Annotated in this window: 51 protein-coding genes and 1 other RNA gene (2 of these 52 running past the window's edge); 15 read left to right on the forward strand and 37 right to left on the reverse strand. The window is 61.7% G+C overall.

The genetic code is table 11. The features are described 5' to 3' along the window. Positions 1-23, reverse strand: the start of a protein-coding gene (locus tag NL154_RS13275; protein WP_434732799.1) for an aminopeptidase P family protein. It extends 1,813 nt beyond the left edge of the window; the window shows 23 of its 1,836 coding nt (coding positions 1-23); the start codon lies at positions 21-23; its stop codon lies beyond the left edge, outside the window. 276 nt (positions 24-299) lie between these two features. Between NL154_RS13275 and NL154_RS13280 the strand changes: the two genes are divergently transcribed. Next, positions 300-473 carry a hypothetical protein gene (locus NL154_RS13280; protein ID WP_004668779.1) on the forward strand — a complete coding sequence of 58 codons (174 nt, stop codon included), beginning with the start codon at positions 300-302 and terminating at the stop codon, positions 471-473. Between the two features lie 405 nt (positions 474-878). On the opposite strand, the gene NL154_RS13285 is transcribed toward NL154_RS13280, so the two are convergent. Continuing rightward, on the reverse strand, positions 879-1,757 hold the full coding sequence (locus tag NL154_RS13285) for a 50S ribosomal protein L11 methyltransferase (protein WP_221145530.1): 879 nt from the start codon (positions 1,755-1,757) through the stop codon (positions 879-881). A 68-nt stretch (positions 1,758-1,825) separates the two neighbouring features. Next, on the reverse strand, positions 1,826-2,425 hold the full coding sequence (locus tag NL154_RS13290; protein WP_434732800.1) for an SCO family protein: 600 nt from the start codon (positions 2,423-2,425) through the stop codon (positions 1,826-1,828). Positions 2,426-2,811: 386 nt separating this feature from the next. Here NL154_RS13290 and NL154_RS13295 point away from each other — a divergent pair, with 386 nt between their 5' ends. Then, complete coding sequence (locus NL154_RS13295) at positions 2,812-4,776, forward strand: methyl-accepting chemotaxis protein (RefSeq protein WP_434732801.1); 1,965 nt, start codon at positions 2,812-2,814, stop codon at positions 4,774-4,776. A gap of 2 nt (positions 4,777-4,778) precedes the next feature. Next, positions 4,779-5,246, forward strand: a complete 468-nt coding sequence (locus tag NL154_RS13300; RefSeq protein WP_004668786.1) for a chemotaxis protein CheW — start codon at positions 4,779-4,781, stop codon at positions 5,244-5,246. A 280-nt stretch (positions 5,247-5,526) separates the two neighbouring features. On the opposite strand, the gene NL154_RS13305 is transcribed toward NL154_RS13300, so the two are convergent. Then, the gene (locus tag NL154_RS13305) at positions 5,527-6,018 is read right to left on the reverse strand and encodes a CreA family protein (protein WP_210630629.1); all 492 of its coding nucleotides are present in this window, start codon (positions 6,016-6,018) and stop codon (positions 5,527-5,529) included. A gap of 80 nt (positions 6,019-6,098) precedes the next feature. Next, positions 6,099-6,689 carry a 3'-5' exonuclease gene (locus NL154_RS13310; RefSeq protein ID WP_210630628.1) on the reverse strand — a complete coding sequence of 197 codons (591 nt, stop codon included), beginning with the start codon at positions 6,687-6,689 and terminating at the stop codon, positions 6,099-6,101. Between the two features lie 273 nt (positions 6,690-6,962). On the opposite strand from NL154_RS13310, the gene NL154_RS13315 reads away from it, so the two are divergent. Then, positions 6,963-7,487 carry a GNAT family N-acetyltransferase gene (locus tag NL154_RS13315; RefSeq protein ID WP_434732802.1) on the forward strand — a complete coding sequence of 175 codons (525 nt, stop codon included), beginning with the start codon at positions 6,963-6,965 and terminating at the stop codon, positions 7,485-7,487. Positions 7,488-7,655: 168 nt separating this feature from the next. Here the strand turns inward: NL154_RS13315 and ligA are convergent, their stop codons facing one another. From ligA to NL154_RS13360, 9 genes are all read right to left on the reverse strand, one after another. Next, positions 7,656-9,812 (reverse strand): NAD-dependent DNA ligase LigA, encoded by a 2,157-nt coding sequence (ligA, locus tag NL154_RS13320; RefSeq protein ID WP_210630627.1) that lies wholly within the window; start codon positions 9,810-9,812, stop codon positions 7,656-7,658. A gap of 317 nt (positions 9,813-10,129) precedes the next feature. Beyond that, positions 10,130-10,657, reverse strand: coding sequence for a DUF6886 family protein (locus tag NL154_RS13325; RefSeq protein WP_434732803.1), 528 nt, complete (start codon positions 10,655-10,657; stop codon positions 10,130-10,132). Positions 10,658-11,036: 379 nt separating this feature from the next. Further along, positions 11,037-12,710, reverse strand: coding sequence for a DNA repair protein RecN (gene recN, locus NL154_RS13330; RefSeq protein WP_210630625.1), 1,674 nt, complete (start codon positions 12,708-12,710; stop codon positions 11,037-11,039). A gap of 5 nt (positions 12,711-12,715) precedes the next feature. Further along, positions 12,716-13,585, reverse strand: a complete 870-nt coding sequence (locus tag NL154_RS13335; RefSeq protein ID WP_210630624.1) for an outer membrane protein assembly factor BamD — start codon at positions 13,583-13,585, stop codon at positions 12,716-12,718. Positions 13,586-13,852: 267 nt separating this feature from the next. Next, positions 13,853-14,809, reverse strand: a complete 957-nt coding sequence (lpxC, locus tag NL154_RS13340) for a UDP-3-O-acyl-N-acetylglucosamine deacetylase (RefSeq protein WP_210630623.1) — start codon at positions 14,807-14,809, stop codon at positions 13,853-13,855. A 264-nt stretch (positions 14,810-15,073) separates the two neighbouring features. Then, positions 15,074-16,804 (reverse strand): cell division protein FtsZ, encoded by a 1,731-nt coding sequence (ftsZ, locus tag NL154_RS13345; protein WP_434732804.1) that lies wholly within the window; start codon positions 16,802-16,804, stop codon positions 15,074-15,076. A gap of 56 nt (positions 16,805-16,860) precedes the next feature. Then, positions 16,861-18,192, reverse strand: coding sequence for a cell division protein FtsA (ftsA, locus tag NL154_RS13350; RefSeq protein WP_064803798.1), 1,332 nt, complete (start codon positions 18,190-18,192; stop codon positions 16,861-16,863). Further along, the gene (locus NL154_RS13355) at positions 18,189-19,121 is read right to left on the reverse strand and encodes a cell division protein FtsQ/DivIB (RefSeq protein ID WP_210630621.1); all 933 of its coding nucleotides are present in this window, start codon (positions 19,119-19,121) and stop codon (positions 18,189-18,191) included. Before NL154_RS13355 ends, ftsA begins: the two co-directional genes overlap by 4 nt. After that, positions 19,109-20,035, reverse strand: coding sequence for a D-alanine--D-alanine ligase (locus NL154_RS13360; RefSeq protein ID WP_434732805.1), 927 nt, complete (start codon positions 20,033-20,035; stop codon positions 19,109-19,111). The genes NL154_RS13355 and NL154_RS13360 overlap by 13 nt, the downstream gene beginning before the upstream one ends. Positions 20,036-20,483: 448 nt before the next feature. On the opposite strand from NL154_RS13360, the gene NL154_RS13365 reads away from it, so the two are divergent. Then, entirely contained in the window at positions 20,484-21,413 is a 930-nt protein-coding gene (locus NL154_RS13365) for a UDP-glucose 4-epimerase family protein (RefSeq protein WP_221153419.1), read from the forward strand. A gap of 3 nt (positions 21,414-21,416) precedes the next feature. Here NL154_RS13365 and murB read toward each other — a convergent pair whose 3' ends face one another. From murB to NL154_RS13455, 18 genes are all read right to left on the reverse strand, one after another. Further along, positions 21,417-22,391, reverse strand: coding sequence for a UDP-N-acetylmuramate dehydrogenase (gene murB, locus NL154_RS13370; RefSeq protein ID WP_064810823.1), 975 nt, complete (start codon positions 22,389-22,391; stop codon positions 21,417-21,419). After that, positions 22,388-23,803 (reverse strand): UDP-N-acetylmuramate--L-alanine ligase, encoded by a 1,416-nt coding sequence (murC, locus tag NL154_RS13375; RefSeq protein ID WP_210630618.1) that lies wholly within the window; start codon positions 23,801-23,803, stop codon positions 22,388-22,390. The genes murB and murC overlap by 4 nt, the downstream gene beginning before the upstream one ends. Further along, on the reverse strand, positions 23,800-24,924 hold the full coding sequence (murG, locus tag NL154_RS13380) for an undecaprenyldiphospho-muramoylpentapeptide beta-N-acetylglucosaminyltransferase (protein WP_434732806.1): 1,125 nt from the start codon (positions 24,922-24,924) through the stop codon (positions 23,800-23,802). The genes murC and murG overlap by 4 nt, the downstream gene beginning before the upstream one ends. 6 nt (positions 24,925-24,930) lie before the next feature. Beyond that, positions 24,931-26,085 carry a putative lipid II flippase FtsW gene (gene ftsW / locus NL154_RS13385; protein ID WP_184459238.1) on the reverse strand — a complete coding sequence of 385 codons (1,155 nt, stop codon included), beginning with the start codon at positions 26,083-26,085 and terminating at the stop codon, positions 24,931-24,933. A 1-nt stretch (position 26,086) separates the two neighbouring features. After that, complete coding sequence (gene murD / locus NL154_RS13390; RefSeq protein WP_210630616.1) at positions 26,087-27,499, reverse strand: UDP-N-acetylmuramoyl-L-alanine--D-glutamate ligase; 1,413 nt, start codon at positions 27,497-27,499, stop codon at positions 26,087-26,089. 7 nt (positions 27,500-27,506) lie between these two features. Continuing rightward, complete coding sequence (gene mraY, locus NL154_RS13395) at positions 27,507-28,607, reverse strand: phospho-N-acetylmuramoyl-pentapeptide-transferase (RefSeq protein ID WP_210630615.1); 1,101 nt, start codon at positions 28,605-28,607, stop codon at positions 27,507-27,509. Positions 28,608-28,629: 22 nt separating this feature from the next. Beyond that, positions 28,630-30,063 (reverse strand): UDP-N-acetylmuramoylalanyl-D-glutamyl-2,6-diaminopimelate--D-alanyl-D-alanine ligase, encoded by a 1,434-nt coding sequence (locus tag NL154_RS13400; RefSeq protein ID WP_434732807.1) that lies wholly within the window; start codon positions 30,061-30,063, stop codon positions 28,630-28,632. Further along, on the reverse strand, positions 30,060-31,580 hold the full coding sequence (locus NL154_RS13405) for a UDP-N-acetylmuramoyl-L-alanyl-D-glutamate--2,6-diaminopimelate ligase (protein WP_434732808.1): 1,521 nt from the start codon (positions 31,578-31,580) through the stop codon (positions 30,060-30,062). The genes NL154_RS13400 and NL154_RS13405 overlap by 4 nt, the downstream gene beginning before the upstream one ends. 6 nt (positions 31,581-31,586) lie before the next feature. Further along, positions 31,587-33,344, reverse strand: a complete 1,758-nt coding sequence (locus tag NL154_RS13410) for a peptidoglycan D,D-transpeptidase FtsI family protein (protein WP_221122657.1) — start codon at positions 33,342-33,344, stop codon at positions 31,587-31,589. Beyond that, positions 33,344-33,832, reverse strand: a complete 489-nt coding sequence (gene ftsL, locus NL154_RS13415; protein ID WP_210630611.1) for a cell division protein FtsL — start codon at positions 33,830-33,832, stop codon at positions 33,344-33,346. The genes NL154_RS13410 and ftsL overlap by 1 nt, the downstream gene beginning before the upstream one ends. A 1-nt stretch (position 33,833) precedes the next feature. Then, a complete protein-coding gene (rsmH, locus tag NL154_RS13420; protein WP_210630610.1) occupies positions 33,834-34,859 on the reverse strand; it encodes a 16S rRNA (cytosine(1402)-N(4))-methyltransferase RsmH in 1,026 nt (341 codons plus the stop codon). A 17-nt stretch (positions 34,860-34,876) separates the two neighbouring features. After that, positions 34,877-35,314 (reverse strand): division/cell wall cluster transcriptional repressor MraZ, encoded by a 438-nt coding sequence (gene mraZ / locus NL154_RS13425; RefSeq protein WP_221102475.1) that lies wholly within the window; start codon positions 35,312-35,314, stop codon positions 34,877-34,879. A 412-nt stretch (positions 35,315-35,726) separates the two neighbouring features. Beyond that, positions 35,727-36,124: RNase P RNA component class A (rnpB, locus tag NL154_RS13430), an RNA gene on the reverse strand. A 56-nt stretch (positions 36,125-36,180) separates the two neighbouring features. Further along, positions 36,181-37,356: an NAD(P)/FAD-dependent oxidoreductase gene (locus NL154_RS13435; protein ID WP_210630608.1), complete on the reverse strand. Its 1,176-nt coding sequence runs from the start codon at positions 37,354-37,356 to the stop codon at positions 36,181-36,183. 10 nt (positions 37,357-37,366) lie between these two features. Further along, positions 37,367-38,554, reverse strand: a complete 1,188-nt coding sequence (locus NL154_RS13440; protein WP_210630607.1) for an NAD(P)/FAD-dependent oxidoreductase — start codon at positions 38,552-38,554, stop codon at positions 37,367-37,369. Between the two features lie 115 nt (positions 38,555-38,669). Then, positions 38,670-39,197, reverse strand: coding sequence for a lytic transglycosylase domain-containing protein (locus NL154_RS13445; protein WP_210630606.1), 528 nt, complete (start codon positions 39,195-39,197; stop codon positions 38,670-38,672). A 263-nt stretch (positions 39,198-39,460) separates the two neighbouring features. Then, the gene (locus tag NL154_RS13450; protein ID WP_210630605.1) at positions 39,461-40,222 is read right to left on the reverse strand and encodes an N-acetylmuramoyl-L-alanine amidase; all 762 of its coding nucleotides are present in this window, start codon (positions 40,220-40,222) and stop codon (positions 39,461-39,463) included. Next, positions 40,219-40,926 (reverse strand): J domain-containing protein, encoded by a 708-nt coding sequence (locus tag NL154_RS13455; RefSeq protein WP_210630604.1) that lies wholly within the window; start codon positions 40,924-40,926, stop codon positions 40,219-40,221. The genes NL154_RS13450 and NL154_RS13455 overlap by 4 nt, the downstream gene beginning before the upstream one ends. 388 nt (positions 40,927-41,314) lie before the next feature. On the opposite strand from NL154_RS13455, the gene NL154_RS13460 reads away from it, so the two are divergent. The 3 genes from NL154_RS13460 (at position 41,315) to NL154_RS13470 (ending at position 44,305) form a co-directional block, all read left to right on the forward strand. Continuing rightward, a complete protein-coding gene (locus tag NL154_RS13460; protein ID WP_434732809.1) occupies positions 41,315-42,526 on the forward strand; it encodes a pyrophosphate--fructose-6-phosphate 1-phosphotransferase in 1,212 nt (403 codons plus the stop codon). Positions 42,527-42,584: 58 nt separating this feature from the next. After that, on the forward strand, positions 42,585-43,220 hold the full coding sequence (locus tag NL154_RS13465; protein ID WP_210630602.1) for a LysE family translocator: 636 nt from the start codon (positions 42,585-42,587) through the stop codon (positions 43,218-43,220). A gap of 143 nt (positions 43,221-43,363) precedes the next feature. Next, positions 43,364-44,305 (forward strand): lytic transglycosylase domain-containing protein, encoded by a 942-nt coding sequence (locus NL154_RS13470; protein WP_221145576.1) that lies wholly within the window; start codon positions 43,364-43,366, stop codon positions 44,303-44,305. Between the two features lie 46 nt (positions 44,306-44,351). Here the strand turns inward: NL154_RS13470 and NL154_RS13475 are convergent, their stop codons facing one another. After that, positions 44,352-45,776 (reverse strand): serine hydrolase domain-containing protein, encoded by a 1,425-nt coding sequence (locus NL154_RS13475; protein ID WP_221145578.1) that lies wholly within the window; start codon positions 45,774-45,776, stop codon positions 44,352-44,354. Positions 45,777-45,971: 195 nt separating this feature from the next. Between NL154_RS13475 and NL154_RS13480 the strand changes: the two genes are divergently transcribed. The 5 genes from NL154_RS13480 to NL154_RS13500 all read left to right on the forward strand — a co-directional run bounded on the left by NL154_RS13480 (position 45,972) and on the right by NL154_RS13500 (position 51,148). Next, positions 45,972-47,216: a DUF3419 family protein gene (locus NL154_RS13480; RefSeq protein WP_210630599.1), complete on the forward strand. Its 1,245-nt coding sequence runs from the start codon at positions 45,972-45,974 to the stop codon at positions 47,214-47,216. After that, on the forward strand, positions 47,213-47,887 hold the full coding sequence (locus NL154_RS13485; protein WP_210630598.1) for a class I SAM-dependent methyltransferase: 675 nt from the start codon (positions 47,213-47,215) through the stop codon (positions 47,885-47,887). The genes NL154_RS13480 and NL154_RS13485 overlap by 4 nt, the downstream gene beginning before the upstream one ends. A 127-nt stretch (positions 47,888-48,014) precedes the next feature. Beyond that, positions 48,015-48,812 (forward strand): glycoside hydrolase family 25 protein, encoded by a 798-nt coding sequence (locus tag NL154_RS13490; RefSeq protein ID WP_210630597.1) that lies wholly within the window; start codon positions 48,015-48,017, stop codon positions 48,810-48,812. A gap of 81 nt (positions 48,813-48,893) precedes the next feature. Then, positions 48,894-50,114, forward strand: coding sequence for a lytic murein transglycosylase (locus tag NL154_RS13495; RefSeq protein WP_210630596.1), 1,221 nt, complete (start codon positions 48,894-48,896; stop codon positions 50,112-50,114). 128 nt (positions 50,115-50,242) lie between these two features. After that, complete coding sequence (locus NL154_RS13500) at positions 50,243-51,148, forward strand: DMT family transporter (RefSeq protein ID WP_434732810.1); 906 nt, start codon at positions 50,243-50,245, stop codon at positions 51,146-51,148. A gap of 459 nt (positions 51,149-51,607) precedes the next feature. On the opposite strand, the gene metF is transcribed toward NL154_RS13500, so the two are convergent. The 4 genes from metF to NL154_RS13520 all read right to left on the reverse strand — a co-directional run bounded on the left by metF (position 51,608) and on the right by NL154_RS13520 (position 56,188). Next, the gene (gene metF, locus NL154_RS13505) at positions 51,608-52,510 is read right to left on the reverse strand and encodes a methylenetetrahydrofolate reductase [NAD(P)H] (RefSeq protein WP_210630594.1); all 903 of its coding nucleotides are present in this window, start codon (positions 52,508-52,510) and stop codon (positions 51,608-51,610) included. Position 52,511: 1 nt separating this feature from the next. After that, complete coding sequence (locus tag NL154_RS13510) at positions 52,512-53,537, reverse strand: ArsR/SmtB family transcription factor (RefSeq protein ID WP_210630593.1); 1,026 nt, start codon at positions 53,535-53,537, stop codon at positions 52,512-52,514. Positions 53,538-53,700: 163 nt separating this feature from the next. Next, positions 53,701-55,350 (reverse strand): energy-dependent translational throttle protein EttA, encoded by a 1,650-nt coding sequence (gene ettA / locus NL154_RS13515; RefSeq protein ID WP_210630592.1) that lies wholly within the window; start codon positions 55,348-55,350, stop codon positions 53,701-53,703. 97 nt (positions 55,351-55,447) lie between these two features. Beyond that, positions 55,448-56,188 (reverse strand): ribonuclease T2 family protein, encoded by a 741-nt coding sequence (locus tag NL154_RS13520; protein WP_221145584.1) that lies wholly within the window; start codon positions 56,186-56,188, stop codon positions 55,448-55,450. Positions 56,189-56,445: 257 nt separating this feature from the next. Here NL154_RS13520 and NL154_RS13525 point away from each other — a divergent pair, with 257 nt between their 5' ends. Next, positions 56,446-57,375, forward strand: coding sequence for an alpha/beta fold hydrolase (locus tag NL154_RS13525; protein WP_434732811.1), 930 nt, complete (start codon positions 56,446-56,448; stop codon positions 57,373-57,375). Positions 57,376-57,392: 17 nt separating this feature from the next. Further along, positions 57,393-57,671, forward strand: partial view of a DMT family transporter gene (locus NL154_RS13530; RefSeq protein WP_434732812.1) — the beginning only. It continues 678 nt past the right edge of the window; 279 of the gene's 957 nt are visible here — the first part of the coding sequence; its start codon is at positions 57,393-57,395; the stop codon falls past the right edge of the window.

The raw sequence follows: 57,671 nt of genomic DNA on the forward strand, positions 1-57,671 counted from the left end.
GTGACCTCGAAAGACTGGAACATGCTGGGAAATCCGAATGGTTGAAACGAATCCGGTTAATGGGATGCGCGCCATGTTAGCGAAATTTCAATCGATGGGGAGAAAAAGCGACGAAACGAGTCGAAGTCACTGCCGACGCTCGTCATTTTGACAGAACGATGACGCCAAGAGTTTATTTGGCACGCTTTATGCATTGGCCGCATGGCTCCCATGAGGAAAACCCTCTGCCTCCGCATTTCAGAATAGCTATATAGGCGCCATCGAACAGTTCGGATGAACAGCAAACAAAGGTTTTTGAAATGACCGCCTCTCTCTCGCGCTTCGCATATAGCAGCCCGGTACAGGCTGGCGAACGCCAGACCGTGCGTCACGTGATCGGCGCCCGCCGCCCGCAGAACGAGGACAGCCTCAAGCTGCTCGGTGCCGGTCAGCGCGTCACGCGCCACCAGGGCGCACCCAGCTACGCGTTCTAAGCTTAAAGCCTGTTCGTCTCCTCCCTCCCGGACAGGCCCATTGGAATGCAGTAGAGCCCGCTTGAGCACTCCTCCTCCTTCGAGCTCGCGGGCGTTGGCCGGATAGGCCGGTCTAAGGCGGTGCCACTGGCGCCGCCTTTTTCTTTTGTCTGAAGGGAGCTATTGTTTTTAGACAGCGCCAAAAGCAGTTTGTCTCCCATGGCGCGCGCAAACCTCCACCTCCCTCATTCCTGTGCTCGTCACAGGAATCCAGCGTGCCCAAGTCCTTGGGCACAAGAGACTCTCTTCAATCGCTCATAAAGCTATTCACCGCGCAGACGCGCGGTGGCTGGATTCCTGTGACGAGCAGCCGCGCCTTGGCAACGGTAAATGTTTCAGGGCGAGTTTGAGCTTCGTAGCGAAAACTCAAGGCCGATCGAAATGAATTGTCACCCAACCGTTCCGCCAGATCGTCCTGACATGGCGGAGCCGAGCGCCACTATAGGCGGCGATCACCTTCCACCGTTGTGACGCGAGAATGCCCGAAAGAATCACCGAACCGCCGGGCGCAAGATACGTAGCGAGCTTTGGCGCCATTCGGATCAACGGCCGGGCGAGAATATTGGCGATGATAAGGTCGAATGGGCCATGCTCCAAGAAGGCCGTCGAATGAAAGCCCGGCGCGGTCTTCGTGACGATGCCCGACGCGATGCCGTTGCGTTGTACGTTCTCAGCCGCGACCCGCGTCGCGATCGGATCGATATCGGTCGCAAGCACCGGTATATTTTTGAGCTTGCGCACCGCGATCGCCAGAACGCCACTGCCGGTGCCGAGATCGAGCGCGTTGCGAACCCGGCGCGAACGCACCACGGCATCGATCATCTCCAAGCAACCGGCCGTTGTGCCGTGATGGCCGGTGCCGAAGGCTTGGCCGGCATCGATCTCGATGGCGATGTCGCCGGAGAGGACCTTGTCGCGGTCATGCGAGCCATGCACCAGGAAGCGCCCTGCCCTGACCGGCTTCAGCCCTTCGAGCGATTTCGCCACCCAATCGACATCCGGGATGACTTCTCGCAACAGCTGAGCATCGGGAAAAGCAACCTTCAGCGCCGCCTCGATGCGGGAGCGCACATCTGACTCGTCCTCGGTCATCATATAGACCGAGGCTTCCCAGACATCCTTCTTTTCATCGATTTCGGTGGTGCCGATGGCAAAGTCTTCTTCGCCGAAGACTTGGGTCAGGAGGTCGAGGATCGCTTCTGCCTCGCTTTCGGTGGTCGACACGTAAAGGCGGATTTCACTCACGATAGGCGGTCTTTCCCGTTTCCGTTGCCCGCCACCGGTCGAGCCAACGCCCTATCACGCTGAAGCCGTCATCCCTTACTGACGAGATTCTCCAGTTTCTTTACCGCCGTGTCCGGATTTTCGCCATAGGCGATCGTTCCGGCAAACCGCCCGGCTGAATCGAGCAGGAATACCGAGGCAGTATGATCCACCGTATAGTCGCCGTTTGGATCCTTCTCGTCGACCGGCACCTTTTTGGCATAGACGCGGAACCCCTTGATGACTTCGGCGATCTTGTCGGGCGGGCCTGAAATGCCGGTAATGCGTTTGGAAACGTTGGAGACGTACTCGTTCATGATCTCGGGCGTATCGCGTTCCGGATCGACGGTCACGAAATAGGCCTGCAGTTTGTCACCATGGGGATCGACCTTCTCCATCCAACCGTTCAGCTCGAAAAGCGTCGTCGGGCAGACTTCCGGGCAATGGGTAAAGCCGAAGAACAATGCCGTCGGCTTGCCGCGCAACGCCTGTTCGGTGATCGGCTGGCCGCTTTGAGAAACCAGCGTGAAAGGCACGCCGAAGGGAGCTTCCGCCACGACATCCCGCGACTTCATGGAATAACTCACCGCGCCGAGAACTCCGGCAAGTATCAGAACACCGATCCAGACGGCGATGCGGAATGTCTTCATGGCGTGATCCTCGATCGGGCGGATTTGCCACCCGCCCCTGTCGGCGTGATTATCGTCTCGGCCGAAGGCGCGCAATTCAAGAATATGTTTTTTGACCCGTGATTAATTGTCTCACGAACCGCAGCCGTCGATCACCCGAAAGTCAGCCTGCCAGACGTGGCGTTCATCAAAAAAGCATTGCGCTTGAACGACTTCCCTTCTGCCCGAACCGACGATCTCACGATCAACACCATTAGGAAAGGCTTAAACCGTCATGTCTATATTTAGCGGTGCGTGCGGCGTGATCGAGCCGTTCTGACATGAAGTCTGCCGAGTGGCGAAACCTCCGGACGTCCGCATGAGGGTAGGAAAATGATAAACCCCGCGCGGTTATGGGAGGTCTTTTCATGACGAAATCAGCAGTGCGCAAGAGCCTGTCGGTCAGCCAGCGGCTCTGGACGCTCGGCGGCGCGGCCTTCATTGGTTTCGGCACGATGCTCGGCATCGGCTGGTACGAAAATGTGCGGGTCGACGCCAGCTTGCGTCGCGCCGGCGAAATACAGACGAGCGTCAATCATATCGATGACATGCGGGTTGCGAACTTGACGATGGTCCTGGCCGCCATGGACATCATCGTCGACAAGGACGACAAGGTGGTGGAGCCGGCACGCCTTAAGCTGATCGGCGACTCCCTCGCCGCCCTTACCAGCGGCTCGAAGGAAATGCGTCTGCTCGCCGACGAGATGAATGACGGCAATCTGCTAAAGAGTTACGACGCCGACGTCGCCGCAATGGGTAAGGCCATCCAGACCGATCTAGTCGCGCTGGTTCAGCAGGGCGCGCCCGATGCGGACTTCGACAAGATCGACGACGCGATCGATAGCGCCGGCGACGAGCTGACCGCGACCCTCGACAAGCTGGCCGCTGACGGCACCATTTTCGCCCAACAACATGTCGAGCTCGCCAATGCCGTATCGCGGGAGGCCCTCATCCTGCAGATCGGCCTCGGTGTCCTGGCCATCCTCACAATGGGCGTCCTGCAATATGTCCATGGCGGCTCGATCCGGCGCGGCATCGGCGCCGTGCGCCAGAGCATGCAGCGCATCATGAGCGGCGACCTAGCCAGCGACGTTCAGGAAAAGAACCGCGGCGACGAGATCGGCGAAATGGCCCGCGCCGCCGACAGCTTCCGCCTCGCCGCCATCGAAAAACGCGACCTTGAAGCCCAGACTCAGACCGAAAGGCAACGCAGCGATGCCGAGCACCGTGCCCGCGAAGCCGCCAAGCTTGCCGATGCTGAAGCTCTGAACGCCGCCGTCAGCGCTCTCGGCGCCGGCCTCATCCGTCTGTCGGGCGGCGATGTGACCGTAACGATCGACCAGCCGTTCCGCGACGAGCTGGAGCGCTTGCGCCTGGATTTCAACCAGACGACCGTGACGCTGCGCAAAGCGATGAGCGACATCGCCATCAACAGCAGCTCGATCGAAGCGAACAGCCGCCAGATGCGCGCCGCCGCCGACGACCTCGCCAAACGCACCGAGCAGCAGGCCGCCTCGCTGGAAGAGACCTCCGCCGCCCTCGACCAGATCACCGCCACCGTCCGTAACGCCACCAACCGCGCCGAGGAAGTGGGCCACATGGTCTCTCACACCCGCGAAAATACAGCGAAGTCGGACATCGTCGTTGGTGATGCGATGGCCGCGATGGAGCGAATCGAGGGCGCCTCCCGCGAGATCGGCAAGATCATCAACGTCATCGACGAGATCGCGTTCCAGACGAACCTCCTCGCGCTCAACGCCGGTGTCGAGGCAGCGCGTGCCGGCGAGGCCGGCAAGGGTTTTGCCGTTGTCGCCCAGGAAGTGCGCGAACTCGCTGGCCGTGCTGCGGGTGCTGCCAAGGATATCAAGGCCTTGATCGGAAAATCCGGCGAGGAAGTGAAGATCGGCGGCGAACTGGTGACGGCCGCAGGTGAAGCGCTTCGCCAGATCGGCGAGGATGTTCTGCGCATCGATGAGCATGTTAAATCAATCGTAACCTCTGCGCGCGAACAATCGGTTGGATTGAACGAAATCAATACTTCGATCAGCCAGATGGATCAGGTCACGCAGAAGAACGCGGCCATGGTGGAAGAGACGAACGCCGCAAGCCATACGCTCGCCATCGATGCCGAAAACCTGACGCAGTTGGTCAAGCAGTTCAAGACCGGCGAGGGCATGAGCGCCCGGCAAACGCCGCGAGAGGCAACGGCCGCCTCGCATTCGAGACCTTCTCCCGCACGCAGCCTGATAGGCAAAGTCGCGGGCGCATTCAACGGCGGTTCCGCCGCCAAAGCCATCGCCGCTCCCGCCGGGGACAACTGGGAAGAATTCTGATCATGAACAACAACGCCATCAAGCAGTCAGGCGCCTACCTCGAAATCGTTTCGTTCCACCTGGGCGACCAGGAGTTCTGCATCGACATCATGGCCATCCGCGAAATCCGTGGGTGGGCGCCGGTGACGCCGATGCCGCACACCCCGCCCTACGTTCTCGGCCTCATCAACCTGCGCGGTGCGGTGATCCCGGTCATCGACATGGCCTGCCGCCTCGGCATGAAGATGACCGAGCCTTCCGAGCGTTCGGCGATCATCGTCACTGACATCGCGGGCAAGCTGGTTGGTCTGCTGGTCGAGCAGGTTTCCGACATGATGACGATCAAGAGCGAAGACCTGCAGCCGCCGCCGGAAATCATCCCGGAAGCCCAGCGCGCCTTCTGCCGTGGCATCGTCGCGCTGGAGAAGACCATGGTCTGCTTCCTGAACCTCGATACGGTCATCGCCGACGAGCTGAATCAGGCGGCTTGATATTTATCACCAGAGAGATTGCGAAGGCCCGGCTCGTCCGGGCCTTTTCGTTTTGGAAGACGTGACTGATCTGACCTATTGACCTGATGCCCCTCTCCTCCCTCATCCCTGTGCTTGTCACAGAGATCCAGCCACCGAGCGTCTGCGCGGTGAATGACCATCGCTCGGGCGGAGAGTCTTCTGCGCCAAAAGACTTGGGCGCGCTGGGTCCCTATGACAAGCACAGGGATGAGGGAGTTTGGGGAGACGACTCACCCCCTTCCTAACATCCGCAACCCTACTATGGCTTCCCATTCTTCCACGTCACATTCTGCCCATAGAGCGGAATGGTCGAAATCGACATCTTCGCCGAGCCGTCCGTCAACTCCCGCGAATGGGCGAGATAGATCAGCGTGTCGTTGCTCTTGTCGTAAATGCGGTTGACAACGAGCGTCTTCCAGATCAGCGACATGCCCTGACGAAACACCTCGCTGCCGTCCCTGGAGAGGTCGATGTTGCCGATCTCTATGGGGCCTGTCTGCCGGCATGCGATGGAATTGTTGGACGGATCTTCGAACCAGTTGCCGTTCTTGAAGCGATCGATCAGGCTGCGATCGAAATAGGTGACGTGGCAGGTGACACCCTTGACCTCGGGATCGGAAAGTGCCTCGACGATGATGTCGTTGCCGATCCAGTCGACCCCGACCTTGCCGACGACCTCGGCCGAGGTGGCGCCCGCGGAAATGGCAGCGAAGGAAAATGCGGCGAGAAAAAACGTGCGCAGCTTGGACATGGCGGCTCCCTGGATGATCCGCATCCTAGATAAGCATGCCCACAGGCTTTGCAAGAAAGCGCCGCTGCGGCGCGGGACACTCAGCCCTTCCTGCAGGTGCAGGGCTCATAGCCCCTCGCCGTCAACCGCCCCGGCGTCATTCCGATCAGCGCCGGGATCGCCTCCACGGCTTTCGCCTTGACTGCCTTCGCCATTTCGATCGCCGCTGCCGCGCAGACCGCCGCATCTTCGGCGGCGTTGTGGTGCATGAAACGCAGCCCAAGATGCTCGGCGATCAGGTTCAGCCGATGTGAGAGGAAATGCGGCCAGATCCGCTGCGCCATCTTCAGGCTGCAGAGATAGGTCAGTTCCGGATAGGATTGCCGGTAGAGATCGAGGCTCGCCCGCCAGACGCTGAAATCGAAGGCCGCGTTGTGCGCGATCATCGTCGCGCCGCTGATATCATCGTAGAACTCGTCCATCACCTCGGGAAACTCCGGCGCATCCTCGACATGCTCCGGCCGGATACCGTGGATCGCGATGTTCATGCCGGAAAACCGCATGTTGCGCGGCCGGATCAGCCTCTCCTCGACACGCGTCACCCGCCCCTCTTCGATCCAGGCAAGGCCGACCGAGCAAGCGCTGCCGCGCTGCTCATTGGCAGTCTCGAAATCGATGGCGATGGTCGTCAAGGACAAATATCCGAATCGTCTGCCCTACCGGAATAACCATAGCGGCGCGCGAAGGCAAATTTCGACCTGTTGACATCTGCACACCGATGGGGAAACTTCCGCGCATGATCAACTCTGTGACCCTTACCATGCATCATATCGCCACGACCCTTCCGGGGTACGCGGGAGCGATGGTGCGTCACTAGCCGTCCGATCATCCCGAGAACCCTGCCGAGGCGAGCAGAGTTTTCGAAAAGCCGGCTCTCCTCCCCTGAAATCCAAGGAGGCCATCCAATGTCTGAAACCGAAGAGAATAAACCCCGCGACCGAGCTGGCGTCGTCGTGCGCGCCGTCCGTCTTTCCGATGCCGAGGAAATCAGCGATCTCATAAATTTGCCGGGCTATCGGGCAGGCACGCTGCGGCCGCCCTACCAGCGGGTCGAAGAGGTCCGCAAGAACATGGAAAATCCTTCGCCAGGCGCGCTTAACCTCGTCGTCACGCTGGAGGGCAAGATCGTCGGCAATTGCGGCCTCAACCGCCTCGGCGGCCGCCGGCAACGCGTCGCCAGCATCGGCATGGGCGTGCATGACGATTTCACCGGCCGCGGGTTCGGCCGCATCTTGCTTGGTGCGATGGTCGACGCCGCCGACGACTGCCTCGACGTCAAACGGCTGGAACTGACCGTCTACACGGATAATGAGGCCGCGATCGCCCTCTACGAGAAGTTCGGTTTCGAGAAGGAAGGGCTTCTGCGCGCATTCGCCTACCGCGCCGGAGAATATGTCGACGCCTACACGATGGCGCGGCTGAGGGCTTGAGACAAAGGGCCGATCGACACCGACGTCAAACGCAGGGAGGGCCTGCCAAACGCTCCTTCGTCATACTCGAGCTTGTCCCGAGCATCTGCAACGATCGATACAGGGGAGATCCTCGACACAAAGCCGAGGATGACTCCGAGGAACCCTCAAGGCTTTCACACCGATCTCCTACCCGCCAATCAGCGCCAGCCACTCATCCTCGTCCATCGTCTGGACGCCGAGCTCACGCGCCTTGTCGAGCTTCGAGCCGGCGCCAGGGCCGGCGACGACGATATCGGTTTTCTTCGACACCGAGCCCGCCACCTTGGCGCCGAGACTTTCGGCCCTCGCCTTCGCCTCGTCGCGGGTGAATTTTTCGAGCGAACCAGTGAAGACCACCGTCTTGCCGGCGACCGGGCTGCCTGACGTGACCGGTTGTTCGGCCTCCGTAGGCGTCACCTCGTCGAGCAGGCGGCCGATCACCTCGATATTGCGTGGCTCCTTGTAGAACTCGACCATGGCGCGCGCCACGACCTCACCGATGCCCTCGATAGTGTTGAGATCGTTCCAGGCATCGCCGGAAAGCGGTGCCGCCTCCTTCATCGCGGTCGCAAAGGCCTCATAGGTGCCGTAGGAGCGCGCCAAGAGCTTTGCCGTGGTCTCGCCGACATGGCGGATCCCGAGCGCATAGATGAAGCGGTGGAGCGCGATGCTGCGCCGCTCGTTGATCGCCGCATAGAGCTTGCCGACGCTGACCTTGCCGAAGCCGTCGATATTCTCCAGCTTGGTGAGCGAGGATTGCTGGCGCTTCTCCAGCGTGAAAATCTCCGGGGCCGTGCGGATCTGCAGCGACGGGTCCTCGTTTTCAAAGAAGAAGTCGATCTGCTTCGAACCGAGCCCTTCGATATCGAAGGCATTGCGCGACACGAAATGCTTCAGGTGCTCCGTCGCCTGCGCCCGGCAGATAAAGCCGCCGGTGCAGCGACGCACCGAATCCATCTTGCCGGTCTTCTCGTTGACCTCGCGCACCGCGTGCGAACCGCAGACCGGGCATGTCTTCGGAAATTCGTAAGACCTTGCCGCCTCCGGCCGCTTCTCCATCACGACATCGAGGATCTGTGGAATGACGTCGCCGGCGCGCTGGACGATGACGGTATCGCCCTCGCGGATATCGTGTTCCTCCGGCCGGATGCGCTCGCCGCTATTGCCGATGCCCTTGATGTAATCCTCATTATGCAGCGTCGCATTGGTGACGACGACGCCGCCGACCGTGATCGGCTTCAGCCGCGCCACAGGCGTCAGCGCCCCGGTGCGGCCGACCTGGATCTCGATCTTCTCGACCTCGGTAAAGGCCTGCTCGGCCGGGAATTTATGCGCCGTCGCCCAGCGTGGGCTGCGCGAACGGAAGCCCAGGCGCTGCTGCAATTCCAGGCTGTCGACCTTGTAGACGACACCGTCGATATCGTAATCGAGATCCGGGCGCTTGAGGCCGATCTCATCGTAATGCGCCAGGATGTCGGCGACCGAATTCAGCCGCTTCATCAGCGGATTGACCGGAAATCCCCAATCCTTGAAGGTCTGCACCATGGAAAATTGCGTATCGGCCGGCATGTCGGACATCTCGCCCCAGGCATAGGCAAAGAATTTCAGCTTGCGGCTCGCCGTCACCTTGGCATCGAGCTGGCGCAGCGACCCCGCTGCCGTGTTGCGCGGATTGACATAGGTTTGTTTGCCCTCCGCCTCCATCTGCCGGTTCAGCGCCAGGAAATCGCTCTTGGCCATATAGACTTCGCCGCGGATCTCCACGACCGTGGGAACGCCCTTCGGCAATTGGTTGGGTATTTCGGCGATCGTCCGGATATTGGCGGTGACGTTCTCGCCCGTGGTGCCGTCGCCGCGCGTGGCAGCCGTCGTCAGCCTGCCGTTCTCGTAGCGGATCGACATCGAAAGCCCGTCGATCTTCGGTTCGGCGGTAAAGGCGATCGACTGGTCCGGCAGGCGACCGAGGAAGCGATAAACGCTGGCGACGAAATCCTGCACGTCCTCCTGCGAAAAGGTGTTGTCGAGCGACAGCATCGGCCGCGCGTGGACGACGGGCGAGAAGGTGACCGAGGGCGCAGCACCGACCCGCCGCGACGGGCTGTCCTCACGGATCAACTCGGGAAACCGCGCTTCCAGCGCATCGTTGCGGCGCTTCAATGCGTCGTAATCGGCATCCGAAATCTCCGGCCGGTCCTTGCCGTGGTAGAGCGCATCGTGATGCGCGATCTCCTTCGCCAGCCGTTCGAGCTCGACAGCAGCCTCTTCGATCGTCACCGTATCGACGGCGGAACTTTCGGTGGACATGGAACATCACTCCAGAGAATCTGGCCAGAAATCTGCATTGTTTTTAGAGCAAAATCGACGGATGAAAAGAGAGGCTGCATATCCCGTATCGGGAAGATCGACCCGCCGGCTTCTCCACCCTCGTTCCTGTGCCTGTCACAAGAATCCAGCCACGGCGCGTCCGCGCCGTGAATGACTTACAGGTCGGCAAACAGTCTCTCGCACCCAAAGACTTGGGCGTTCCGGATCCCTGTGACGAGCACAGGGATGAGGGAAGTTGAGGTAGGCGTATGCACCAGACCTCTGCTCACGAAACCGTTGTCGCCGTCCTGCCCGCCCTATTCCCAATCCCGCGCATTGCGCAGCCGGATGCCGCTGACATGCAGGCCGGTATTCCCAAGGCTCTTCAGCGGCCGCAAGCTGTCGACTACCCGCAGCTCCACCCCGCGCGGCGCAAACTCCCGGTCGAGGCGCGAGATCGCAGTTCGCTCGATGGGAACGACGCGTGTACGGGCGACCCACATGCCTGCATCGCCGAGATCCTCGAAATCCTCGACCGGCAGCTCGTAGCGATGGATCGTCTCCGCTTCGAGCTTTTCCAGCCACTGGCGCTCGATGAAGGCGGCAGCCCGCCAGTCGCCGAGCCAGTGCCGCCGCTCGGCTTCGGACGTCTCGGAGGTTGCCCATATCAGGATGCGCGGGCAATCGCGGGGAAAGAGATACATGAAGTCATGGTCAGCATCGATCGCCCAGACGAGCGGAGCGTTCAGCCATTCCTTGCCCGCTGGGCGGGCCGAGGGAATGCGAACCCGGCGCGGCTCGAAGGCTGCAATGTCGGGACCATCACTGAAATGGAAAAGACGCATGGCAATGGATCGCCGCTGATCGGAGTGACCGGCATAATGTGAAGCGGAATATTTGTCACCGCTGCATGTATAGCATGCCGGATGGCTCAGCATCGGACGAGCTCGCCTACCTCTCCTCCTCATTCCTGTGCCCGTCACAGGAATCCAGCCACCGCGCGTCTGCGCGGTGAATGACTCACGCAGAATGAAAGGAGTCTTCCGCGCCCAAGGACTTGAGCTTGCTGGATCTCTGTGACCTCCCTCGGGCAAAGCCCTGAGGCCACAGGGATGAGGGAGATTGACGTGAATGTTCGCGCCAAACTTGATCGTAGAAATGGAAAGCGCTGGTCGGACAATATCCGTCAAGCCGAACGCTTGTCACCGTTGCCGGCAGCAGCGATCAGCCGTTACCGGCCAGCAACCGCTTGGCGGCCGCCCTCGCCTCCTCCGTCACCGAAGCGCCGGCGAGCATGCGGGCGATTTCTTCGGTGCGGTCCTTCTGCGCCATCGTCGCGACGCGAGTGGCGATCTTTTCGGAACCTTCGGCCGCCGGCCCCTTGGAGATCAGCAGGTGCGTCGCCGCCCGGGCTGCGACCTGCGGCGCATGCGTGACCGATAGCACCTGCACCCGATCAGAGAGCCGCTTCAGCCGCTGGCCGATCGCATCGGCCACAGCACCGCCGACACCGGTATCAATTTCGTCGAAGACGAGCGTCGGCGCGGACCCGCGATCGGCGAGCGCCACCTTCAGCGCCAGCAGGAAACGCGACAATTCGCCGCCGGAGGCGACCTTCATGATCGAGCCGGGGCGCGTGCCGGGATTGGTCTGGACATGGAACTCGACGACGTCGATGCCTTCGGGCAGCGCCTCCTGCGCATCCGTGGTGATCTCGACCATGAAACGAGCGCGTTCGAGCTTCAGAGCTGGCAGTTCGGCCATCACGGCGGCAGCCAGCGCGGCGCCGGCCTGATGGCGCTTGTCGGAAAGCGAGCGCGCCGCCGAATCGTAATTCTCTCGCGCCAGACCGACCTCCGCTTCCAGACGCGCAAGCCGCTCCTCGCCCGCATCGAGGTCGGCAAGATCGGCGATCATGCGCACCGCCAGCGCCGGCAGCTCGGTGACCGGCACGGAATATTTGCGCGACGCGGCTCTGAGCGCGAAAAGCCGCTCCTCCACCCGCTCCAGCTCCCTGGGATCGTATTCGGTTTTGCGCAGCGCTGCCTCGACTTCCATCTGCGCATTGGAAAGCTGGTCGAGCGCGGCATCGAGCAGCGTCACCGTCTCCTCGAGCAGCCCGGGCGCTTCATGGCTCTTGCGTTCCAGTCGGCGCACCAGCGAGGCGATATGCGGCACCGGCGAGGCATTGCCGTTGAGGAATTCGGAGGCTTCGGCGATGTCGCCGGCGATTCGCTCTGCCTTCATCATCCTCTGCCGGCTTTCGGCGAGTTCTTCTTCCTCACCGTCTTGCGGCGAAAGCTTCTCGAGCTCCTCGACAGAGGAACGCAGATAGTCAGCCTCGCGCGCCGCGCTTTCCACCTTCTCGCGGTGTTTCTTCAGCGTCCGTTCGCTGTCGCGCCACAGACGATACAGCCGGGACACCTCAGCGACTTCATCAGTAAGGCCGCCGAAGGCATCGAGCAGGTTGCGGTGGGCATTGGTGTCGACAAGAGCGCGATCATCGTGCTGGCCGTGGATCTCGACCAGCATCTGGCCGGCCTGGCGCATCAGCTGCACACTGACCGGCTGGTCGTTGACATAGGCCTTGGTGCGCCCATCGGCTGATTGTTGACGGCGGAAGATCAGGTCGCCATCGTCGTCTATGCCGTTTTCACGCAGGAGCACCCGCGCCCCGTGGTCCATGCCGACATCGAACACCGCCGTCACCTGGCCCCTGTCTTCGCCATGGCGCACCAGACCGCCATCACCGCGCCCGCCGAGCGCCAGCGACAGACTGTCGAGCAGGATGGATTTGCCCGCTCCCGTCTCGCCCGTCAGCACGGAAAGGCCGGTCTCGAAGGCAAGATCCAGCCGCTCGATCAGGACGATATCGCGGATCGAAAGCTGGATCAGCATGGGACTTAGGAACCGAGCAGGAGTTTCTTGCCTGCCGCAGCGATCCACGAGCCCTTGTTCTCACGCGGCTCGGCGCCACCCGTCTGCAGCAGCTTGTAGGAATCGGCGTACCACTGGCTGTCCGGATAGTTGTGACCAAGAACGGCTGCCGCGGTCTGCGCCTCGTCGACGATACCCATGGCGTAATAAGCCTCGACGAGACGGGCCAGGGCCTCTTCGATCTGGTTCGTGTTCGGATACTTCTCGACGACGATGCGGAAGCGCGAAATTGCGGCGAGATATTCCTTCCGCTCCATATAGTAACGGCCGATCTGCATTTCCTTGCCGGCGAGCTGATCACGGGCGTAGCGGATCTTCGCCTGGGCATCGTCGACATATTCGGAGTTCGGATAATTGTCGACGACCGCCTGCATCGCCTCGATCGTCTTGGCCGAGGCGCGCTGGTCCTGGGTGACGTCGACGATCTGTTTGGAATAGGTGAGACCGATGAGATACTGCACATAGGCAGCGTCCTGAGACTTCGGATATTGCGACATGTAACGGTTGCCCGACGCAAGCGCATCATCGAGCTTGCCCTGGCGGTATTTGACGAAGGTGCTCATCACAAGCGCCTTGCGCGCCCATTCGGAGAATGGGTTCTCGCGATCGATCGCATCGAACTTGCGCGACGCTTCCGCCATGTTGCCCGCCTTCATATTGGCAAGGCCCTGGGTGTAGAGCACGTCAGGCGGATCGGTTTCGAGGCCAAGCTTGGTGATGTCGATATCGGGATCCGACTGGCAGCCGGAGATCGAGGCGCCTGCGCTAAGCACCAGAAGCGATGCGAACAAAGCGCGCGCTGTCTTCATCATACCTTCAGATCCTGCATAAGCCATTCAAAAGAACCCCACTGCCGCCGCTCGCTCCACGACAGCCACGCCTCGCTGGCGTTTCTAGCCACAAATGTGCATCAAGAGCAACGCAATGATAAGGCATTAACGCATTTTTGTGGCAGCCGCCGCCGGATTGGCCGGCTTTTCATCTTCTTGCTGATCTGTTGCAGCAGCGCATCTGCAAGAAATGCCTGTTGCCGCCAGTGCGACCGGATATAAAAAAACCGCCTCCGGGAAAGAGGCGGCCTGGTCTTGAGAATATGCTGGAGGTCATGCCGACCAGGGAGTGAATTCCGAAGCGCTGACGGCGATCAGCTCACGAGCGGCGACGCGCTGGCGCGGCGTCGAAGTCTCGACCACCTCGTAGGCAGAGGGATCGGCGAGCAGCGCCTTCAAAGCATTGGCATTCATCTTGTGGCCGCCACGATAGGATCGGTAGCAACCGATGAACTGGACGCCGGCGAGAGACAGGTCGCCAACGGCATCAAGCGTCTTGTGGCGGACAAACTCGTCCTTGGCGTATCGCAGGCCTTCGACATTGATGACCGTATTGTCGTCCGAGATGACGACGGAATTTTCAAGCGAAGAACCGAGCGCATGGCCCGATGCCCAGAGACGCTCGACATCACGCATGAAGCCGAAGGTCCGGGCGCGAGAAAGTTCGGACTTGAAGACGGCGGCGCTTATGTCGCCGACCCACTTCTGCCGGCCGATCAGCGGGCATTCGAAATCGATCTCGACTTCGAAGCGCGTGCCGTCGTAGGGACGGAATTCGCTCCAGGAGCCGCCATGCTCGATCCGCACCGGCTTGGTGATGCGGATATAACGACGCTTGACGCCGAGCGAGACGAGACCGGCCTGCTCGATCGCTTCGACGAAGGGCAGCGAACTGCCGTCCATGATCGGCATTTCTGCGCCCTGCACCTCGATGATGACATTGTCGAGGCCGAGCGCATAGACGGCGGCCATGACATGTTCAATCGTCGCGATTGAACGCGTGGGTGAGAAACCGAGCACCGTGCAGAGGTCTGTATTGCCGACCTGCGAGGAGACGGCCTTCAGTTCGGTGATGTCGCCATTATCGTGCAGGCGCTGGAAAACGACGCCGGTGTCCGCTTCGGCCGGGTTCAGCGTGATCGAGACATTCGCACCCGAATGAACGCCGATGCCCGAGAGCGTCACGGGACGCGAAACCGTCGTTTGAAAACCCAGCAAGCCAATTGCCATAAAATCTGCCTTTATTTTTCCGCTCCAGCGGCTTGTCCCACGGCGCGGTTATCATTCCTTCTGCAGAAACAGTCTCGTCCAGACGACTCCCAGCGCAGTTTTCTTGCGCCATATTTACGTGCGCCGGCGCTCCAATCCAAATCACTGTTTCTTTCGTTTTGTTACGAAGTCACACGGTTGATATCGCTCAAGAATTCCCGGCCGAAAAACAGCAATGCCCGGGACCTGGATCCCGGGCATGAACGGTGCCGATGCCCCGATATTTCAGTTCGACTGGCGGCGCAGGAATGCCGGAATTTCCAGCTGATCGTCTTCCTGCATCATGCGAGCCTGCGGAACCGCGCGACCCTGATCGTCGAGATTGCCGCGACGCGGCGCATAGAGGCTTGCTTCCGGCGACAACGGACGGCGCTGCTGTGACGCGGCCGGCGGTGCGGCGGTCATGTCGGCGGCAACGGCGTCATCGTCGCGGCGGCCAAGCGAATTGGTGATTCGCTTGAGCAGGCCCATCGGGCCGCGCTCTTCCTGGCTATGCGCGGAAGCCGGCTGCGTGCGATGGTCGAGTTCAGCCTGGACGACCGGCGGGAAATCCTCGACCTTCGGCATGCGCACCGGTTCAGCCGCCTGCCGGATAACCGGCTCCTGTCGGACCGGCTGCTGCTGGATGGGCTGCTGCTGGACGGGCTGGCTTATCACCGGCTGGCTCATTACCGGCGCCGGAGCCTGCTGCTGCACCTGCGGACGGATCGGCGGAGCTTCCTGTGCAGGCGCGAAGATCTTGCTCTGCGGGCGGAAGACTTCCTGCTGCGCAGCAGGCTGCTGGACGGGTGCTGCGGCACGCGGGGCCGAAATTTCGAGCTCACGTTCCATCTCGGCTTGGCGGATGGTCTGCGCGATCGGATCGATGGCCTTCGGTGCCTGCATCACCGGGGCAGGCTGAACTGCGGCCGCTGCCGGAGCAACAGCCGCGGAGGGACGGATAGCGGGCCTGGCGGCCGGCTGGAAGTTGCGCTCGGCGGCTTCGCTGATCGCCCGGTCGATACCGGTCGCGACCACCGAGACGCGAATGATGCCTTCGAGCGATTCGTCGAAGGTGGCGCCGAGGATGATGTTGGCGTCCGGATCGACTTCTTCGCGGATGCGGGTCGCAGCTTCGTCGACTTCGAAGAGGGTGAGGTCGCGACCGCCCGTGATGGAGATCAGCAGGCCCTGCGCACCCTTCATCGAGGTTTCGTCGAGCAGCGGGTTGGCGATTGCCGCTTCGGCTGCCTGGAGTGCGCGGCCGGAGCCGGAGGCTTCGCCGGTGCCCATCATCGCGCGGCCCATCTCGCGCATCACCGAGCGGACGTCGGCGAAGTCGAGGTTGATGAGGCCTTCCTTGACCATCAGGTCGGTGATGCAGGCGACGCCTGAATAGAGAACCTGGTCGGCCATGGCAAAAGCATCGGCGAAGGTCGTCTTGTCGTTGGCGATGCGGAAGAGGTTCTGGTTCGGAATGACGATCAGCGTGTCGACAGACTTCTGCAGTTCCTGGATGCCCATCTCGGCCAGACGCATGCGGCGGCCGCCTTCGAAATGGAACGGCTTGGTGACGACGCCGACCGTCAGGATGCCCTTGTTGCGGGCTGCCTGCGCGACGACGGGCGCAGCGCCGGTGCCGGTGCCGCCGCCCATGCCCGCGGTGACGAAGCACATATGCGTGCCGTTCAGGTGATCAATGATCTCGTCGATGCACTCTTCGGCGGCCGCACGGCCGACTTCCGGCTGCGAGCCGGCGCCGAGGCCTTCGGTGACGTTGGCGCCGAGCTGGATGATGCGCTCGGCCTTCGTCATCGTCAGCGCCTGCGCGTCCGTGTTGGCAACGACGAAGTCGACGCCCTGGAGGCCTGCGGTGATCATGTTGTTGACGGCGTTGCCGCCGCCGCCGCCGACGCCGAACACGGTGATGCGCGGCTTCAGCTCGGTGATGTCAGGCTTTTGCAGCTTGATGGTCATGGTACCTGTTCCTTCTCTCTCTGGCCGCATCGCCACGCCGGCCAATTACGCAAATTTCAGAAGCTTTCCTTCAGCCACTGGCCCATGCGGGCTATGCGGCTGTTATTTCCCCCAAGCGACATGAGCAGACCGCTCTGTGACGCATGTGTCTCCATGTCCGCGACCTGCGGATAAATCATCAGGCCGACGGCCGTCGAAAAGGCCGGGCCCTTGGCCGCCGTCGGCAGTCCCGAGACGCCCATCGGACGGCCGATGCGGACGTTGCGGGCCAGAATGCGCCGCGCCACCTCGGCAAGGCCGGTCAGCTGGCTCGCGCCTCCCGTCAACACGACGCGTTTTCCGACGATCGGGCTGAAGCCGGAACGCTGGATCCGGTCGCGGATCAGTTCCATCGTCTCTTCGATTCGGGCCGATACGATGCGCGAAACCAGCGCCCGCGGCACCTGAGACGGCTGGTCGCGATCGTCCTCGCCGATTGGCGGGATCGAGATCAGCTCGCGCTCATCGGAGGAATTCAAGAGTGCGGAGGCATGCACGACCTTCAGCCGCTCTGCATCCTCGATGCGGGTCGAAAGGCCGCGCGCCAGGTCGGTGGTGACATGATGGCCGCCGAGGCCGACGGCATCGGTATGAACGAGCTTCCCTTCGGCAAAGACCGAAATCGTCGTCGTGCCGCCGCCCATGTCGATCGCCGCGCAGCCGAGTTCGACCTCATCGTCGACGAGAGCCGCAAGACCGGATGCATAGGGGGTCGCCACAATGCCCTCGACCGACAGATGCGCGCGGTTGACGCTGAGTTCCAGATTCTTCAGCGCCGAGCGCTCCGCGGTCACGACATGCATGTCGACGCCGAGCGCATCGCCGTACATTGCCAGCGGGTCGCGGATGCCGCGCTCGCCGTCGAGCGAGAAGCCGGTCGCCAGCGAATGCAGCACCGAACGGTCCTGGCGCAGCGACTGCTGACAAGCGGCCGACAGCACCTTCTTCAAATCGTTGAGTTCGACTTCCTGGCCGCCGAGGTCGATCGTCGCGGTGTAGATGTCGCTGCCGAGGCGGCCGGCCGTCAGGTTGACGATCAGGCTTTCGACGGTCAGCCCCGCCATCCGCTCCGCCGCATCCACGGCAAGACGGATGACGCCTTCCAACGCGTCGAGATCGGCGATGACGCCGGTCTTGATGCCGCGGGAGCGCTGATGGCCGATACCGATGATCTCGATATTGTGCGTGCGGCCCGGCAGGATCTGGCTTTCCTCGCGCGGCGTCAGCCGGCCGATCATGCAGACGACCTTGGTCGAGCCGATGTCGAGGACCGAAACGACATGCGACCGCTTCGACGAAAGCGGCTTCAGGCGCGGCAATCCGAAATGGGATGAACCGAACAAGCTCATATATTCTGCCCCGCCTTCTTCAATTCCTTGGTACGCTCCGTTACCGCCGCCTGCCGGCGGACCGCCGCTTCCGGTGTCAGCTGGATCGCGGTCCTGTCGGGCAATCTCAGATCGACCGCGGCGATGTCCCGCTCCAGGAGCTGATGCTCCCTGTCGAACTTCGAAAGCGTCGCCAGCGCCTGATCGATGCCGTCTTCCGGCAGCTTGACGATGACGCCGTTATCCATGTGCAGATCCCAACGACGGCCCGATATCCACACATAGGCCTTCACGCGGGCCTTCACGTCGGGCCACTTCGAGAAGGCGTCGCCGAGCGAAGCCGCCGCGGTCTCGGCGTCGCGGCCGACGACGAGCGGCAGCGACGAAAACTTGTTGTCACGCAGTGGCGCAATAACGCTGCCGTTCTTCTCGATGAGCGAAAGCTCCTGCCCGTGCTGCCAGATCGCATAGGCCTCACGCTCCTTGAGCTTCACTTCGATCGTCCTCGGATAGACCTTTCGAACCTCGACATTCTCGACCCACGGAAGGTGCGCGATCTTCCGGCGGGCCGCATCGACGTCGAGCGCGACCAGCGAGGTCGTGCCGTCGAGACCGATCAGCTGCAGGATCTCGATTTCGGAGGTTTCCGAATTGCCGGAGACTTTTACGTCCTCGATCGCAAAACCTGCGGCCGTCGTCGTGGCCTGCGCGACGGCTTCAGTGTGACCGCCGAGCGACATGCCGTAGAGGCCGGTCGCAACCAGGAAGGCAAGCGCCGACACCGTCCCGGTATGGGCCGGAATGTAGATGCGGCCGCTGCCGAGACTGATCAGGAAACGGGTGACGCGGCGCAGCGGACGCGGCAGCACGAACCGCTCTTCGGCCTCCACGATCGGAAGCACGGCATGATGGCTGGGGCGCCCTATCCTTTTGACCGTCAACGCAAACAAGACGCGTCCTCCACCATCCACCGGAGAAACTCACCAAAGGAATAGCCGGCATGACCGGCCATTTCGGGCACGAGCGAGGTAGGAGTCATGCCTGGCTGGGTATTGACCTCCAGCCAGATGATCTCGCCGTCTTCGGAGAAACGATCGTCGTAACGAAAGTCGGACCGACTGACGCCGCGACAACCGATTGCCTGATGCGCCCTTAGGGCCAATGTTTGTATTTTTTGGTAAATATTCGGTGAAATTTTCGCCGGGATGACGTGTTTTGAACCGCCCGCAGCATATTTGGAATCGTAATCATAAAAATTGTGTCCCTGCGGCACCACCTCCGTGACACCGAGCGCAGTCTCGCCCATGACGCCGCAGGTGAGCTCGCGGCCGTAGACATAGCGTTCGACCAGCACTTCTTCGCCATAACGCCATTCGGGCGAACTGACGACCTGCGGCGGATGCGCCTGATCTTCGCTGACGATCACGACGCCGAAGCTCGAGCCCTCGCGCACAGGCTTCACCACATAAGGCGGCTTTATCGGATGCGTCGAAGGAAAGGCGAAACGGTTGATCACCTGCGATTCGGCGACAGGGATGCCGGCGGCGGCAGCGACACGCTTCGCCTTGTCCTTATCCATTGCGAGCGCCGAGGCAAGCACACCTGAATGCGTGTAGGGGATCTCCAGATATTCTAGGATGCCCTGGATGGTCCCGTCCTCACCGAACGGCCCATGTAGCGCATTGAAGACGACATCGGGCCTCAATGCCGCAAGCTTTTCAGAAATATCGCGGGCGACATCGATCGTGGTCACCTTGAAGCCTTCTGCTTCGAGTGCCTCTGCGCAAGCCTTTCCCGAGGAAAGGCTGACGGGCCTTTCCGAGGAAAATCCGCCCATCAGGACAGCAACATGCTTGCGACTCATCAACGCCCCCAAAAATAACTTCCACTTTTGAAATCGACGCTTGCGCGAAGCTGTCTACGTCGTTCGCGCCTTTGCCGGGCCTCACATGCATTAGAGCATCATTATGGTTAATGAAGTGTTTACTTTCGTTAACTGTTAGCCCGGAGTTTCGCGGCCTTTTAACATTTGCTCATTGTGCGACCGACCCATCGCCGTCCGGGAATGAACTTGCGCGGAGGTGAAAAAGCCCCGCCGTTCAACGACATACCCAATTGCGCTCACCCGCGATGGAGATAGCCAAGGGAATCGGATGCAATCTCTCAGCCGGATACCGGCAACAGTGAGGCGGCGGCCGGCGTCTCGAATTGATTAATGCAGAGCGCCTCGGCGCGCGGGCGTCACCGCTTTTCTATTGATGCCGATAGCGCTTCCGGTTAGCGAAGGCGCATGGGTGAGCAGGGAGAAAATCATGCGATGCCTCGTCACCGGCGCTGCCGGCTTCGTCGGTAGTCCGCTTGTCAAACGGCTGCACACAGACAAGACTTGCAAGCTCGTGGCCACCACGAGATCCAAGACCTCTGCCTTTCCGTCTGCGGTAGCGCATTTTCCGATTGAAATTACCGACGGAACCGACTGGAAGGCCGCGCTTGAAGGCGTCGACGTCATCATCCATCTCGCCGCCCGCGTTCACATCATGGACGACCGCGCAGCCGATCCGCTGGCGGAATTCCGCCGGGTCAACACCGCCGCCGCGCTCAATCTCGCCGAACAGGCCGCCCGCGCCGGCGTGAAGAGATTCGTCTTCGTCAGCACCATCAAGGTCAACGGAGAAGAGAACGACCGGCCGTTCCGGCACGACGACACACCGAAGCCGATTGATCCCTACGGCATTTCGAAGCTGGAATGCGAAATCGGCCTGCGCGAAATCGCGGCACGCACCGGCATGGAAGTCGTCATCATCCGCCCGCCGCTGGTCTATGGCCCCGGCGCACGCGGCAACTTCGCGCTTCTCGTCAATCTTGTCCGCAAGAAGCTGCCACTCCCCTTCGCTTCACTGAAGAACCGCCGCACATTGGTCGCGGTGCAAAATCTCGTCGATCTGATCATCGCCTGCATTGACCATCCCGCCGCCGCGGGCGAGACTTTCCTTGCCGGAGATGGCGAGGACCTCTCGACGCCTGAGCTCATCAGGGGAGTTGCCGCAGGACTCGGCGTCAAGCCGATGCTGGTCCCCGTCCCGCCTGCGCTGCTGCACATGGCGGCGAAGGCAGCCGGGAAGGAAGCCGTCTACCAGCGCCTTTGCGGTTCGCTACAGGTCGACATATCCCGGGCGCGTGAGGTTCTGGGCTGGTCGCCCGTCGTCACCCCGCGCGAAGGGCTGAAACTGGCAGTGAAGTAGGCCCTATTCGCTCGTCACGCCCTGGAACGGGCGCACTTCCCGGCCGGGCATGAAGACGCCGAGGCGCTTGATTTCCCATTCGAGCTTGATGCCGTCTTTCTCGAAGACCTCACGGCGAACCTGCTCGCCGAGATATTCGAGATCATAGCCGGTCGCCTGGCCCATGTTGATCATGAAGTTGCAGTGAAGCGATGACATCTGCGCACCGCCGATCACCAAGCCGCGGCAGCCGGCTTCGTCGATCAGCTTCCAAGCGGAATGGCCGGGCGGGTTCTTGAAGGTCGAACCGCCGGTTTTCTCACGCACCGGCTGCACCGTCTCGCGGTGATTGCGCACAGCGTCCATTTCGGCGCGGATCTGGGCGCGATCTTCCGGATAGCCCTCGAACAGGACCGAGGTGAAGATCAGATCGGCGGGTGCCTTTGAATGCCGGTAGGAATAACCCATCTCCGCATTGGAAAGCACATGCTTGTTGCCCTTGCGGTCGACGGCGTTAACCTCGATCAGCCGCTCACGCGTCTCGACACCGTTGGCGCCGGCATTCATCCGCGCCGCGCCGCCGATACCGCCCGGAATGCCGTAGAAGAAATGGAAGCCGCCGATGCCGTTGTCCATCGCCATTGCCGCGACGTGTTTGTCGGGGCAGATGGCGCCGGCGAGGATGCGGTTTTCGCCGGCAAGCTCGACGAAGCCGAAGCCTTTGGCCGAGAGGCGCAGCACAACGCCTGGAATGCCGCCGTCGCGCACCAGGATGTTGGAGCCGACGCCGACCACCGTCAGAGGTACCTCTTCCGGCAATATCTTCAGGAAGGCAATGAGGTCGTCGACGTCATGCGGCTGGAACATCAGTTCGGCGAGGCCGCCGGCCCTGAACCAGGTGACGCGATCCATGGGGGCATCCGGCGTGATACGGCCGCGGATATCCTTTACACCGTCTCCGAGAGACGCCAGAAGCTTTTCCCCATTCACCTGTTTCATGCGGACTTTCCCGATAGACCTTCCAGTTGCTTGGGCAGTGCTGCCGCCCATGATGTGATGCTCCCAGCCCCCAACAGAACCACGAAATCACCAGGCTTTGCAACCTCCGCAACCATTTGCGGCAGAAGCTCCGCCGAAGCGAGGAAGCGGGCGTCGCGATGGCCGCCGGATTTAATCCGCGAGACGAGCGACATGGAGTCGATCCCTTCGATCGCATCCTCGCCTGCCGCATAAACGGGCGCCAGGAAAATGCTGTCGGCGTCGTTGAAGCAGGCGGCGAATTCCTCGAACAGGCTCGCGAGACGCGTGTAACGATGCGGTTGATGGACGGCGATGATGCGCCCCTTGCAGGATTCACGGGCCGCCTTCAGCACCGCTTTGATCTCCACCGGATGGTGGCCGTAGTCGTCGAAGATCTGCACCCCGTTCCATTCGCCGGTCAGCGTGAAGCGACGCTTGACGCCGCCGAAGGAAGAAAGCCCCTTGGCGATATCTTCACTCGAGATGCCAAGTCGGTTGGCGACCGCGATCGCCGCCGTGGCGTTCGATATATTGTGGCGGCCGGGCATCGGCATGACCAGCCCCTTGAGCTCGGTCCTCTGGCCGGTGCGGCGACGGCGGATCTCGACGTCGAAGATCGAGCGCGTGCCGTCGATGCGCACATTCTTGAAACGCACGTCGGCTTGCGGGTTCTCGCCATAGGTGATGATCTTGCGGTCTTCGATGCGGCCGACCAACGCCTGCACCTCGGGATGGTCGAGGCACATCACGCCGAAGCCGTAGAACGGCACGTTTTCGACGAATTGCCGGAAGGCGGCGCGCACAGCGTCGAAACTGCCATAATGGTCGAGGTGCTCCGGGTCAATATTGGTGATGACGGCGACATCGGCTGGAAGTTTCAGGAAGGTGCCGTCGGATTCGTCGGCCTCGACCACCATCCACTCGCCCTCGCCCATGCGGGCGTTGGTGCCGTAGGCGTTGATGATGCCGCCGTTGATGACGGTCGGATCGAGCCCGCCGGCTTCGAGCAGGGTGGCGACCAGCGAGGTGGTCGTCGTCTTGCCGTGGGTGCCGCCAATGGCGATCGCATTGCGGAAGCGCATCAGCTCGGCGAGCATTTCGGCGCGGCGTACCACCGGCAGCAGCTTTTCACGCGCGGCGATAAGTTCCGGATTGGTCTTCTTGATCGCCGTCGAAACGACCACAACTTCGGCATCACCGAGATTTTCGGCGCGATGGCCGACGAATACCTCAATGCCTTTGTCGCGCAGTCGCTGCACATTGGCGCTGTCGGATTGATCCGATCCCTGCACCTTGTGCCCGAGATTGTGCAGCACTTCGGCAATGCCGCTCATGCCGATGCCGCCAATGCCGATAAAATGGACGAGACCGATCGCCTTCGGCAGTTTCATGCGCGTGTCCTCTTGAATTCTGAGACTGTCTTGCCGGCGGCAATAGCCTCAACCATGTCGGCAAGCAAGTTCGCCGCATTCGGTTTCCCGGCGAGCTTGGCCGCCGCCGCCATCTGCGAAAGCTTGTCCGGATCGTTCATCACATGGCTCAGTATAGAGGCGATACGCTCAGGTGAAAGCTCAGACTGAGAGATCACCTTCGCCCCCCCGGTCGCAGCCAGTGCTGCGGCGTTCGCCGCCTGATCATGGTCGAGCGCATGCGGATAGGGCACGAGAATGGCCGGGCGTCCGATGACGGAGATCTCCGAAACCGTCGAAGCGCCGGAGCGGCAGATCACCAGATGTGCCTGTGCAAGGCGTTCCGCCATATCGTTGAAAAATGGCGCGATGTCGGCTCCCATCTCCAGCTTGGCGACACAGCCGCTGACCATTTCCAAATCCTCAGGGCGCACCTGCTGCGTCACCCTGAGCCGTGTGCGCAGACCGTCATCGAGAAGGCTGATCGCCGTCGGCATGGCCTTGGAAAAATACTGCGCGCCCTGGCTGCCGCCGAAAACGACGAGATTGAAGGGCTCACCGGGATGCGACGGCGTGTAAGGCTGCTCGGCTGCGGCAAGAATTGCCGGGCGCACGGGATTGCCTGTTGCAACCGTCTTATCGGCAAAAGCATCGCCACTTTCCGGCAGAAAGCCGCCGGCAATCGCCCTGACGCGCGGCGCCAGCGCCTTGTTGGCGCGGCCCATGACCGCATTCTGCTCATGCAGCATCGAGGCGACACCGAGCCGCGTCGCGGCCAGCAGCGGCGGCACGGTGGGGTAACCGCCGAAGCCGACAACAATCACCGGCTTCAGCCGCTGGATCAGCCTTTTTGCCGCTCGAATGCCGCTCCACAGTGTCCACAGCGAGCGGGCGACGGCAACGGGGTTCTTCGAGCCGATCGTCGCCGACGGCACGACATGGATCTCCTCGGCCGGGAACTTGCCGGCGTAGCGTTCGGCCCGGCTGTCAGTGACGAGATGCACCGAATAACCACGCTCCCTCAGCTTGAAGGCCAGCGCCTCCGCCGGGAACACATGGCCGCCGGTCCCCCCGGCGGCAAGCAGCACGATGCCTTTGCTCATGACCTCTTACTCCGCGGGCATGCCGTGCGGGACGCGGAAGAGGCTCCGGTCCTGCGCACGTTTTTCCGGGCGGTGGCGCGTCAGCGCCAGAATGAAGCCGGCGGTGACGCAGATCGCCACCATGGACGAGCCGCCGTAGGAAATCAGCGGCAGCGTCATCCCCTTCGCCGGCAGCAGTTCAAGATTGACGCCGATGTTGATAATCGACTGAATGCCCATCTGCAGCACGAGGCCAGCGACGGCAAAGCGGTTGAAATCATTGCGCTCGCGATAGGCATGCGAGAGGCCGCGCAGCACCAGCGCGGAAAACAGCGCAACGAGCGCCATGCAGAAGACGATGCCGAATTCCTCGGCCGCGACCGAGAAGATGAAGTCGGTATGCGCATCCGGGATAATACGCTTGACGATGCCTTCGCCCGGCCCCTGACCGAACCAGCTGCCGCGGATGATCGCCTCACGCGCCGTGTCGATCTGGAACGTGTCACCTTCGCCGGTCATGAACTTGTCTATGCGCAGCGCAACGTGCGGAAAGACGTAGTAGGCGCTGAGCAGACCGCCGGCGCCGCCGATGCCGAGCAGCATGATCCAGATCCACGGCATGCCGGCCATGAAGAACATGCCACCCCAGACGGCGGTCGTCAGGATGGTTTGACCGAGGTCGGGCTGCGCGACCAGCAGCGCCGCAACGATGCCGAACAGAATGATGGCAAAGAGATTGCCGGGGATTTCAGGCTGACGCGCATGCTCGGCAAACAGCCAGGCGCAGACGACGACGAAAGCGGGCTTCATGAATTCCGACGGCTGGATTGAAAGGCCGGCGATCCAGATCCAGCGCCTGCCGCCCTTGACCTCCTGGCCGACGAAGAGAACCAGCACCATCATGGCGAGCGAAATGATCAGGAGCAGGATCGCGGTTCGCCGCACCTGGCGCGGCGTCAGGAACGACAGCCCGAGCATGACGGCGATCGACGGGATCATGAAGGCCGCATGACGCTTGACGAAATGGAAGGGTTCGAGCCCGATGCGCTCGGCAACAGCTGGAGATGCCGCAAACGACAGCATGAACCCGATGCCCATCAGGAATATGAACATCGCCAGGAAGAAGCGGTCGATGGTCCAGAACCAATCGGCCAGAGGCCCACGTTCCGCGCGGCTTACCATGTCATCTCTCTCCTGTTGCCGGACCGATCAGCATCGTCATTCCGTCAAGGGCGGCCACATGGCTGACGAAGGCATCGCCCCTGACTTCGAAGTTCTTATACTGGTCGAAGCTTGCGCAAGCCGGGGATAACATCACGGCGGAAGCAGCAGCTTCGTCGCGCTCCGCATCGGCCGCCGCATGTGCGACTGCGCGCTCCAGCGTGCCGGAGATCTCGTAGGGCACGGCCTCGCCGAGTGTGGCGGCGAACTCCGCTGCCGCCTCGCCGATCAGATAGGCCTTGGCGATGCGCGGGAAATAGGGCACGAGCGTCGTGATGCCGCCAGCCTTCGGCAGGCCGCCGGCGATCCAGTAGATGCGATCATAGCTCGAAAGCGCCGGCGCCGCGGCATCGGCATTGGTCGCCTTGGAATCGTTGACGAAAACGACGCGGCCTCGTTTGCCCACAGGCTGCATACGGTGCTTGAGGCCGGGAAAGGAGGCAAGGCCCGAACGAATGTCGTCGGCGGAAACCCCGACGGCAAGGCAGGCGGCAACGGCCGCGGCGGCATTCTGCGCATTGTGGCTGCCGCGCAGCGTCTGAATGCCGTCGATCTCCGCAAAGGGCAGCATGGCGCCGCCGCCGGCCTTAACGAGCGTAGTGCCCTCGGCATAGATGCCCTCAGCCACCACGTTGCGGCGCGAAATCCGGACCACCTTGACACCTGCCCGCTCGATCCGGTCGGCGATCAGCGCCGAATGGCTGTCATCGATGCCGACGACTGCGACATCGCTGCCGGCGACCAGACGCTCCTTGATGTCGGCGTAGTGCTGCATTGTGCCATGGCGGTCGAGATGATCGGGCGTCAGGTTGAGCAGGATGCCCGCGGAGGGGTTCAGCGTCGGCGCCAGATCGATCTGATAGGAAGAGCATTCGATGACAAAATAACGCCCCGCCTTCGGCGGATCGAGCGTCAGCACCGCCGTGCCGATATTGCCGCCGAGCTGAGTGTCGTAGCCTGCGGATTTCAGGATGTGGGCGATCAGCGCCGTCGTCGTCGACTTGCCGTTGGTGCCGGTGATGGCGATGAAGGGGCAATCCGGCGCATGGGCGCGGCGTTCGCGCACGAAGAGCTCGACGTCGCCGACGATGTCGACGCCGGCCGCCCGCGCGAGGTCGACGGTCCAGTGCGGCTTGGGATGGGTGAGCGGCACGCCGGGGGACAGCACGAACAGCGCCTGCTGGCTCCAGTCGATGACGTGCAGATCCTCCGTCCGGATGCCTTCCGCCGAAGCCTTGGCGACGCTGTCGGGATTGTCGTCCCACGCGGTCACCTCGGCGCCGCCCGCGACGAGCGCGTGAGCAGTCGCAAAACCGGAGCCGCCGAGCCCGAAGAGCGCGACCTTCTTGTCCTTGAGCGTCGTGGCGGGGATCATCGCCGCCTCACCGGAGCTTCAGCGTCGAAAGGCCGAGCAGGGCCAGGCCGACGGCGATGATCCAGAAGCGGATCACCACCTGGCTCTCGGTCCAGCCCTTCTTCTCGAAATGATGATGGATCGGCGCCATCAGGAAGACGCGCCGGCCGGTCATCTTGAAGAAGCCGACCTGGATGATGACCGACAGCGTCTCAATGACGAAGAGGCCGCCGATTATCGCCATCACGATCTCATGCTTGGTGGCGACGGCAACGGTGCCGATCGTGCCGCCGAGCGCAAGCGAGCCGGTATCGCCCATGAAGATGGCGGCCGGCGGCGCGTTGAACCAGAGGAAGCCGAGGCCGGCGCCAATGACGGCGCCGAGCACGACGGCGAGCTCACCGGTGCCGGGCACGAAATTGATCTGCAGGTAGTTCGCAAACACCACATTGCCGGCGAGATAGGCGATGACGCCGAAGGAGGCGGCGGCGATCATGACTGGCACGATGGCAAGCCCGTCGAGGCCATCGGTCAGATTGACGGCATTGCCGGCGCCGACGATGACGAAGCCGCCGAAGACGACGAACATGATGCCGAGATTGATCAGGAAGTCCTTGAAGAAGGGAAAAGCGATGGAGGAACCGAAGGTCGAACCGGCGGTCCCCGATGCAAGGGCCGTGCGCATCATGAAATAGACCGCGATGCCGGCGATGACGAATTCGATGCCGAGACGCGCCTTGCCGGAAAAGCCTTTGTGACTCTGCTTGGTCACCTTGAGATAATCGTCATAGAAGCCGATTGCGCCGAAGCCCAGCGTCACCAGCAAGGTGGCGACGACATAGACGTTGGAAAGATCGGCCCAGAGCAGCGACGCCCCGACGATGCCGGCCAGGATCATCAGCCCGCCCATGGTCGGCGTGCCGGCCTTCTTGAAATGCGTCTGCGGCCCGTCCGCGCGGATCGGTTGCCCCTTGCCCTGCCGGATGCGCAGCGAATTGATGATCGTCGGCCCGAACAGGAAAACAATCAATGCGGAGGTGAAGAGAGCGGCCCCTGTGCGGAAAGTGATATATCTGAACAGATTCAGAAATTTGAAATATTCCGACAGTTCGACAAGCCAGATCAGCATTCAGGGCCCCTTGTTTACCCGATCAAAGTTCGCGTTGCGTGTCGGCAAATGCTGGGAACTTGTCAAGGAGCGCGGCGACGATCTTGCCGAAACCGATGCCCAGAGACGATTTCACCATCAACACGTCGCCCGGTGCGACCGAGTTCAATACATATTTCGCCAATTCGTCCGTCCTCTCGCTATATTCGACCTGGACGCTTTCCGGCAGCGATTCCTTCAGCGCCACCATCTCTGCTCCTGCGAGCCAGACATGTTCGATGCCGGCCGCAAGTAGCGGCACGGCGAGATCGCTATGGACCTTCTGAGCATACTCGCCCATCTCGAGCATGTCGCCGAGCACGGCGATACGGCGTCCGCGGCCGGTCGGCTCGGAGGCCGCCAGCAGTGCGATCGCCGCGCGCATCGAAGCGGGATTGGCGTTATAGCTCTCGTCGATCAGCGTGAAGCTGCCGCTGCCGATCGACAGCCGGTGGCGCTTGCCCCTGCCCTTTTCCGGCTGCAGCGTCCCAAGCGCCCCGATCGCCTTTTCCATATCGGCGCCGACGATCCTGACAACGCCGAGCGCCGCGAGCGCATTTTCGGCGATATGGCGGCCCGGCGCACCGATCGCGACCTCCAGCGTCTCGCCGCCGATCGTCAGCCACAACGTCGAATTCTCGTCCGAGCCGTTGAATCCCGCGAGCCGGAATTCCGCCTTGGCATGTTGGCCGAAGGAATGAATATGCTCGATGCCGAGCGACTGCGCCGTTCGATCAAGGAAATTGAACTGGTCATTGTCGCGGTTGAGCACGACATGGCCGCCGGGCTCGAGCCCCTCGAAGATCTCCGCTTTAGCGGCAGCAATCTCCTTGATGCTCTTGAAATTGCCGAGATGGGCCGGCGCGATCGTCGTGATGACCGCGACATCGGGGCGGATCATCGCCACCAGCGGCCGGATCTCACCCGGATGGTTCATGCCGACCTCGAAGACGCCGTAATCCGTATCATCAGGCATGCGCGCCAGCGTCAGCGGCACGCCCCAGTGATTGTTGAAGGAGGCGACGGAGGCGTGCACCTTGCCCGACGGCGACAGCACGTGCCGCAGCATCTCCTTGGTGGTTGTCTTGCCGACAGAACCGGTGACGGCGATGATCTTTGCCCGCGAGCGCTCGCGGGAAGCCTTTCCCAGGCGGCCGAGTGCGGCGAGCACGTCGTCGACGACAATCATCGGCACCGTCAGGCGACCCATCGCGGGAAGCCTCGCCTCGCTGACGACCAGCAGCGAAGCCCCGTTCGCCATTGCCATCGAAGCATAATCGTGACCGTCGACGCGGTCGCCCTTGATCGCGAAGAAGGCTTCGCCTGATCTAATCGAGCGGCTGTCGATGGAAATGCCGGTGATGCCTTCGGGCAGCGTGCCGAAGGGGCGCCCCGCCATCGCTGCGATCATGTCTTCGGTCGTCCAGAGCCAGCTCAAGATTGCAGTTCCTCCAAGGCCTTGCGCACCTCCGCGTGGTCGGAGAACGGCAGTGTGACGCTCCCAATCGTCTGCCCCTCCTCGTGCCCCTTGCCGGCAACGATCAGCGTATCGCCGGTTTTCAGCATGCCGACCGCCTCGCGGATAGCCGCGGCGCGATCGCCGATCTCGGAGGCGCAACCTGCTGCCGCCATGATCTCGGCCCGGATCGAAGCCGGCTCCTCCGAACGCGGATTGTCGTCGGTGACGATGACGACATCGGCAAGGCGGCAGGCGATTTCACCCATGATCGGCCGCTTGCCGCGGTCGCGATCGCCGCCGCAGCCGAAGACGACGACGACACGGCCGGTGGTGAATGGCCTCACCGAATTCAGCACATTTTCCAACGCATCCGGCTTGTGGGCATAATCGACATAAGCGAGTGCGCCATTTTTGGTATGGCCGACCAGTTCGAGGCGGCCGGACGCGCCCACCAGTTTCTCGAGCGCCGCCATCGCGACCTTCGGTTCGACTCCCGTGGACATGGCAAGTCCTGCCGCAACCAGCGCGTTGGCGACCTGGAAATCGCCGGCCAGCGGAATATCCACCTCGAAGATCTCGTCGCCGATATGGATCTCTGCCGTCTGCTTGTGGCGAAAATGCTCGACGCGTTTCAATGACAGATATTGCCCCTTGCGCCCGACGGTGCGGACATCGTGACCCGCATCGGCAGCCGCCTTGATGGCCTGAGCAGACCACGGATCGTCCGCGAAGACGACGGCCGGGGCACCCTTGGGCAGCAGCGTATCGAAAAGCCGCATCTTGGCGGCCATGTAGGCCTCGATCGTCGGATGATAATCCATGTGATCGCGGCCGAGATTGGTGAAGGCTGCGGCGGCGAGCCTGACGCCGTCGAGACGGCATTGGTCGAGGCCGTGGCTGGAAGCCTCCATCGAGGCATGCGTAACACCCTCGTCGGCGAGCTCCGCCAGCAGTTTGTGCAGCGACACCGGATCCGGCGTCGTCAGTGCGCCATATTCATTGCGCGTCGGCGAAACGACACCTGTTGTGCCGATCATCGCGGCTGCCTGGCCGGCATGTGCCCAGATCTGGCGGGTGAAAGAGGCGACGGAAGTCTTGCCGGCCGTGCCGGTGACGGCGACCATGGTCTCGGGCTGCCTGCCGTAAAAGCGGGAGGCGGCAATGGAAAGGAAGCGGCGCGGCTCCTTGACCGCAAGCACCGGGATGGGAGCATCGACAGCCTGGGAGGTGATCGCGACGGCGGCCCCACGGCCGGCGGCATCCGTGATGAAGCCCGCGCCATCCGCCTTGGTGCCGGCGACCGCGACAAAAGCGTTGCCCGGTTCCACCTTGCGGCTGTCCGAAGACAGGCCTGAGATATCAAGCAAGCCTGCCGGGCCTTCCAGTTGTGCTTCAAGTTCCGGAAACTGATCTCCGGCCAGGTCTCGCAATTTCATCGAACGCACTTTTCTCTCTTGAAGCCGGTTCACCCCTCGCGAATCGGCGTCGGTATTCATTCACACTCAATAAGACACCAGCAAGGCCGAACCGCCCTCCCCAAATTTCGGCTCGATGCCGAGAATGGGAGCCGCGCGGCGGATGATCTCACGAGCGATCGGGCCGGCAGTACCGGCGGAGATCGTTCCACCATATTGCTTCTCGCCTGTTTTCGGCTCGTCGCAGAAGGTGATGACCACATATTGGGGATTGTCGATCGGGAAGGCGGAGATGAATGAGTTGAAGTTGAGCGTCGCGGAATAACGCCCGTTCACCACCTTGTCCGCCGTACCGGTCTTGCTGCCGACGGCAAAGCCCGGAACACGGGCGACGCGTCCCGACCCTTTGTAACCGTTGAAATCGAGAAGATAGCGGATCTCATCGCTGGTCGACTTCTTGAGGACCTGCTTGGCGACCTGGTCAGCCTGTTCGCGGGTGCGCGGCAGGAATGTCGGCTCGATCAGCTTGCCGCCGTTGACAAGGGCGGCAGCCGCCACGCCCGTCTGCAGCGCGGTCGTCGAGACGCCGTGGCCGAAGGAAATCGTGATCGAATTGATCTTCTTCCAGACGCGCGGCTGGCTCGGCATCTTCACTTCCGGCAGTTCGGTCTGCATCTTCGTCAGCAAGCCGAATTTGGTCAGATAGTCCTTCTGCGCGTCGATGCCGACGAGGTCGATGACGCGCGCCGTGCCGATATTCGATGAATACTGGAAGATTTCGGGAACGGTCAGCCAGCGCCGCTGTCCGTGAAAGTCATGGATGGTGAAGCCGCCGATATAGATCGGCTTGCTGGCGTCGAACGTGTCGGACATCTTCACCTTGCCGCTGTCGAGCGCCATCGCCAGCGAGAAGGTCTTGAAGGTCGACCCCATTTCGAAGGTGCCGTTCGTCATCCGGTTGAGCCAGCCTTCCTTGGCGCCCTCCTGCGGATTGTTCGGATCGAAGTCGGGTGCCGATGCCATGCCGAGCACTTCCCCGGTGTGCACGTCGATAACAGCCGCGCCGGCCCCCTTGGACTGGAAATTGTTGACGGCGTTGACGACGGCATCGCGAACGATGTTCTGCACGCGCAGGTCGATCGACAGCCGCACCGGCTCCAGCGGCTGGTCGCTCGTCATGCCGACCGAGGCGAGATCGGCGAGCCCCTGGTCGTCGATAAATTTCTCCATGCCGGCCACGCCGCGGTTGTCGATGTTGACATAGCCGAGGATGTGCGCCGCGGTCGAGCCGCCGGGATAGAAGCGGCGCTTCTCCGGCCGAAAGCCGATGCCGGGAATGCCGAGCGCCAGGATCTGGCTCTGCTGCTTCGGCGTCAGCTGCCGGCGCAGCCAGGCGAAATGCGAGCTCTTGACCGAAAGTTTCTTGTAGGTGTCCCTGACGTCGAGCTCCGGCAGAACAGTTGCAAGCTTCTCGACCGCCTCATCGACGTCAACGATCTTGTTCGGCTCGGCAAACAGCGAGACCGTGCGGATGTCGGTCGCCAGCACCTCGCCATTGCGATCGAGAATGTCGGGCCGCGAGGCCATAAGCCGGTCGGGCGGCAGGATGCTGGAGACGACCTCCTGATCCTTCATGGCATATTCGACCAGACGGCCGCCGATGACGACATAGACACCCATGAAGCCAAGGATCAGCAGCCCGACGCGGCTTTTTGCCTGCCCCGTCTTCTTCTTGCGCGACCCCTCGATGGCGACGCCGGCAGAAGGGCCGCCGAAGCGGTTATAGACGCCGGCGGAGAAATGCGCCTGGCTCTTCAGGACCATGATGCGGGAAAGAAACGACATTATTCCACCGACCCCGTTTCGATCTCGTCTGCTTCATCCGCCACCACTCCACGCTGCTCGGCCGCGTCGCGCTGCTGTGCCGCGCCGCGTGGCGCGGGCATCGGCACGGGCTGCGCTTTGCCGGTCGCGCCTTTGGCGCTGGCGACCGTCGCACCCTTGGCATCGGCTTTGGCCTCCGTTACGTCGGGTACCGGAACCGCGGATTTCAGCATCGGCAATTCCTTGGCATGCACGAGTGCCGTCGAATCCGTCGGCTGCAGCTGCAATTCCGCATTGTAGGCATTGACCAGCCGCTCCAGCCGGTTCGGCTGCGATTGCAGCGCCCAATCGGCCTTGAGAAGATCGATCGTGTCCTTCTCGAGCTTGATCTCGGCTTCGAGGCGATGAACCTCCTCGAGCTTCAATTCGGCGCGATGTTTGATCGTGTAGGTGACGGCGGCAGTCGCCGTCATGACGCCGATGAGCACGAGATCGAATGTTTTCAGCATATCAACCTCCGAGCTTTCCGAGCGTGGCAAGATTGGGAAACCCGAAGAGCGACATATCCGCGGCCTCGGCGGCCGCGTCTGTCCGCAGGCCGGCGCGCAGCTTGGCGGAGCGGGCGCGCGGATTGGCTTCAGCCTCCGCCTCGCTCGCAGAAACCATCGGCTTGCCGATTGCCGTGAACGTCGCCGCCCGCTCATGTGCTGCCGGCAGGTGCCGCGAGCCGGTCGCCTTGCCGGCGCGGTCGGAGAAGAATTTCTTGACGATGCGGTCTTCAAGCGAATGAAAGGTGACGACGACGAGCCGGCCGCCGGGCTTCAGAGCTCGTTCCGCCGCAAACAATGCCTGCGCCAGCTCCCCGAGCTCGTCATTGACGAAAATGCGCAATGCCTGGAAGACGCGCGTCGCGGGATGGATCTTGTCCTTCATCTTGCGCGGAGTGACCAGCTCGATGAGACCGGCAAGATCGCGCGTCGTTTCGAAGGGCTTTTCCTCGCGCCGCTTCTCGATCGCATGTGCGATTCGCGGTGCCTGGTTTTCCTCGCCGAGAAAATGGAAGATGCGGATCAGATCCGCGACCTTGGCGCGATTGACGACATCGGCGGCCGAAACGCCTGTTGCCGACATGCGCATGTCGAGCGGCCCGCTCTTCTGGAAGGAGAAGCCGCGCTCGGGCTCATCGATCTGCATGGAAGAGACGCCAATATCGAGCACCACGCCGTCAAGCCCGCCCTGCGGCGCATGATCGGCAAGATTCGAGAACTGCGCGTGAATGAGCCGGAGGCGGCCGGCATGAGCGGCAACCATCGCCTGGCCCGCCGCAATCGCTGTGGGATCACGATCGAGCGCAATCACCTCGGCGCCGGCCGCGAGGATGGCCGCGCTATAACCACCCGCACCGAATGTACCATCGAGGATGAGCTTGCCGGGTGCGGGCGAGAGCGCTGCGAGGACCTCATTGAGAAGAACAGGAATGTGACGAACCGGTCCGCCACCGGCATCAGTTGAACCTCCGCCAGGATTCGTCACCATTCCGTTCCCTCGTTCCTTTAGGAACGCTTGCCCGCCAGCTTGCGCTCCCCTCGTGCCTGCGCCTGCGCAGCCAAGAATGCCTGCGGCTGCCAGAGCTGAAAATGATCCGCTCGACCGACGAAGGTCACTTCGTCCGAGATGCCGGTGAAGTCGCGGATGAAATCCGTGACCATCAGCCGCCCCTCGGCATCGAGCTTCATGAAGACCCCGCCTCCGTGGATCAGAAGCGACATCGCGTTCGCATCCGGCGAAAATGGATCTTCCGCAGCAATCTGCCGCTCGAATCTTTCGAGAAGATCCGAGCCGCCGACGCTGATCGCCGGAAACACAAAGTCCTGGAAACAGTAGAGCTCCTGGACGTTGCGCTGCGCCAGCACGGAACGGAATGCCGAAGGCACGGAAACCCTGCCCTTGGCATCGATCCTGTTGGTCGCGTTCGAAAGGAAGCGGCTCATGACTCGAAACATCCGTTCCCGCAGGGAGCCGGACAAAAAGACGCCCGAAAGTCCCAATATCAGGCACAGCCTCGCAAGCCGGATGAGCCAAATCCCACCCGACGCTTCCAGAGAGGAAGGCGCCTTTGCTTTGCGATGAATGGGCAAATGATTGCCCTGGTGCAGTGCGCATTTGGGATAGCATGGGACCATATGGGCGTCAATGGGATGCGACCGTTTTGCAACGGACGTATGATCAAACATTTATAAGCTGTTAAGTTTAACAAAGGGTTAGCGCAGCCATTTTGCAGATGGCAAGCATTGATTGCGCCTTATTAAAATCCGTCCATAACGTGCATGAATATCAGCTTGGAAACAGTCGGTTTCAGCGACTTAGGCTGAAAATCCAGGCCCTGCCGCAGCTCGGATGTTAATCGCCAGTTGGCCTGTAAGCCGGGTTCTGTATGGCTCCGGCGCGAACCGGAACGTGGCAGCCATTCCTCTGGGACAGCGCTCGCACGCTGCCTCACGCAACCCACCCGGATGACTGGCCTGGAAACCGGCCGGAGAGCCTTTCGGCCCTCCACGTCATCCCTATTCGGTCTTGCTCCCGGTGGGGTTTACCGTGCCATATCCGTTGCCGGAGATGCGGTGGGCTCTTACCCCACCCTTTCACCCTTACCTGTCTTGACAGGCGGTTTGCTTTCTGTGGCACTTTCCCTGAGGTCGCCCTCGCCGGACGTTATCCGGCACCGTGTTTCCGTGGAGCCCGGACTTTCCTCACCTTACCGCCTTTCGGCATTGGTAAAGCGCGGCTGCCCAGCCAACTGGCAGGGCTCCCATAAACGAGAGAGCCCGTAAATGCCACCGAAATATAGGGGACAGCCCTAACGGAAATTAGGTGTGAAATCCGTGGAGTAGCCCTGTTCGCTGATTCTGCCCGACAAAAGCAGCTCCGCGCCGAGTCTGCCGATTTCGTCCGAACTCTTCGCCGAGGTGCCGGCGCAGCCCGTCAGCACCGCGATCGCAGGCGAAGAGGTATAGCCGATCATCGGATAGCCGCTTTCCGTATAGGAGACGACGCAGGCGGCCGTCGAAATCGACAGCGGCGCCATATCGGGCACAAGGTCGGCGACGAAGCGCTGCAGATGCGAGCGCACGCTCTCTCGCCCTTCGGTCTTGAACCAGGCCCGCATCTCGATGTCGTTGTGTAAGATCAGATCGTCGGGATCGCCGCCAATCTTCAGGTAGAATTTGCGATCGGGATAACGGATCGGCGGCAGCAGATAGATATGGGTGCCGGGCACGTCGAGAATGAGCGACGGCATCGCCGCAAGGCGGAGCGCATCAGCCTCGCCGATCTCGAACAGCGTTACGGTCCGGCCATAAACCGTCATGGCAACAGGCCGTGGCAAGAGATTTTCGGCAATGGAAAATCCGCCCGCTGCCAGCAGCACCTTTTCACCGCGATAGCTGAGGCCCCCGGCAGTCTTGACGCTCGCCAGCCCGTCCTCCTCGCGGATCCAGACCACATGATCTCGGATGACAGTCGCGCCTGCCCTTTCTGCCAGCAGAGATTGTGCCTTGACCAGTTTGCGCGGGCTGATATGTCCGGCGCCCCTCGCCTCGAACACACCTGCACTGCCGGCGGGAAAGGCAAAGAAGGGAAATGCGGTCTTCAATCCGCCCGCGTCCAGAAGCCTGGTCTCGATGCCGAGCGAGACGGCGGCCTGCCGAGTCCTTTCGAGATAATCGCCTCTATCAGGCGCGACGACGACGCAGCCGGCCTCCCGATAGAAGTCGATGCCGCTCTCGTTCGCGATCTCGCCGTAGCGACCGATCGAGCGATTGGCGAGCAGCGCCCAGTTGCGGTCGGGATCGATGGTGCGGGTAATGCGCCCCTCGTCGTAATGGCTGGCGAAAACGCCTTCATGCGCCTTGCGATCGTCAGGCTCGTCCGGGCCGATTACCGCGACACCATCCGTCTGCCGCGCCAGATGCCGCGCGGCGGCGGCTCCCATCAGCCCGCGGCCGACGACGATATATTTGAAATCGACTGCCATGATATCCCTCTCAAGCGAAGACCGGCGTCAGCTCGCGGCCGAAATCCTCATCCCCGAGCCGCCCTTCCCTGAGAAGCACGGCGCCGAGACGCCCGAGTTCGTCGGAAGATTTGGCCGCGACGAAATTGCCGCCAGTCAGCACCGCGATCCGCGGCGACGGCGTGAAGCCGACGTAAGGATAACCGGTCGGGGTGAAATTCGCCACGCACGGAGCCGACGTGACCGGGCATCCGGCAAGCTCCGGCATCAGTCGCAGGGCGATGCGCGAGAGATGATCGCGCTCGGCCATACTGCCGTCGGAACGGAACCACGTGCCGGCCTCTTCCAGCCGGCTGAAGGAAAGCGCCTCGGTATCGCCGCCAAGCTTCAGATAGATCTTGCCGTCCAGATAACGCACCGGCGGCAGAATATAGATGTGGTCCTCCTCCCGGTCGCCGAGCACGATGGTCGATGGCATGTCGCCGAAAATCGCCATTTCGCGGTCGCCGATTTCGTAGAAGACAACGGTACGCGCCATCACTCTCAAATCGACGGGACGCGGCAGCAGGGCATGGAAATTGCTGAAAGCGCCGGCCGCGACCAATACGCGCTCGGCGCTATAGCTTCTGTCACCGGCCGTCACCTCGACATGGGAACCTGTGTCGCGCACCGACGTCGCGGTCGCCTCGATCAGCGAGACGCCGCCCTGTTCGGCAAGCCTGGCTTGTGCGCGCACCAGCGCCCGCGGATTGATGTGCCCGGCGCGCTTGCGCTCGAAATATCCGCTGAAATCAGGGCCGACGGCAAGATAGGGAAAACGCCGGTCGAGTTCCGCCGGGGCGACGATCTCGATATCGCTGCCGAGCGTCTCGCTGACGGTCAGCGCCCTCAGAAGAAAGTCCTGCTCGTCCTTCGGTGGGGGACCGGCAAAAAGACATCCGACTTCCGAAAAGAAGGAAATGCCGCTCTTCGCCTCGATGTCGCGGTAGCGCCGGAGCGCCCGCGCGGCGAAAGTTCCCCAGGCGAGATTGCCGTCGAAGGTGCGGGTAATGCGCGCTTCGTCATAATGGCTGGCAAAAACGCCGTGATGGACCTTGCGATCCTCCGGCTCCGAAGGGCCGATCAGCGCGACGCCGTCGGCCATGGAAGAGAGATGCCGTGCGGCCGCCGCTCCCATCATGCCGCGCCCGATGACGATGAACCTGAAATCGACTGCCATATCTCACCTCATATCGAGGTGACCACCTCGTTTCGAGGTGGGATATCACGGCGAGCGTCCCGATTCATATTACAAAAACAGCAGCGGAAGATTTCCCTCCGAGCCGCGCGGCGGCTCAGTCGAGCATCGCCAGGACCTTGCCGCAATAAGTCTTCGACACCGGATTCATGCGCGTTGCGCCATGGCCGGCATTATATTTGAGGATGGTGTTGCAGGTCTGCCCGCCGCCGAGCTGGTGGGCGGCCGCCAGATACTTCATGCCGTATTTGATGTTGGTCTCGGGATCGAACAGGCCTTTGCGCGTGCCGGAATATCCCATCATCCTGGCCGTTGCCGGCTTGATCTGCATCAGGCCGATTTCGCCGGCGCTGCCGCGTGCCTTCGGATTGAAATTGCTCTCGACGCGAACGACCGCCTGGGCGAGCGCCACCGGAACGTTGTATTCAGCCGCATATTTGTTGATCAGCGCAGCATAGGGAATGCTGTTGGAGAAATCGGGCATGGCATAGCCGCTCTGTCGATCGACGGTTTTCAGCGGGATGGTTTCGGCCCTGACGCCCCAGTCATCATTAGCCGAGGCAAAGTTATACCCCGCCAGCAGCATGCCAAGGCATGCCGCAGCACCAATAATAAACTCTTTCATATAGTTTCTTCACTCCGACCCAAAGAACTGCAGGGACTGCGCGCCTCGCTGTCATCCGGATACACGCGATCAAGGACTGATCGCGCTCCATGGCAATTCTTATCGTTTCATTTGGCGGCCACGGTTACACTTGAAATCAGCCGCGAGCGCCGTTCAGCGGGCGTCCTTAGACCATCGCAATGAGGAGATAATAGGGAAATGATGTGGCGGGGCGGATTTCTCGCTTGTGACGGCAAAACTGCCCGGAATTCCGGCTGCCGCCGTCAGGAAAATCGCGGTAGCGCCGACAGCAGCCGGTGCAGCGTGTCGATCGTCGAGAAATCGGCGATCCCGTCCACCCGTTCGGGCCGGAAATGGCGCTGGAAGGCTTCCACGTCGCCGGCCGTCTTTTCGGAGAATTTGCCCGTAATTTCAGTGCTGTAACCGTAAAGCGACAGCATTGACTGCAGCGCTTCCACCGGCTGGCCGGCGTCCCCGCGCTGGAAGAAACGCCCGCCGGTGATCGTCGCCGGCTCGACCCAATGGCCCACACCCGCCCGATGAAGCTCGGCCCAAGGGAATTTCTCGCCAGGATCAACCTTGCGAATCGGTGCGACATCGGAATGCCCGAGCACTCTTTCCGGCACAATCGACCAACGTTTGACACAGTCACGACACAATTCGATGACTGCTGCGATCTGCTCTTTCGGATAATCGGGAAGACCGCCGGGATGGCCGGCATTGGCGATTTCAATGCCGATCGACAGCGAATTGATATCGCTCTCGCCGTGCCAGCTGCTCTTGCCGGCATGCCAGGCGCGCCGCGCCTCCGGCACAAGCTGGATCACCTCGCCATTCTCATGCACGAAATAATGGCTGGAAACCTGACTCTCTTCCCGACACAGCCAGTCGAGCGCGCCATCGGCCGTCGGCATCCCGGTATAATGCAGGAGGATCATATCGGGACGACGCCCGCCCGCCCGCTCGCCTCGGTTGGGCGATGGCCGCACGCAAGCGCCTCGATAATCGGCCTCGAAAGAGGTCATGCGGCGCGGCGTTCCTTCTCGATCGCCGCATATGCTGCGTTCAGCGCCGCCATGCGCTCATTGGCGATCAAATGAAACTCCTTCGGCACCCCGCGCGAGATCAGTCGATCGGGATGATGTTCGCTGACCAGGCCACGGTAACGGCGGCGGATCGTCGGAAAATCGTCGGAAGGCGACACGCCGAGCACCTTGTAGGGATCGCCGCCGGACGAGACATGGCGAGCTGCGATCTGCTCGAAACGAGTCTCGCTCATCTGGAAGATCTCGGCGATATGGCCGAGGAAATTCAGCTCCTTCTCGTGAATCAGCCCATCGGCCTTGGCAATGTGGAACAGGCCGTCAAGCACGTCTTCCAGGACCGGGCAATTGGCCGCGCAGGTGACGCAGAGCGTCGAAAGCCGCTCGGCATAGGCTTCGTAGCCGGCGACATCCTGGCGTGCGAGATTATAGAGCCTGGCAACATTCTTGGCCTGATCCTCGGGAAATTCGAAGATCTCGCGGAAAGCCTCGACCTCTTTCTCGCTGACGATGCCGTCGGCCTTGGCCATCTTGGCCGAAAGCGCAATGATCGCCACGGAGAAAGCCACTTTGCGCCGGGTCTCGGGATCGCCTTCGAAAACCGTTCGAATAGCCTCGACCACCGCGGAGAGCGCATTGCCCGCGGTATTGCCAATGGCATTCAACAATTTTTCCCAGAAGGACATCGAAATCTCTCGTAAGCGTGCCAAGTATGAGCAATCAGCTTGACCAAAGAATCGTAGCCTTTGCAAGGCGACTATTGGTCGTAGCATCGAAAACAGTTTTCACGATTCAGTAATTATTGCATTGCAGCAAGCGATCGACCGGTTCGCCGGATCCGCCGTGAGAGGGGTTGCCGCACCACGCTCGCTCAATGCTTGACCGCCGATTTCCACAAACAGTTCCCGGCGGCAGCTCGGGCTTGAAACGATTATATCGCGCTTCCCGCCGCCTTTGCCGTTCAACTCGGCAGAAAGCCGCGTTTTTCGTAAATTCTTTACTTTACAGGGCCCTTTCCCTGCCGCATCCATGCGCTAGCTAACGCTGCCCACAGAAACATCGCAGGAGGGATCCATGGCCAAACAGAAAGTCGCAATGCTGACCGCTGGAGGCCTGGCGCCCTGTCTTTCCTCTGCCGTCGGCGGCCTCATTGAACGCTACAGCGACATCGCCCCCGAAATCGACATCGTCGCTTATAAGTCCGGCTATCAGGGCGTGCTGCTCGGTGACCGCATCGAGATCACCGGTCAAATGCGTGCAAAGGCGCCGCTGCTGCACCGCTATGGCGGCTCACCGATCGGCAATAGCCGCGTCAAGCTCACCAATGCCGCCGACTGCGTCAAGCGCGGCCTTGTCAAGGAAGGCGAGAATCCGCTGAGGGTCGCCGCCGAGCGTCTTGCCGATGACGGCATCACCATTCTCCACACGATCGGGGGCGACGACACCAATACGACGGCCGCCGACCTTGCTGCCTACCTCGCCGCCAACGGCTATGACCTGACCGTCGTCGGCTTGCCGAAGACGGTCGACAACGATGTCGTGCCCATCCGCCAATCGCTCGGCGCCTGGACGGCCGCCGAAGTCGGTGCGCATTTCTTCGACAATGTCAGCAACGAGCAGACGGCTGCGCCGCGCACGCTCGTCATCCACGAAGTGATGGGCCGCCATTGCGGCTGGCTGACGGCAGCCACCGCCCGTGCCTATCTTCAGCGCACCAGCCGCAACCAGTATGTCGACGGCCTGCTGATCGACGCGCATCTGAAGAGCATCGACGCCGTCTATCTGCCCGAAATGGCCTTCGACCTCGACGCCGAGGCCGCCCGCCTGAAGGACATCATGGACCGCACCGGCCATGCCACCGTCTTCGTCTCGGAAGGCGCCTGCCTCGACGCTATCGTCGCCGAGCGTGAAGCTGCGGGTGAGACCGTAAAGCGTGACGCTTTCGGCCACGTGAAGATCGACACGATCAATGTCGGCGCCTGGTTCCAGAAGCAGTTCGCCAACCTCCTGAACGCCGAGCGTTCGCTGGTGCAGAAATCGGGCTATTTCGCTCGCTCGGCCCCGGCCAATGGCGACGACCTCAGGCTGATCCAGAGCATGGTCGATCTCGCCGTCGAAAGCGCGCTCAATAAGGTGTCCGGCGTCACCGGCCATGACGAAGCGCAGAACGGTAAGTTGCGCACTATAGAATTTCCCCGCATCAAAGGTGGCAAAACTTTCGACCTGTCGACGGCGTGGTTTGCAGAAGTCATGGACAATATAGGGCAGAAATACAAAGAAGCATGATTGACGGACGGTTAATATGGTGTCTTTGCTTATTCCCGACGGAATAGGAGGAGATTCCATGTCGCTTGAAGCCTGGCTCGCTTTTGCTGCCGCATCCGCCATCATGCTGGCCATACCGGGACCAACGATACTGCTCGTCGTTTCCTATGCGCTTGGCCATGGCCGCCGGACGGCCTTTGCGACGGTGAGCGGCGTGGCGCTTGGCGACTTCACCGCAATGACCGCATCCCTCTTCGGTCTCGGCGCAGTGCTCGCCACCTCCGCCGCCCTCTTCACCCTTTTGAAGTGGATCGGCGGCGCCTACCTGATCTGGCTGGGAATCAAGCTCTGGCGGGCTCCCGTGATTGGCGAGCCGGTCGCCGACAACGACAATCTGCCGGAGGAAAAGTCGCTTAAGATCTTCCTCCACGCCTATGTCGTCACCGCCCTCAATCCGAAGAGTATCGTCTTCTTCGTCGCCTTCGTGCCGCAGTTCCTCAACCCGACCCTGCCCTTCTTCGGGCAGATGGCGATCATGGAAGCGACCTTCCTGGTGCTGGCGATCCTCAACGCCGCTGCCTACGCTTTTCTCGCCCATTCCGCTCGCGGACTGATTCGCAAGGCGAGTGTCCAGCGCGCCGTGAACCGGACCGGCGGCACCCTGCTGATCGCTGCAGGCGCCGTAACGGCTGGGTATCGCCGTATTGCGGCTTGAAATCCGGGTATCGCGCTATTGCAGCTGAGAAATATTCCGTGGTTGCCGGAATGCAACGAATAGGTTAATGGGGTCATCGGGTTTAAATTTTTTAGTAACTTTTATACGCTGCCGGGGCGGCGCGATTTCACGAAAGTGACGGAATGGTAGCGATCGGATTGTCCGGCCTGAAACGCAGTCTTGTCGTTTCCACGGTGCTCTGCTGCGGCGTGATCACCGGCTGCACGAGCGTTGAATATACCTCTCAGGCCGAACTGACAGCCGCTCAGACAGTGGTGCCGACGCCGAAGCCTGGCGAAGACGCAACACTCGCCGCGATCCCGACGGCAGAAGGCGCGACCGGCCAGGCAATTGCAGGCGCCATGCTTCCCCAGCCACGCCCGTCGCTCACCGCAACGGCAATGCCGGCGGTGGCCGCATCCCAGCCGGTCGATCTTACCATGCAGGCAGGCATACAGCCGGCAGCCTATGCGCAGATCCCGTTGACGCCTGAGATGACGGCGATCCAATCCGTCGTGCCGACCCCGCGCCCGGGAACGCCGTCACAGCCGGCGACGCAGCTTGCCTTTGCCGCCACCCCCCAGAACAGCGCGCTTGCAGCACTGGCCGCCGTCGACACGACGCCGCGCTCCATGGATTACGGCTTCGACGAATCCGGACCGATCGATCCGCCGACAGCTCCCCCGATGTTCAGCGACGACGACAGGGACGATGCGCCGACCGTCGAGAAGAGCTTCGTCACCAAGCTCATCCAGAAATATTCGAAGATCTACGAGATTCCCGAGACGCTACTCCACCGCATCGTCCATCGCGAGAGCCGTTACAATCCGAAGGCTTATAACAAGCGCGGCTATTTCGGCCTCATGCAGATTAAATACAACACCGCCAAATCCATGGGCTATGACGGTGCGCCGGGCGGCCTCTTCGACGCCGAGACCAACATCAAATATGCCGCGAAATATCTGCGTGGCGCCTGGCTCGTCTCTGACAACAAGGAAGACGACGCCGTCCGCCTCTATGCGCGCGGCTATTACTACGATGCCAAGCGCAAGGGCATGAATGATGTCGCCCAGGGTAATTACTGAAACCGGGCAGCTATCGAGACAAACCAATCGAAACAGCGGTCGTAGCCTACGGCTGCGGTTGCGGCTGATGCCCCTGTGATTCGGCCTGCTGTTGCGGCGCTCGCGCTTGCGGCAACGCCGCCAGGACTGCCTTCAGAAGCGTCTGCGGTTGATAGCCGAGCCAGCCCGGTGTCAGGCCGAGCCGAACGACGATCAGATTGGCGGAAGGCACGATCGCCATGCTCTGCCCGTCATGCCCCGTGAGCCAGAACGTATCCTCGGGCAGCCCGAACGCGGCGCTTGAGCCACCGGGCGCGAGCCAGGCCTGACCTTGAGTATACCGGCCGTTCGACGCCGCCGTCGGCGTGCGCATGGCGCCGACGAAACCCTCCGGCAACAGCCGCTGGCCGTTCCACACGCCATCCTGCAGCAGGAACTGCCCAAAGCGGGCCCAATCATGCGCCGTCGCGTAGAGATAGGAGCTTCCGACAAAGGTGCCACGCGCGTCGAGTTCGAAGACGGCACTCGTCATGCCGAGTGGGGAGAAGAGCGCGTCGTGCGGGTAGGAGAAGGCTGCCGGCGCCCTGCCGACTCTGTCCATCCAGATGCGCGACAAGAGCACCGCCGTGCCGCTCGAATAGAGGAAGCGCTGACCCGGCGCCGCCTCCATCGGCGCATTGGCCGGCAACGACACCATGTCGGGGTCGAGATAGAGCATGCGCGTCACATCCGCGACATCGCCATAATTCTCGTTGAAGGCAAGACCGCTCTCCATGCCGAGCAGGTCGGAAACTTTGATTTTGGCGCGCGCATCATCCTTCCACTGCGCCAGCAGATGATTGTCGTCGAAGGAAATCTTACCATCGAGCATCAGCCGGCCGAGGATGGCCGCATTCACCGTCTTCGTCATCGACCAGCCGATCAGCGGCGTCTTCGCTGAGAATCCGGGACCATAGGCTTCGGCGACGATTCGGCCATCGCGCACGACCACAATCCCTCGCATGGCCGGGCCGGCAATCCCTGTGTCGTTAAGCACCGCAGCGATCTTTTCGTCCCGACCGCCGACACCCTCGCCTTCCGGCCACAGCGCCGCGTTCGCCTCCATTCTTGCCGGCGCGTCGAAAGCTACGGCATTCGCCGCCGCCTCGAAATCGCCGTCGGGCACGCTCGTGCAGCCGAAAGCGCCGCGGTAAAGCGCGTAGCTCGAAGCAAACAGCCCCAGGAAGCGCGCGGTCACACGGTTGTTGTCGCGGTCGACGCTGACGCGCACGAGCCGCAGCAACGGATTTCCCGGCGCCTGCACGTCATCCGCCAGCACGTCTTCGGCGTTCCGGCCGGCAACGAAGACATTGGAGCAGACGATCTTGGCGGCATAGCCGTCGCCGACGCGCAGAAGCTCCGGCGGCCGGACGAGCAGCCAGACGGCGCCGGCAACGACGATGAGAACGACAAGGAGCGCAAGCGCCTTCAGGACACGCAGGACAAATCGCATGGCATTCCTCCGAATGCCCGGAGAGAAGCAGGAATTCCGCCTGCCTGGAAGGGCGCGGCGCGAAGAATATCCCGTCACCCCGATCACTTTCCGAGGAGGGGCGATGTTTTCGAACGGCACGGGCCCACAGCCCGCGTCATCAAACTGTAGCAGTGGCGCGCTACACGCCCTGAACGCTAAAAAGGTGACAGACTCATGTCAGAATTTGCACCGGATGCCGGCTTCCGCAAGAACCGGAAACTCAAGGACGCCCTTCTCCGCCACAAGGCTTTTTCAAAGGAGGGCTTCTCCGAGCGTCTCTTCAGTCTTCTCTTCTCCGGTCTCGTCTATCCGCAGATCTGGGAGGATCCGGATCTCGACATGCAGGCGATGGAGCTGAAGCCCGATCATCGCATCGTCACCATCGGCTCCGGCGGCTGCAACATGCTCGCCTATCTCTCCAAAGCGCCGGCCTCGATCGACGTCGTCGACCTCAACCCGCACCACATCGCGCTGAACCGCCTGAAGCTTGCTGCGTTCAAGCACCTTCCCGGTCACGCCGATCTCGTCCGATTCCTGGCGATGCCGAACGAGAAGTCGAACAGCCGCGCTTATGACCAGCATCTCGCTGCCAAACTCGATGAAGCGACCCGCAGCTATTGGAACGGCCGCAAGTTCGGCCGCCGCCGCGTCACCGTCTTCGACCGCAACATCTACGAAACAGGCCTGCTCGGCCGCTTCATCGGCGCAGCCCATCTTCTGGCCCGCCTGCATGGCGTCAAGCTGCGCGAAATGACCAAGACCCGCTCGATCCGCGAACAGCGCCAATTCTTCGAAGAACAGATCGCCCCCCTGTTCGAAAAGCCGGTCGTGCGCTGGATCACCGGCCGCAAGAGCTCACTCTTCGGCCTCGGCATTCCGCCGCAGCAATATGACGAGCTCGCAAGCCTTGCCGCCGATCATTCGATCGCACCGGTGCTGAAGCATCGCCTGGAAAAGCTCGCCTGTCATTTCCCGATGCGCGACAACTATTTCGCCTGGCAGGCCTTCGGCCGCCGCTACGGCACCGAAGAAGAGGGCCCGCTGCCGACCTATCTAAAGGCGGAGCACTACGAGGTGATCCGCGCCAATGTCGACCGCGTCAACGTCCACCACGCAAGCTTCACCGAACTTCTGGCCTGCGAGCCGGCAGCCTCTCGCGACCGTTATATCCTGCTCGACGCGCAGGACTGGATGACTGACGACCAACTGAACGACGTCTGGCGGGAAATCACCCGCACGGCGCGCGAAGGCGCGCGCGTGATCTTCCGCACCGCCGCCGAAAAGAGCATCATCGAAGGCCGTCTGTCTCCTTCGATCCGCGACCAATGGGATTATTTCGAGGAGAAATCGCGAGAACTGACCGCGCTCGATCGCTCCGCGATCTACGGCGGTTTCCACATTTACGGGAAGAAGGCGTGAGTAAGATCGGCGCCGAGACGGCAGGAAAGAGCGATCAACATGCCAGCCTGATGGATGGCATGTACCGCTACCAGCGCCATATCTACGACCTGACCCGCAAATATTACCTCCTCGGCCGCGACAGCACGATCCGCCATCTCGACGTGCCAGACGGCGGCACCCTGCTCGAAGTCGGCTGCGGCACCGGCCGCAACATGGCCTTGGCGCACAAGCATTTTCCAGGCGCAAAGCTGTTCGGCCTCGACATTTCCCAGGAAATGCTGATTTCGGCCCGCAAGACCTTCGCCACCAAGGCGACCATCCCGGAATTCCGCGTCGCCGACGCGACGGCGTTTACACCGCGCGAATTCGGCGTCAGCGGCTTCGACCGCATCCTCATTTCCTATGCCCTGTCGATGATCCCGGACTGGGAACGCGCCGTCGACGCGTCGATCGCCGCACTTAATCCCGGCGGCCAGTTGCATATCGTCGATTTCGGCCAGCAGGAAGGCCTGCCGCGTTGGTTCCGCCGCATGCTGCAGGCTTGGCTTGCGAGATTCCATGTCACTCCGCGCGCCGATCTGCGGGAGGTCCTGGAAGCGCAGGCCCAGGAACACAATGCGCGTTTATCCTTCGAAACAGTCGGCGGCGGTTACGCCTGGCGGGCGGCCATCATCAGCAGGCGCTCATAATTCGCTTGAAACTAACCGATTTTTTACGTTGATATGATGAAAAGAGGGTTATTCCTCTGCTGGGCTCGTCATTTTCGAAGGTCAGGCTGTGGAGCAAAGAGATCATTCGGTTCACGACGGGATACCCATGCGCCGGCTTTTGTTTTGCGTTCTGCCCCTGGCCATCCTGCTGGCGGGGTGTTCCTCCTCCGGTCACGACTATCTCGAAACCGCATCGATCAAGCCGAAGACGCGCTTCCGGGATACCGATCCGCAGGATTTCGGCCCCAAGCATCCGCAGCAGAATGCGATCCACGGCATCGACATCTCCAAATGGCAGGGCGATATCGACTGGAGCACGGTGAGGAATTCCGGCGTCGCCTTTGCCTTCATCAAGGCGACGGAAGGCAAGGACAGGGTCGACCCCCGCTTCGATGAATATTGGCGCGAGGCGCGCGCCGCCGGCATCCCGCACGCCCCCTACCATTTCTATTATTTCTGCTCCTCGGCCGATGAGCAGGCCGACTGGTTCATCCGCAACGTGCCGAAGGAGGCCATGCGCCTGCCGCCGGTGCTCGACGTCGAATGGAACGCCGAATCGAAGACCTGTCGTTACCGCCCCGACGCGGAAACCGTGCGCTCCGAAATGCAGCGTTTCATGGACCGGCTGGAGGCCTATTATGGCAAGCGCCCGATTATCTACACCTCGGTCGATTTCCACCGCGATAATCTCGCCGGCTACTTCCAGGATTATCATTTCTGGGTCCGCTCGGTGGCAAAACATCCCGAGGTGACCTATTCCGACCGCCGCTGGGCCTTCTGGCAATATACCTCGACCGGCGTGATTCCCGGCATCAAGGGGCCGACCGACATCAACGTCTTTGCCGGCAGCGCAAAGAACTGGAACAATTGGGTCGCGGCCGTTTCCAAGGATAGAAATTCTTAGTAACGTCTTTCAATCTTTCTTGCTTCCGTCACATTCCTCTGTGAAAGCGACGGGCATCCATTTGCTATAAGGACCGCATTCATGCACCGCTCGCTCACAAGCCGCTCTGCACTCGCCCTCCTGTTTGCCCTCGCTTTTGCAGGCGGCGCGGCCGCCCAGCAGGCGCCCGCGGCCTCGGCTCCGGCAGCCCCCTGCGGCGGCGATCTGTCTGCCTTTCTCCAGGGCGTCAAGGCTGATGCGGTCGCCGCAGGCGCCAGCGCCGCAGCCGCCGACGAGGCGCTGGCCGGCGCCGAAATCGATCCCAAGGTCCTGAGCCGGGATCGCGCCCAGGGCGTCTTCAAGCAGACCTTCCTAGAATTCTCGCAGCGCACCGTCAGCCAAGCCCGTCTCGACATCGGCCGCCAGAAGATGAAGCAATATGCCGACGTCTTTGCCCGGGCCGAGCAGGAATTCGGCATTCCCCAAGGCGTCATCACCGCATTCTGGGCGATGGAAACCGATTTCGGCGCCGTCCAGGGCGATTTCAACACCCGCAATGCTCTGGTGACGCTGTCGCACGACTGCCGCCGCCCAGAACTCTTCCGCCCGCAGCTGATCGCCTTGATCGAGATGGTCGAGCACGGCGACCTTGACCCCGCCACCAACACCGGCGCCTGGGCCGGCGAGATCGGCCAGGTCCAGATGTTGCCGCGCGACATCATCGCCTATGGCATGGACGGCGACGGCGACGGCCATGTCCGCCTGAAGCAGAGCGGCCCGGACGCCATCCTGACGGCAGCGAAATTCATCCAGCATCTCGGCTTCGAGCGCGGTCAGCCCTGGCTGCAGGAAGTCACCCTGCCCGACAACCTGCCTTGGGAGAAATCCGGCCTTGGCGGCGCAATGAAGGCCAGCGAGTGGTTCGCGCTCGGCGTCAAGCCGCGCGACGGCAATACGGCCTTCGGTGAGCTCGAGGGCGATCTGGTCCTGCCGCAGGGCCGCATGGGACCGGCCTTCATCGCCTACCCGAATTTCAAGATATATCTCGAATGGAACAAGTCTTTCATCTACACGACCTCGGCCGCCTATTTCGCGACCCGCCTTTCCGGCGCCCCGACCTATCTCAAGGGCGCGCCGGAACAAGGGCTTGCCAACGACCAGATGAAGACGCTGCAGACCAAGCTGCAGTCGCTCGGCCACGATGTCGGAGAGATCGACGGCATTCTCGGTTCCGGCACGCGTATCGCGATCCAGAAGGAACAGCAGCGCTTGGGGATACCGGCCGACGGCTGGGCGACGCCTGCCCTTCTCAACGCTCTCTGATCGCCGCTGACGTTTACCGCCACCCGTTTTGCAAGAAACGGGTGGCGGCATTTGCCGCTTGGGCTAAAGCTTCCTGATGAAGAACCGGTGCCGGTTGCGGACGGTTCGCTTGCGGTGGAGGAAGCGGCATGGACAGCAAGATGAATGCCTGGACTTGGGGGCTGCTGGTCCTGCTCGGCCTGATCTGGGGCGGCTCCTTTTTCTTTGCCCGCATCGCCGTCCAGCACGTGCCACCGCTGACCCTCGTCTTCCTCAGGCTGTTGCTCGCCGCGCTCGCGCTGCATGTCTATATTGCCGGGCGTCTTGACATCTATTCGATCTTCAAGGCCCGCTGGCGCGAGTTCCTGATCCTCGGCGTCATCAACAATGTCCTGCCGCATGCCCTGATCTTCTTCGGCCAGACCCGCATCGGCGCCGGCCTTGCGGCGATCCTGAACGCGACGACGCCGATCTGGACGGTGCTCATCGCCAATTACCTCACCTCGGACGAGAAGTTGAGCTCGGCCAAGATCGCAGGCTGCCTCGTGGGTCTCCTCGGGACGATCGTGCTGGTCGGCCCCGGCATCTCCGCCGGCAGCGAAGCCCCGCTCTGGGCGCTGCTGTTTCCGGTGCTCGCCGCCGTCTCCTACGGTTTTGCCGCCACCTACGGCAAGCGTTTCAAGGGCGTCCCTGCCGCGGTCACCGCCGCCGGCCAGTTGACCGCATCCTCACTGATCGCTCTGCCATTGTCGCTGCTGGCCGATCGACCCTGGGCACTGACCATACCGCCGCTCGAAGTGCTGCTTGCCATCCTGGCGCTGGCGCTGCTTTCGACCGCCTTCGCCTATATTCTCTATTTCAGGGTCATCGCGACCGCCGGCGCCACCAACGCCTCGCTCGTCACGCTGCTGGTGCCGCCGAGCGCCATCCTTCTCGGCGTGCTCTTCCTCCGCGAAAGGCTCAGCCTGAGCGAATTCGCCGGCATGGCGTTGATCGGTTTCGGCCTCGTCATCCTCGACGGGCGCGCCTATCGCCTGCTGGCCAAGCCCGCCTGACCTCAGGTTGCATTTTTCGTATGTTTTCAACCAGTTGCGGCTTCGCCAAGTTTCGGGCGCATAGGTAAATTCGCAGTCGCCTGATTTAACGCCGTGTTAAAATGTGTGAAGAAAAATTTTCTCGAAATTATCGTTTCATCTCAAGGCCTTAGGAAAATGATGTTCGACTTGTCCACTGGCCGTTTCGGCAGCGCAGCATAAAATCCGCTTCCCAACCGACATATTTCAGACATAATATCCGACGGCTAGCGCGAGGAGACAGACATGGGACTCACGCAATCCTTGAATGTTCTGTTGGTCAGTGCAGCGTTTGCTTTCGTCTTATCCATGCTCTTCATTTGAGCCGGAATGACGGATGCGGAACGCTGATAGTGCCTAAACTCCCCTGATCAATCCGCCAACGAAAAAGCGCATGTCCCGCCCGACATGCGCTTTTTCACTTTTGAACGTCTGCAAGGATCAGGCGGCGGCTCCCGCGCTCTTTGTCGTTCGGCGGGCAAAGCCGAGATTGTCAAGCACCGCGGAAACCAGCGGCGCGCGATTCATCGTATAGAGATGGAAATCACCGATGCCGCGCCGGACGAGATCCTCGATCTGCTCGGCGGCAACTTCGGCCGCGACCTTCGCCCGGTCCTCGGGCTTATCGTCGAGGCCCGCGAAACGCTCGTCGAGGAAGCCAGGGATGACCGCGCCACAGGCGCCGGCGAAACGCTTCAACTGCGTCAGGTTCTGGATCGGCATGATACCTGGCACGATCGGGATCGAGATGCCGGCGGCGCGCACCCGCTCCAGGTAGCGCTCGAAATTGTCATTGTCGAAGAAGAACTGCGTCAGCGCCCGGTCGGCGCCGTTATCGGCCTTGCGCTTCAGCATGTCGATATCGGCGGCCGTATCACGGCTTTCCGGGTGCTTTTCCGGATAGGCGGAGACCGAAATCTCGAAATCACCGACCGACTTGAGGCCTGCCACCAGTTCTGCCGCATTGGCGTAACCGCCGGGATGCGGCTGATAGGGCGCGCCGACGCCGCCGGGCGCATCACCGCGCAAAGCCACGAAATGCTTTACGCCGACCTTGCGAAACGTATCGATCATATGATGCGTTTCCTCCTTCGTCGCACCAACGCAGGTCAGGTGCGAGGCGGTGGCAAGCGGCGTCTGCGACAGGAAACGCGTAACAGCAGACAGCGTCGGCGCCTTGGTGGTGCCGCCGGCGCCGTAGGTCACCGACACGAAATCCGGATCCCAATCCTGCAGCTTGCTGACAGTATCCCAGAGCTGCCCTTCCATTTCCTCCGATTTCGGCGGAAAAAATTCGAAGGAGATCCCGAAGTTGCGCCCGCGTCCTTCGCTTTTCAAAGCCATGTCATACTCTCCCGGCAAATGTGGGTTCGGCGCCTTCGCTCGTTTGCGAAGCCATGAGGCGCCTCGGATCGCGCGCGAGCCAGACGGTGACCGTCAACCCCTGCCCGCCCTGCTGACCCGGATGAAGATCGACGACCTGCTCGACGTCGAGCCCGGCCTTGCGCAACCAGTCGGACATCGCCTGGTGCGAAAAGCCGAGACGGACATGGGCATGTTCGTCTCTGAGATATTCGAGCGTGTGCGGCGCGAGGTCGATGACCACGAGCCGCCCGCCCGGCCGCAGCATGCGCGCCGCTTCCGCGATCGCAATCTCCGGCTGATCGAAGAAATGCAGCACCTGATGGATCGTCACAAGGTCGAAATCCTGCCCCTCGAACGGAAGGTTCAAGATATCGGCGTGGCGCACCGTCGCCTTGGTGATGCGGGACTTGTCGAGATTGGCGCGCGCCACGCTCAGCATGTCGCGACTGGCGTCGACACCGACAGCACGGCGGTAAAGTCCGGACAGGAGTTCGAGGATGCGGCCGGTGCCGGTGCCGAGATCCAGCAGCGAATCGATCGGCTGGTTGCCGAGGAGCCGAATGACGGCGGCGTCGACCTCCTCATCCGCCGCGTGCAGGCGGCGAAGCTCGTCCCATTCCGCGGCATTGCGGCTGAAATAGGCTTGCGCCCGCTCGGCCCGCTGGCGCTTGACAGCCGAAAGACGCTCGCCGTCACGAAGGATGGTCGGGTCGTTCTCGGAGACATGTTTCAGCAGCGCCCGCACCAGCATGGCCGCCTTGCCGTCCTGCTTGAGGCGAAAATAGGCCCAGGCGCCTTCCTGATAGCGTTCGATCAGTTCGGCCTCGCCGAGCAGCTTCAGGTGGCGGGAGATGCGCGGCTGCGACTGGCCGAGGATTTCAGTAAGATCGGTCACCGTCAGGTCGCCGCCGTCGAGAAGCGCCAGAAGACGCAGACGCGTGGGTTCTCCGGCCGCCTTCAAGACGTCCACCAGCCCATCCAGTCCCAGCTTCAAAGGTTCGCTCATCATTGGCCCAATCAAGATATAAAGATATCTTTATGTGATTTGAAAAGCGGTGGCAAGCGGCAATTCGCACTGTTCGCGAAATTGCCTGCGCAAATTGCGACGGGGTCTGACACGAAAAAGCCCCGGTCGAACCGGGGCTTCGGAAGCAGAAATGAAGCAGGGATCAGCGTGTCAGGCGCTTATGGGCCTGGCTGCCCGGATTGAGCGCATCCGGGCCGAGGCGACGGACCTTGTCCTCCTCATAATCCTCGAAGTTGCCTTCGAACCATTCGACATGGCCCTCGCCCTCAAAAGCCAGGATATGCGTCGCCAGGCGGTCGAGGAACATGCGATCGTGGCTGATGACGATGGCGCAACCGGCAAAATTCTCAAGCGCGTTCTCAAGGGCGCCAAGCGTTTCGGTATCAAGGTCGTTGGTCGGCTCGTCGAGCAGCAGAACGTTGCCGCCGGATTTCAACATCTTGGCGAGGTGAACGCGGTTACGCTGGCCGCCCGAGAGACTGCCGACCTTCTGCTGCTGATCGCCGCCCTTGAAGTTGAAGGCGCCGCAATAAGCACGGGAGTTCATGTCGAACTTGCCGAGCTTGATCACTTCGGCGCCGCCGGAGATTTCTTCCCAGACGGTCTTGTTGGGATCGAGCGCATCGCGGCTCTGGTCGACATAGCTGAGGTGCACGGTTTCGCCGATCCGGATCGTACCACCATCCGGCGTTTCCTGGCCGGTGATCATCTTGAACAGCGTCGTCTTTCCGGCGCCGTTCGGACCGATGATGCCGACAATGCCCCCCGGCGGCAGCTTCAGCGACAGGTCGTTGACCAGCGTGCGGCCGTCGAAGCCCTTGGTGATGCCCTCCATCTCGATGACCACCTGACCGAGGCGCTCGCTCACCGGGATGATGATCTGCGCGTCGCCGGGACGCTGCTTCTCGGCCGCCTCCACCAACTGCTCGTAGGATTTGATACGCGCCTTCGACTTGGCCTGGCGAGCCTTCGGGCTGGAAGCAATCCATTCCTGCTCGCGGCTGATCGCCTTCTGGCGTGATGCCTCTTCGCGGTTTTCCTGCAGCATGCGCTTGGCCTTGGCCTGCAGATAGGCGGAGTAGTTGCCTTCATAAGGGATGCCGCGGCCGCGATCGAGTTCGAGGATCCAGCCGGTGACGTTGTCCAGGAAGTAGCGGTCGTGGGTAATCATCATCACGGCGCCGGGATAGTCGCGCAGGTGCTTTTCGAGCCAGGCGATGGTTTCGGCATCCAGATGGTTGGTCGGTTCGTCGAGCAGCAGCAGATCCGGCTGCGACAGCAGCAGACGGCAGAGCGCGACGCGGCGGCGCTCACCACCGGAAAGATTGGTGACATCGGCATCGCGCGGCGGGCAGCGCAGGGCTTCCATCGCCATCTCGACCTGGCTTTCCAGATCCCAGAGGTTCTGGCTGTCGATGATGTCCTGGAGCTTCGCCCCCTCTTCCGCGGTCTCGTCCGAGTAGTTCATCATCAATTCGTTGTAACGATCGACGATCGCCGTCTTCGCGGCAACACCTTCCATGACGTTCTCGAAAACCGTCTTGGTGGGGTCGAGTTTCGGCTCCTGCTCGAGATAGCCGACCGTGGCACCCTCGGCGAGCCAGGCTTCGCCGGTATACTCCTTGTCCTGGCCGGCGATGATGCGCAGCACAGTGGATTTACCGGCGCCGTTCGGTCCGAGGATGCCGATCTTGGCATCCGGGTAGAAGGAAAGGTGGATGTTCTCCAGGATCTTCTTGTTGCCATAAGCCTTGTTGAGGCCGGACATATGATAGATGAATTGACGTGCCATGCTGCGCTGCTCCGGACGGGAAACTTCGTTTCGTGCCGCTATGTAGGCGAAACAGCGCCTGTGAGCAACGCCGAAACCCGTTTACGCCGGATTCCGGTCAGAAGCCCGCCGCATCGACAACGCCCTCGTCACAGCCGAACGTGGTTTTTCCCGCTCCCTGGATCAGATCGGCAAGGCCCGCGCTTTTTGCCGATGCCGTTCCCGCATCCGCAGACAGGCCGATCGTCAACTCGCTGATCACCCTGACATTGCCGGCTCGCCGGCAGCTCATCTTGACGCGCTCGCCCGCACCCGGCCCGAAGCTCTTGTCGAAAGCAGCCTTGATCGCCTCGGCCTTGACCGCCTTGCCGATATTGGCGGCAAAGAGATCGCGCACGGCCGATGTATTGAGCGCATCCACTAAATGGACGCCGACGCCGAAATAATCCTCAACGCTCATTTTCGTGCAGGTGCCATGCTTTATCCATTCGTGCCGTTCAAGGCCGGACTGGGTGCCGGGCATTGCCTTTGCAAGCGACGCCTGCGTCTCGGCCGAAAGCGCAACCGCGGGCAATGTATCCCATTTGCCGTCCTTGTCGGCAGCCTTCTGGTCCTCACTGACGCCGCAATAATCCTGCCGCATCGGCCACAGGCCGTGCAGCGAGAAATTTGTCGCGTCATGGCGCTCGCCGGTCTGGCTGGCGCATTCGGGCTTCTTCTGGTTCGTCTGGCAGAAGGCGGGCTGCCAGCTCGCAGCAAGAATGAAACGGGTACGGCCATCGGCCTCCTGCGCCACGGCAGCGCCGGCAAGGATCATCGACAAGGCGAACGTAAAGGTACGCAACTGCATGCTGCTCATTTCAACCCCCAAAGAAGAACAATGCAGGAACAGATAAGCACAAAGAGTAAACGGCAGCAACCCTGAATCGCAGCCGTGCCGAAATTTGTTATCGACTGCGCGTCGCCGGAAACAGCTGACTATTGCGGGGACCTCACTGTCTTAGAGTTACGCGAGCACCGTGTCGCACTTATAGTTGCAGCATATTCGCTTAAATCGATTCCGCTTTAAGGAATTATGCAGTAGCGATCTGCTCTGCTGGGGCGGGGAGGATCCGGATGTTTTCTGATACGCAAAGACTCGCGATAGGGGAAGCGTCTCTGGCCTATCACCATGCCGAGGCTACCCACCCGGCGCGCGGCGTCCTGTTGATATCGCACGGCCTGGCGGAGCATTCGAAGCGGTACGGCCGCTTTGCCGCGGCGATGGCGGCGCGCGGCTACCACGTCTATGCCCATGATCACCGCGGCCACGGCGAGACGACGGCGCCCGACGCGCCGATTGGCCACTTCGCCGGCCGGGATGGCGTCGACCGGGTGATCGGCGATGTCCTTGCCGTGCGCGCCCATGCGGCCTCGCGCCATCCCGGCCTGAAGGTGATCCTCTTCGGCCATTCGATGGGCGGCCTCATCGCGCTCAATGCCGCCGTTACCGCTCCGACCGGCTTCGACGCTGTCGCCGTCTGGAATTCGAATTTCGCCGTCGGCCTTGCCGGCAGAGCCGCCCAGGCGATCCTGCTCGCCGAGCGGATGCTGAAGGGCTCCGACGTGCCGAGCGGCCTCTTGCCGAAGCTCACCTTCGGAGCTTGGGGAAAATCGATCCCGGACCGCCGCACCGAGTTCGACTGGCTGTCGCGCCATGCCGATGAAGTCGACAAATATATCGCCGATCCGCTCTGCGGCTTCGATGCTTCGGTCTCGCTCTGGCTCGATCTCTTCGAACTGACGTTTCGCGCACCGCAGAAGCTCCATCTCGACCGGCTGCCGCGCGACATGCCGATCCATCTGGTCGGCGGCGGCGAGGATCCGGCGACGGAGCGTGGAAAAGCCGTCCTCTGGCTGTCAACCCATTTGAAAGCGCAAGGCTTCTCTCGTATCAGCACTCGGATATATCAGGACATGCGGCATGAAACACTGAACGAGATCGACGCCGACGCGGCGACCGCCGCCTTCGCGGACTGGTGCGACCAGGCACTCGCAAGATCCTGAGCCAGAGAGATCCCATCATGAGCAGCACCTCCGCCCGCCCCGCTTCGTCCGCCCCCGAAGTGACGACCGGGCTTGCGCTGATGTTTCTTTCGGTGATGTTCTCGCCGCTCATCGACATCTTCGCCAAGCTTGCCGTCGTCACCGTCCCCTCCGCCGAGATCACCGCCGGCCGCTTCCTCGTGCAAGCGCTCTGCATGCTGCCGATCGTGCTATGGCGGCGCAGCTTTACCGATTTCTCGTGGCGCCAGAGCCTGTTCCACGCCATCCGCGGCTTCGTCATCACCGTCTCGATGATC

This window comes from Rhizobium sp. YTUHZ044, assembly GCF_051123975.1.
GTDB lineage: Bacteria > Pseudomonadota > Alphaproteobacteria > Rhizobiales > Rhizobiaceae > Rhizobium.

What these genes read in the sequence shown, in the direction of transcription:
- recN (WP_210630625.1), bottom strand. Translation starts at nt 12,710, where the DNA reads ATGCTGATCCAGCTTTCGATCCGCGATATCGTCCTGATCGAGCGGCTG.
- murB (WP_064810823.1), bottom strand. Translation starts at nt 22,391, where the DNA reads ATGAAACAGGTGAATGGGGAAAAGCTTCTGGCGTCTCTCGGAGACGGT.
- ftsZ (WP_434732804.1), bottom strand. Translation starts at nt 16,804, where the DNA reads ATGACCATCAAGCTGCAAAAGCCTGACATCACCGAGCTGAAGCCGCGC.
- murG (WP_434732806.1), bottom strand. Translation starts at nt 24,924, where the DNA reads ATGAGCAAAGGCATCGTGCTGCTTGCCGCCGGGGGGACCGGCGGCCAT.
- NL154_RS13480 (WP_210630599.1), top strand. Translation starts at nt 45,972, where the DNA reads ATGTCAGAATTTGCACCGGATGCCGGCTTCCGCAAGAACCGGAAACTC.
- ettA (WP_210630592.1), bottom strand. Translation starts at nt 55,350, where the DNA reads ATGGCACGTCAATTCATCTATCATATGTCCGGCCTCAACAAGGCTTAT.
- NL154_RS13405 (WP_434732808.1), bottom strand. Translation starts at nt 31,580, where the DNA reads ATGAATACCGACGCCGATTCGCGAGGGGTGAACCGGCTTCAAGAGAGA.
- NL154_RS13470 (WP_221145576.1), top strand. Translation starts at nt 43,364, where the DNA reads ATGGTAGCGATCGGATTGTCCGGCCTGAAACGCAGTCTTGTCGTTTCC.
- rsmH (WP_210630610.1), bottom strand. Translation starts at nt 34,859, where the DNA reads ATGGTGACGAATCCTGGCGGAGGTTCAACTGATGCCGGTGGCGGACCG.
- NL154_RS13525 (WP_434732811.1), top strand. Translation starts at nt 56,446, where the DNA reads ATGTTTTCTGATACGCAAAGACTCGCGATAGGGGAAGCGTCTCTGGCC.
- NL154_RS13465 (WP_210630602.1), top strand. Translation starts at nt 42,585, where the DNA reads ATGTCGCTTGAAGCCTGGCTCGCTTTTGCTGCCGCATCCGCCATCATG.
- NL154_RS13305 (WP_210630629.1), bottom strand. Translation starts at nt 6,018, where the DNA reads ATGTCCAAGCTGCGCACGTTTTTTCTCGCCGCATTTTCCTTCGCTGCC.
- NL154_RS13435 (WP_210630608.1), bottom strand. Translation starts at nt 37,356, where the DNA reads ATGGCAGTCGATTTCAAATATATCGTCGTCGGCCGCGGGCTGATGGGA.
- ligA (WP_210630627.1), bottom strand. Translation starts at nt 9,812, where the DNA reads ATGTCCACCGAAAGTTCCGCCGTCGATACGGTGACGATCGAAGAGGCT.
- NL154_RS13455 (WP_210630604.1), bottom strand. Translation starts at nt 40,926, where the DNA reads ATGTCCTTCTGGGAAAAATTGTTGAATGCCATTGGCAATACCGCGGGC.
- NL154_RS13300 (WP_004668786.1), top strand. Translation starts at nt 4,779, where the DNA reads ATGAACAACAACGCCATCAAGCAGTCAGGCGCCTACCTCGAAATCGTT.
- NL154_RS13450 (WP_210630605.1), bottom strand. Translation starts at nt 40,222, where the DNA reads ATGACCTCTTTCGAGGCCGATTATCGAGGCGCTTGCGTGCGGCCATCG.
- mraZ (WP_221102475.1), bottom strand. Translation starts at nt 35,314, where the DNA reads ATGAGCCGCTTCCTTTCGAACGCGACCAACAGGATCGATGCCAAGGGC.
- ftsW (WP_184459238.1), bottom strand. Translation starts at nt 26,085, where the DNA reads ATGGTAAGCCGCGCGGAACGTGGGCCTCTGGCCGATTGGTTCTGGACC.
- NL154_RS13520 (WP_221145584.1), bottom strand. Translation starts at nt 56,188, where the DNA reads ATGAGCAGCATGCAGTTGCGTACCTTTACGTTCGCCTTGTCGATGATC.
- NL154_RS13290 (WP_434732800.1), bottom strand. Translation starts at nt 2,425, where the DNA reads ATGAAGACATTCCGCATCGCCGTCTGGATCGGTGTTCTGATACTTGCC.
- NL154_RS13510 (WP_210630593.1), bottom strand. Translation starts at nt 53,537, where the DNA reads ATGAGCGAACCTTTGAAGCTGGGACTGGATGGGCTGGTGGACGTCTTG.
- NL154_RS13475 (WP_221145578.1), bottom strand. Translation starts at nt 45,776, where the DNA reads ATGCGATTTGTCCTGCGTGTCCTGAAGGCGCTTGCGCTCCTTGTCGTT.
- murD (WP_210630616.1), bottom strand. Translation starts at nt 27,499, where the DNA reads ATGATCCCCGCCACGACGCTCAAGGACAAGAAGGTCGCGCTCTTCGGG.
- NL154_RS13365 (WP_221153419.1), top strand. Translation starts at nt 20,484, where the DNA reads ATGCGATGCCTCGTCACCGGCGCTGCCGGCTTCGTCGGTAGTCCGCTT.
- NL154_RS13445 (WP_210630606.1), bottom strand. Translation starts at nt 39,197, where the DNA reads ATGAAAGAGTTTATTATTGGTGCTGCGGCATGCCTTGGCATGCTGCTG.
- NL154_RS13410 (WP_221122657.1), bottom strand. Translation starts at nt 33,344, where the DNA reads ATGTCGTTTCTTTCCCGCATCATGGTCCTGAAGAGCCAGGCGCATTTC.
- NL154_RS13500 (WP_434732810.1), top strand. Translation starts at nt 50,243, where the DNA reads ATGGACAGCAAGATGAATGCCTGGACTTGGGGGCTGCTGGTCCTGCTC.
- ftsA (WP_064803798.1), bottom strand. Translation starts at nt 18,192, where the DNA reads ATGAGCTTGTTCGGTTCATCCCATTTCGGATTGCCGCGCCTGAAGCCG.
- metF (WP_210630594.1), bottom strand. Translation starts at nt 52,510, where the DNA reads ATGGCTTTGAAAAGCGAAGGACGCGGGCGCAACTTCGGGATCTCCTTC.
- NL154_RS13325 (WP_434732803.1), bottom strand. Translation starts at nt 10,657, where the DNA reads ATGCGTCTTTTCCATTTCAGTGATGGTCCCGACATTGCAGCCTTCGAG.
- NL154_RS13360 (WP_434732805.1), bottom strand. Translation starts at nt 20,035, where the DNA reads ATGAGTCGCAAGCATGTTGCTGTCCTGATGGGCGGATTTTCCTCGGAA.
- NL154_RS13280 (WP_004668779.1), top strand. Translation starts at nt 300, where the DNA reads ATGACCGCCTCTCTCTCGCGCTTCGCATATAGCAGCCCGGTACAGGCT.
- NL154_RS13490 (WP_210630597.1), top strand. Translation starts at nt 48,015, where the DNA reads ATGCGCCGGCTTTTGTTTTGCGTTCTGCCCCTGGCCATCCTGCTGGCG.
- ftsL (WP_210630611.1), bottom strand. Translation starts at nt 33,832, where the DNA reads ATGCTGAAAACATTCGATCTCGTGCTCATCGGCGTCATGACGGCGACT.
- NL154_RS13440 (WP_210630607.1), bottom strand. Translation starts at nt 38,554, where the DNA reads ATGGCAGTCGATTTCAGGTTCATCGTCATCGGGCGCGGCATGATGGGA.
- NL154_RS13295 (WP_434732801.1), top strand. Translation starts at nt 2,812, where the DNA reads ATGACGAAATCAGCAGTGCGCAAGAGCCTGTCGGTCAGCCAGCGGCTC.
- murC (WP_210630618.1), bottom strand. Translation starts at nt 23,803, where the DNA reads ATGAAACTGCCGAAGGCGATCGGTCTCGTCCATTTTATCGGCATTGGC.
- NL154_RS13460 (WP_434732809.1), top strand. Translation starts at nt 41,315, where the DNA reads ATGGCCAAACAGAAAGTCGCAATGCTGACCGCTGGAGGCCTGGCGCCC.
- mraY (WP_210630615.1), bottom strand. Translation starts at nt 28,607, where the DNA reads ATGCTGATCTGGCTTGTCGAACTGTCGGAATATTTCAAATTTCTGAAT.
- NL154_RS13335 (WP_210630624.1), bottom strand. Translation starts at nt 13,585, where the DNA reads ATGGCTTATGCAGGATCTGAAGGTATGATGAAGACAGCGCGCGCTTTG.
- NL154_RS13315 (WP_434732802.1), top strand. Translation starts at nt 6,963, where the DNA reads ATGTCTGAAACCGAAGAGAATAAACCCCGCGACCGAGCTGGCGTCGTC.
- lpxC (WP_210630623.1), bottom strand. Translation starts at nt 14,809, where the DNA reads ATGGCAATTGGCTTGCTGGGTTTTCAAACGACGGTTTCGCGTCCCGTG.
- NL154_RS13495 (WP_210630596.1), top strand. Translation starts at nt 48,894, where the DNA reads ATGCACCGCTCGCTCACAAGCCGCTCTGCACTCGCCCTCCTGTTTGCC.